Source organism: Vogesella lacus, from assembly GCF_979366295.1.
The window spans coordinates 10684-68354 of sequence record NZ_CEETQT010000009.1 but is presented as its reverse complement, the minus strand read 5'-3'; the positions used below and the strand labels follow the sequence as shown (position 1 = coordinate 68354).

Sequence of the window (57671 nt, the reverse complement as noted above, 5' to 3'; positions counted from 1 at the left end):
TATCCAGAAGCTGCCATTTGCGGAAAAACTGTTCCGGCTCTACCTGCCGCTGATGCCGCTGGCGATGGAGCAATTGGACCTGACGCGATTCGATATCGTGATCTCGAGCAGTCATGCGGTGGCCAAGGGGGTCATCACCAGCCCTGACCAGATCCATGTCAGCTATGTTCACTCTCCGCTGCGCTATGCGTGGGATATGCAGTGGGAGTATGTGGGGGCCGGTTTTCTCAGTTACCTGAAGCGCTATCTCTTGTTTCGCATGCGTAACTGGGATGTCCGTAGTGCCAATGCTGTCGATGTGTTTGTGGCCAACTCCAATTTTATTGGCCGCCGGATCGAGAAATGCTACCGGCGAGATTCTCATACCGTTTATCCGCCGGTTTCGATTGATGCATTCTCGATGAGTAGCGAGAAGCAGGATTACTATGTGACCCTGTCGCGCCTTGTCCCTTACAAGCGCATCGATCTCATCGTCGAAAGTTTTGCCGCGATGCCGGACAAGCGCCTGCTGGTTATCGGTGACGGGCCGGAGCGGCAGCGGCTGGAAAATATGGCAACGCCGAATGTGACGATCCTGGGCTTCCAGGAGCATGCGGCGGTGTTGAGTCTGCTGCAGAATGCACGCGCCTTCATTTTTGCTTCGCTGGAAGACTTTGGTATTGCGCCGATCGAGGCGCAGGCCTGCGGTACGCCGGTGATTGCCTTTGGCAAGGGCGGGGCGATGGAAACGGTTTGCGGCTTGTCTTCCGAAAAACCGACCGGCGTATTCTTTGGCGAGCAGAACAGCGAAAGCCTGTGTCGTGCCGTTATGCAGTTTGAAGAAAATATCGACCGTTTTACTGCCGAGGCCTGCCGGCAAAATGCCGAACGTTTTTCGCGTGAGCATTTCCGCGAAAACTTCATGGCGCTTGTCGAGTCGACCTGGGCGAGATTCAAATTGAAACTTGGAAGTGAACATGCTTGAACTGGTATTGCCGGCACAGCAGCAGCAAGCTGTTCGCCGTCGCTGGCAGAACGGGACATTATTCCTGTTGTCGGATATTGCCGCTTTCATTGCCGCCTTCATGCTGGCGCTGTGGCTACTGATCTGGCGACTGGACTTGAGCTGGTTGCTAAGTGGCCGCTGGTGGCACGAGGTTGGCCGCAACCAGTTGTTCATGTTTGCCTGCTTTGCAGTGGCCATCGTTTTCCTGTTCTGGCGGCAAGGACACTACTCGGCACGCTCGACTTTCTGGGAGGAGTTTGCCCAGCAGTTGCGCATCGTGACCTTTATGGGAATTCTGAACGGTGCCGTGGTGATACTGGCTAATAGCCAGTTCTCCAAGACCATCTGGCTGGCCTCGTTTGGCAGTCTCTTGCTGACCTTGCCGCTATTGCGCGGCCTGACTCGTTACGCGCTGCAAAAGACCGGACATTGGTACCGCTCGGCAGTGATCATCGGTTGTGGTGAACTGGCACGCTCCACCTACCGCGCAATCAGCAGTGAAAGCAATCTGGGCTATCGTATCGAGGCTTTTATTGCGACGGATGGCAGCGCCATGCCTGAGAGCGCTTTGCCGAGGCCGGTGTGGCAACTCAATGCAGCCAAGCCTGCACAGTTGTTGGCGCTGTTGCCGGGCTGGCATGTGATTTATGCGGTTGAGCCTGAAGAAGAGCCTGCCTATCCGGGCTGGATGGCCGTGTTGTCACAGGGCTGCAAGAGCATGCATGTGGCACCGCCGGTATCGGAGCTGCCGATTGTTTCGATGCGGCCTTACCACTTTTTCAGCCATGACATCCTGATTCTGGGGCTGCGCAATAATCTGATGCAGCCGTTTCCGGCCTTGCTCAAGCGCGTCAGTGATTGCCTGATGGGCAGCCTGCTGTTGCTGGCTTTGTCGCCTTTGCTGTTATTGATCGCCGTCATGATCAAGATGGATGGCGAGCAGGTGCTGTTTGTCCAGCCGCGGCGAGGGCGTGATGGCAAGGCCTTTGGCTGTCTCAAGTTCCGCACCATGTATCACGATGCCGAGGCACGGCTGGAGAAGCTGATCGCCAGCGATCCGGCAGTGGCTGCCGAATGGCAGGCTTATCGCAAGCTCAAGAACGATCCGCGCATTACCCGCGCTGGCCGTCTCTTGCGCAAGACCAGCCTTGACGAATTGCCGCAGCTTTTCAATGTGATGCGTGGCGAGATGAGTCTGGTCGGGCCGCGACCACGCTTGATGGACGAGCCCAGCGACTATTACTACGAAGCGGTACGACCGGGTATTACCGGGCTCTGGCAGGTAAGTGGCCGTAATCATCTGCCGTACTCGCAAAGACTGCTGCTTGATGTCTGGTATGTGAAAAACTGGAATCTCTGGTATGACCTGGCGATTCTGATCAAGACCGCCAAAGTACTGGCGACACGGCACGGAGCTTACTGATGCGACTGGCTGATTTTTTCCGCCAGGAAGACAAGATAAAACATATTGTCATCAGTGCTGGTCTGGTTCTGCTGTTTTCCCTATTGCTGCCGCTGACATCGGTCATCATCCTGGTGATGCTGATCGGTACCGGCAAAGAATTGCTCGATAAATACTATTACAAGTCCGGTTTTTGCTGGTTTGACATGCTGGCAAATGTAGCGGGTTGTCTGCTGGGCTTGTTGCTGCTGGGAGTCTGGCACTTGCCAGCCTTGAGTGCGGCCTTGCCGGCCTTGTCATAATTTGCGGAGACGAATAGATGAAGTTTGCCACCAAGGCCATACACGCCGGTTACGATTATCACGGCCATCAGCGTGCGGTAATGCCGCCTATCTACCAGACTTCGGCATTTGCCCATAACGAAGTAGGCGAGTCGCTGGATTTTGCCTACGCACGAACCGGCACACCGACCCGCGCCGTGCTTGAGGCCAACCTTGCCGCACTAGAAGGTGCTGCGCATGGCCTTGCCTTTGCCAGCGGTATGGCGGCGATCGATGCCGTGTTGCGTGCGACTTTGCAGCCGGGTGATGAAGTCATTGCGGTGGCCGATCTTTATGGCGGCGCCTATCGTATTCTGACCAAAGTGATGGCGGCACAGGGCATTACCGTGACCTTTGCCGACCTTACAGATACCGCGAAGCTGGATGGCCTGATCAGCAGCAAGACACGTCTGTTGTGGCTGGAATCACCAACCAACCCGCTGCTGAATATGGTCGACATCGCCGCACTGTCTGCAACGGCGCGTCAGCATGGCGTCAAAACCGTGGTCGACAGCACCTTTGCCACGCCGTATCTGCAAAACCCGCTGGCTTTGGGGGCGGATATCGTGGTGCATTCGGCCACCAAATATCTGGGTGGTCATTCGGATGTCTTGCTCGGCCTCGTTGCCGTCAGTGACGACGCGCTCTTCAAGGCCATCAAGTTTGTGCAGAATGCCGCAGGTGCCGTTCCAGGCCCGCAGGACTGTTTCCTGACGCTGCGTGGTATCAAGACCTTGGCCCTGCGCATGGAGCGTCATTGCGACAACGCCGAGAAAGTAGCCGCCTGGCTGAATGATCATCCGGCGATCGAAAAGGTGTTCTATCCGGGCTTGCCCGAACATCCGGGTCATGAGCTGGCCAAGCAGCAGATGCGCCGTTTTGGTGGCATCGTCACCGTCTATCTGAAGGATGACAGCCGCGCAGCGGCCAGCCGTATTGCCGGCAAGCTGCAGCTATTCATGCTGGCCGAGTCGCTGGGCGGGGTGGAATCGCTGGTCAATCACAGCTACACCATGTCGCACGGTGGCATGCCGCCGGAGCAAAAAGCTGCGCTTGGCATTCGCGATGGTCAGTTGCGCCTGTCTGTCGGCATCGAAGATATCGACGATATTCTGGCGGATCTGGCGCAGGCACTGGCTGAATAAGCGCGTCTGATTTTTCGCCAAGGCAAAAGGCCACGCCGATACGGTGTGGCCTTTTGCTATGTATCTGCGGCCAACCGTTGCCGCAGACTGTTTACTTGAACATTGCTGCATTGGCGTCGATGGCGGCCTGACCACACTGTTCATCCAGATGACCGCCCGGCGCACCGCCAATACCGATGGCACCGATCACTTCGTTACCAGCCTTCAGCGGCAGGCCACCGCCCAGCAGCAGGAAGCCCGGGATATCGCTCAGGTTGGCCGCGCCGGGGTTCTTCTGGGCGTTTTCCATCATGGCCAGTGTGGCAGCCTTGGCTGAAGCCGAGGTATAGGCCTTGGCCTGACTGGCGGCAATCGTGTGGGCACCGGCATTGTCGGCACGCGCAAAGGCCTTCAGGTTACCGGCACGATCAACCACGCTGACGGCGACATTCCAGCCTTTGGCCTGGCACTGGGCAACCGCATCGGTAGCCAGCTTGTGTGCATCGGCCAGCGAAACATTGCGCTCGGTCAGAGGGGCGGCCTGCACCAGAGTGGCGCTGCCCAGCAGTAGGGTGGTAATCAGGGTGCGGATCATAGTGAGACTCCTGTGTGTTGTGGGGCGAGTGATGTCTGTATGGTAGGCAAACACGGCCCATCGCAACATTCGGTCGATTACGCCATGCTCTCCGTAGTCTTACGGAGGAATGACGGGCTGGCAGGGCAAGGGCACTTGTCGAAACACACAAGGATTGACCGCAACCGGGCTGCTGCATCTGGACTAGGTAGGATCGGGTTGGCTGGGACGAGCTTCGTCGCCCTCACGGCAACGGTGGCTGCTCCGGCAACAAGGCCAGGTAGTGGCGGATCAGCTGGGCGAGGGTATCGACCTCAAGCTTGCTGAACACATTGGCGCGATAGGTCTCGACCGTGCGGGGTGACAGGCCGAGTTCGCGCGCGATTTCCTTGTTGCTCAAACCATCGGCAATGCCATGCAGTACATCCAGCTCGCGGCCGGATAGCTTGGCGATGCGTTGCCGTGCGGCCTGGCTGGCGGCTTGCCGTTCACGGCTGGCGATGTGCTGACGCACGGCTTTTTGCACGCTGTCGAGAAATACATCATCGTCCACCGGCTTTTGCAGGAACTCGAAAGCCCCGTTCTTGAAGGCGCGCCGGCACAGGTCGACATTGCCATGGCCGGTCAGCATGATGACCGGCAAATCGCAGCCGACGAGGCGATCAAGCACATCCAGCCCGCTCATGCCAGGCATCCGGATATCCAGCACCAGACAGGCAATCTGCTCGCTGCTGTAGCTGGCAAGAAACTGCAGCGGATCGGTAAAGCCCTGACTGCGCAGGCCGACACTGCGCAGTAGCAGAGCCAGTGCTTCGCGCACGGCCTCATCGTCGTCCAGCAAATAAATCAGCGGGGATTGTGAGTCAGGATTCATGGTGCGGCAGGCTCCGTGGCATCGGCCAAAGGCAGGGTCAGAGTGAAGCAGGCGCCACCGGCTGGCAGGTTGGCCGCAGTCAGGCTGGCATGCATGCCATGAGCGAGTGTTTCGGCCAGGCTTAGCCCCAAGCCCAGGCCGCCTTCGCGGGTGGTAAAGAAGGGCTGGAACAGCTGCGGCAGCACCGTCTCGGCAATGCCGGGGCCATCATCACTGACGCACAATCGGTAATGTTTGCCTTGGCGGCTGCCGTGCAGGCGGATATGTCCACCGCCAGTGCCAAGGGCTTGCGCCGCGTTTTGCACCAGATTGTGCAGGATCTGCTCGAGCGCGACCGCATCGGCCATTACCTGGCAGTCCGGGACATCATCCAGCCAGCTGATGGCAATGCCCTTGGCTGCCAGTTCGTGTTGCTGCAGATCGAGCAGACTTTGCAATAGAGGTGCCAGCGGCATGGCCTTGATCTGGCCGGCGCCGGTCTGGCCGATCATATTACGCAGGCGGCCGACGATATCGGCAGCGCGCCGTGCCTGGCTTGCGCTGGTGTGCAGTGCATGGCGCACGCTGTCGCGCTCGTCTTCATCATCCAGTAATCGCTCAGCAGCCCGTACATTGGCCAGAATGGCCGTCAGTGGCTGATTGAGTTCGTGCGCCATGCCGGCTGCCATTTCACCCAGCGAACCCAGACGATGCTGGTGGGCGAGCCTGAGCTGTTCTTGCGCCAATTGTTGTTGACGCCTTGCCTGATGACGATGATGCCAGGTCAGCAAGCCAAGCGTGCTCAGCAGGGCCAAGAGCAGGCTTTGCCACCACGGCCAGTTGCTCAGCTGATAGCGCCCCTGGCTCTGGAAGGTGAAAGCCTGATCGCCTATCAGTAGCGGTTTTTGCAGCTCGAATGCATCCAGTGTCAGCAGCTTGGCCGCAGGTCGCGCCAGCAGCTGGCTCTGGCCTTGGGGTAACTGCAGGCTGACTTCGCCAAGCTCCGCAGGCCAGTCAGGTGTGGCCAGCCAGCGGCGTACATCAATCTGCATGGCCCAGCCGCCGGGATGAATCAGCCACAGCCGATGGCGTTCGGCAGGGCGGACTACAGTTTTGCCCTGCTGACGTGCCTGTTGCCAGTCGTGCCGCAGGGTGGGCGGCAGCCTGTTTGCCTCCTGTGGCAGGTAATGCAGTTGCTGCAGCTGCGGCATCACGCCCTGCAGGCCGGCCAGCAGATTGTGGCTGGCAGGCGGCACATTCAGCTGTGCCAATGTGGCGAGTACGGCCTCTTGCTGCGCGCTTTTCTGGCTGAGCAGGCGGTGGGCAATACTGCTGTCCTGACTGAAGCGAGCCTGCTGCGTCTGCCAGTCAGTGAGGCCGATCAGCAGATTGCCCAGCAGATTGGCGGCCAACCATAGCCAGATCAGGTGAAGGCGGGGACGGATCATCATGCCCCATTATTGCAGCAGAACGGCGAGCTGGCTTTCCGTAGCAGTACGGAGGCCAAGCCGGGGCCTCGCACAGCCTTGTTTGTCAGTCGGCTATGGGCTAGAAAACAAGTCAATCAATGCGGTTTGGAGGGCGTATGCAACACTGGTTTATCGCCCTGCTATGGTGCTGCTTGCCAGTGGCAGCACTGGCCGAAGCCCAGATGCGGGTTGTGACCGAAGACTCGCCGCCGATGGCCATGGTCAAGGATGGCAAATTGTCAGGACCGGCGCCACAATTTGTCAGCGAGTTGTTCCGTCGCAGCGGTATCACTAGCGAGCAGCAGACTTACCCTTGGGCGCGGGCTTATGCGATGGCGCTGAGCCAGCCGAATGTGGCGCTGTATTCGCTGGCCCGAACGCCCGAACGGGAAAGCCTGTTTTTCTGGGTAGGCGAGCTCTACCGCACGGATATCTCGTTTTACGCGCTGTCATCACGCAACGATCTCAAACTGCAGGCATTGCATGAGGCAAAAGACTTGCGCATAGGGGTGATCCGGCAGGATGTGCGGGTCGGTTGGCTGAAAAAGCAGGGCTTTGTCGAATGGCAACCCGGTATGGTTGGCGGACTGGATTATGCCGATAGCAGTGACAGCAATTATCGCAAACTGATGCGCGGGCTGATTGATCTGGTACCGGTATCGGATGCTGCCATCCAGGTTTACTGCGAAAAGGAAAACATCAGCTGCAAGCAGTTTCGCCGGGTGTTGCCATTGCCGCTGAGCATCGATCTTTATCTGGCCGTCAGCAAGGGCACCTCGCCGGTAACGGTCAGGCAGCTGCAGAAAACTTACCGCCAGATGGTAGAGGATGGCACGCTGGAACAGATCTTCAGCCCGATCCGGCAGCTGGACTGATGTCACACCACTGATAGCACTGCGGCCAACCTTGCAAAAGGTTGGCCGCAGTGCTGAAGACTAAGCGTTGAGGGTGCCTCAGGCTTTGACGCAATCCACGCAATACACCTTCCTGCCGTCGACTTCATGGCCGACGAGGCCGTGTACATCGGTCTCGAAGCCAGGCAGCTGGCGGTTGAAGGCCTGTACGAAGCGCAGGTAGTCGACGATGGTCTTGTTGAATACCTCGCCCGGAATCAACAGCGGGATGCCTGGCGGGTATGGCGTCAGCAGTACCGCGGTCACCCGGCCTTCCAGCTCGTCCACCGGCACGCGCTCGATCTCGCGGTGTGCCATCCTGGCAAAGGCATCACCCGGACGCATCGCCGGTGCCATTTCCGACAGATAGATTTCGGTGGTCAGGCGGGCGATGTTGTGTTCGCCGTACAGGCCGTGAATTCTCAGGCACAGGTCTTTCAGGCCGACGCGCTCGTACTGCGGGTACTTGGCGACGAATTCCGGCATCACGCGCCACAGCGGCTGGTTCTTGTCGAAGTCGTCCTTGAACTGCTGCAGCAGCGAGATCATGGTGTTCCAGCGGCCCTTGGTAATGCCGATGGTGAACATGATGAAGAAGCTGTACAGGCCGGTCTTTTCGACCACCACGCCGTGCTCGGTCAGGTACTTGGTGACGATGGCGGCCGGGATGCCCAGCTCTTCGAAGCTGCCGTCGAGTGCGAGGCCAGGGGTCAGGATGGTGGCCTTGATCGGGTCCAGCATATTGAAGCCGTCTTCGATGCCGGCAAAGCCGTGCCACTGGTCGTCAGCGCGCAGCGTCCAGTCGGCCGGATCGCAGATGCCGTCGTCCGACAGGGCATCCGGGCCCCAGACGCGGAACCACCAGTCATTGCCGTACTCTTCGTCCACCTTGCGCATGGCGCGGCGGAAGTCCAGCGCCTCCACCAGCGATTCTTCGACCAGCGCCTGGCCGCCGGGCTGCTCCATCATCGCGGCCGCCACATCGCAGCTGGCGATAATCGCGTACTGCGGGCTGGTCGAGGTGTGCATCAGATAGGCTTCGTTGAAGCTCATGGTATCGAGCTGACGATTCTGCGGGTCCTGCACCAGAATCTGAGAAGCTTGCGAGATGCCTGCCAGCAGTTTGTGGGTGGACTGGGTCGAGAAAATCATCGACTCCTTGCAGCGCGGACGGCCTTCGCCGATGGCGTGGAAGTCGCCGTAGAAATCGTGGAAGCTGGCGTGCGGCAGCCAGGCTTCGTCAAAGTGCAGGGTGTCGACTTCGCCATCCAGAATGCCCTTGATCTCCTCGACGTTGTACAGAATGCCGTCGTAGGTCGACTGGGTCAGTGTCAGGATGCGCGGTTTGGCGTTCGGGTTCTTGGCCAGCGCTTCGCGGGCGTAAGGGTTGGCCGCAATCTTGGCGCGGATGGATTCCAGCGAAAACTCGCTCTTCGGAATCGGGCCGATGATGCCGTAGTGGTTGCGCGTCGGCATCAGGAACACCGGAATCGCGCCGGTCATGATGATGGCGTGCAGGTTGGACTTATGGCAGTTGCGGTCCACCAGCACGATGTCGCCGGCAGCAACGGTGCTGTGCCACACGATCTTGTTACTGGTCGAGGTGCCGTTGGTGACGAAGAACAGATGGTCGCAGCTGAAGATACGGGCGGCGTTACGCTCGGAGGCGGCTACCGGGCCGGTGTGATCCAGCAACTGGCCCAGCTCGTCAACCGCATTGCACACGTCGGCGCGCAGCATGTTCTCACCAAAGAACTGGTGAAACATCTGGCCGACCGGCGACTTCAGGAAGGCCACGCCGCCGGAGTGCCCCGGGCAGTGCCAGCTGTAGGAGCCGTCGTAGGCGTAGTTCACCAGCGCACGGAAAAACGGCGGCGCCAGGCTGTCCAGATAGCTTTTCGCCTCGCGGATGATATGGCGCGCAACGAACTCGGGCGTGTCTTCATGCATGTGGATGAAGCCATGCAGCTCGCGCAAGATATCGTTCGGGATATGACGGGCAGTGCGCGTTTCACCGTACAGATAGACCGGAATATCCGGGTTGCGGCGACGGATTTCGGCCACAAAACCGTACAGGCCGCCCAGCGCAGTGCTGGCGCTGTCATCGGTCTGGAATTCTTCATCGTCGATCGACAGGATAAAGCCGGCGGCGCGGCTCTGCTGCTGGGCGAAGGAGGTCAGATCGCCATAGCTGGTGTAGCCGATAACGTCCATGCCTTCGGCCTTGATGGCGTCGGCCAGCTCACGGATGCCGGAGCCGCTGGTGTTCTCGGAACGGAAATCCTCGTCGATGATGACGATAGGAAAGTGAAAACGCATACCTGAGTCCTTGTTGCTGTTAACTCGGACACGTCAGGCTGCCGGCAGGCCAAATGGGCAGTGTGTGAACCTCGCCGGGTGCAAGGGCGGGCTCGGGCACCTGTAACGCCAATACTGGCCTTCACGGCTGGGCCGGAAGTGTCACTCGGTGCGCGTTGGGGCACAGTTCTGTACGTACGACGTGATGCCGCCGCCCTGGATGGCTGGCCTTGAGGCGCGATTGTTTAATCCGGCCAAGGCCGGAACAAAGGGGCGCTTTGCACCGCGGTCCGCACTGGGAGGCTCGCCTCCTTCACGTCTGCCGGCTTAGGGTGTTGTCGTCCGGGTGGCCTGGAAAAAGGTTGGCCGCAACGGAAAACACCTTCGAATAACCCAAGAAAGGGCGCATTGTAGCCGCATTGCAGCATCAGATGTTGACCATCTGATGACAGATTCTGCATTTTTTTATGGGCAGATTTTACGAGGATGCGACCTGATCATTCAGGATTGGTCGGTGGATTCGGCTTTATTGGTCTGATCGGCCTGTTTTCGCTTGTGACGATAGCGCCGCGCGTACAGACCGAGACTGCGCAGCAGCACGGCACTGCCGGCCATGGCCAAAAGTAGCATTAGCGGGATGGCCGCCAATTGCGGGAAGAAAAACAACAACACGGCACTGCCGAGCAAGACCAGCGCAATGGCGAGAAAGGCGCTGGCTTCGCTGCTTTCGACTGCCCGCGTGCCGCGCACGGCCGCCTCGACCACTTCACCGATGCGCACCGCCTGGCGTGCCGCGGCTGCGGCACCGGCGGCCGCCTGTTGCCGCACCGGCAGCCGCTTGGCGCGGCGGCGCTCTTTCAGCAAAGGTTGGCCGCGTCGCCCGCCCAGTACGACCTCGGTCGCATGTTCAAGATCCAGCAGGAAGCGCTGCTCCATTTGTGCGGCCAGGGTGTCATCCTCGATCGCCAGATCCAGCTCGCGGTTGGCCATCCAGCTTGACCAGTTGAGATTGGTCGAGCCGATACGTGCCCAGCGGCCATCGGCAACCGCAGTCTTGGCATGAATCATCGGGCCGTTCCACTCAAAAACGCGCACACCGGCCTCCAGCAAAGGGCGGTACAGGGTGCGCGATACGGTGGCAATCCATGGAATATCGCTGGAGCGCGGCACCAGCAGCCGCACATCCACGCCATCACGGGCGGCCTGCTGCAGTGCCGACAGATAGGCACCCGTGCCCATGAAGTAGGCATCGGTCAGCCACAGGCGCTGGCGGGCAAAGCCGGCAATCAGCAGGTCCAGCCGCATCAGATTGGCGGTAGCCGGTGTGGTGGCAATCAGCCGTGCTGATACCTCGCCGGCCTGTTCTGTACGGTAGGCAAGGGTCTCGGGTAGTGCCGCGCCGCTGTGTTGCCAGCTGTCGGCAAAGGCCGCGAGGCAGTCGGCCAGCAGGGGGCCGCGCAGTTGCAGGCCGGTATCGCGCCAGTCGGCCCAGTGGCTGCTGATGCAGAGTCCGCCGATAAAGGCGGTTTCGCCATCGATGACGATCAGCTTGCGATGATCCCGCCCCAGCAGGCGCAAGCCGCTGCCCAATCCGGGCGCCTGCCAGCTGCGCACCTCGGCGCCAGCCGCCTTCAGCGGGGCAAAAAAACGCAGCAGGTGTTCTTTCCAGCAGCCAAGCCAGTCATACAGCAAATACACCGCCACACCTTGGCGAGCCTTTTCGCACAGCAGATCGCGAAACTGCCGGCCCAGCTCGTCGTCGGCAAAGAGATACATCTCGATGAGTATGGACTCGCGGGCATTGTCGACTGCGGCCAACCAGCGCGGGAAGTTCTCTGCGGCATCAAACAGCAACTCGACCGCATTGCCGGCCACCAGGGGGGCGCCAGCCGAGCGCGCCAGCGCCTGTTCGGCTAGCTGACGGGATAAGGGCGTATGAGCGGCACTGCCTGACGGTGTCATTGTCATGATGATATTTGATTTGTATACATTCTACACTTCAGAGTGCAATCGGCTTTGGCAACATGCTGGTCGTATTTTTGAATGTTAGTGTCTCGATTACATAAACTGCTCATGCACAAAAATGGCAATTACGTTTGCGTAAACTTGATCTAAATCATTGAAATTAAACGGCTAATGCGATGCACAAAAAGCGGTTGCAGGTCAGCAATCTTGACCTTAGAATCGAAGACATTCGCTTCACATTATAATCAGGGACTTAGCATGAACAGACAGAGCTGGCTGGAGGGAACCCTCTACCGCCCGGATTTCGAACAGGACAGCTGTGGCTTCGGTTTGATCGCCCAGCTGGACGACAAACCTTCGCATTGGCTGGTACAAACTGCCATTTCTTCCCTGGCGAAACTGACTCACCGTGGCGCGGTGGCCGCGGATGGCAAGTCGGGTGACGGCTGTGGTTTGCTGTTCCGCAAGCCTGACGGCTTTTTGCGTGAAGTGGCCGCGGAAGCCGGTTTCTCGCTGAAGGCGAACTACGCGGCGGGTCTGGTGTTTTCCCATCCGCAAGATGGCGAGCGCAGCCGTAACCGCCTGAAAGAATTCCTCGAAAGCCAGGGGCTGGAAGTCGCCGGCTTCCGTGCGGTGCCTATCGATCTGGACGCCTGTGGCGAACAGGCAATGGCTTCCCTGCCAAGTTTTTATCAGGTGTTCGTCAACTGCCCGTTCGGCATGGACGAGCTGACTTTCCAGCGCCGCCTGTACATGGGCCGCCGTCAGGCTGAAAAAGCCAACAAGGCCGACGATCCATATTTCTATATCCCGACGTTGTCGCCACACACCCTGTCGTACAAGGGGCTGGTGACGCCGGACAATCTGGCCAAGTTCTATCTGGACCTGTCCGATCCGCGTTTCGAATCCAGTCTGTCGGTCTTCCATCAGCGTTTCTCGACCAATACCTGGCCGCAGTGGAAGCTGGCGCAGCCGTTCCGCTTCCTTGCGCATAACGGCGAGATCAACACCGTACAAGGTAACCGCAACTGGGCGCGTGCCCGCGAGCGCATCATGACCTCGCCGCACATCGATATGGACGCGATTCGTCCTATCGTGCAGACCGACGGTTCCGACTCGATGTCGCTGGACAATATGCTGGAAGGCCTGCTGATGGGTGGTATTCCACTGTTCCGCGCGCTGCGTCTGCTAGTGCCGCCGGCATGGCAGAACGTGGACTCCACCGACAAGGACCTGCGTGCCTTCTACGAATTCAACTCCATGCATATGGAGCCGTGGGATGGCCCGGCCGGCATCGTGCTGACCGATGGTCGCTACGCCGGCTGTATGCTGGATCGTAACGGTCTGCGTCCGGCGCGTTGGGTACTGACCAAGGACAATATCCTCACCATCGCCTCCGAAGTGGGCGTATGGGATTACAAGCCGGAAGACGTGGTGAAAAAAGGCCGCGTGAAGCCGGGTCAGCTGTTTGCCGCTGATCTGCAAACCGGTGAGATTCTGTATCCGGAAGACATCGATGCCCAACTGAAGTCGGCCAAACCTTATCGCCAGTGGATCAAGGATGCCGGTTCGCGTCTGGAGCTGTCGATCGAGGATGATGCCGGCCTCGAAGCCTGGCCGAAAGACCAGCTGCTGACCTTCCAGAAGCTGTACAACATCAGCTTTGAAGAGCGCGACCAAATCCTGCGTGTCCTGGCTGAAGATGGCCAGGAAGCTGTCGGCTCGATGGGGGATGACACCCCGATGGCGGTGTTGTCGCAAAAAGTGCGTTCGCCGTTCGACTATTTGCGCCAGCAGTTTGCCCAGGTCACCAACCCGCCGATCGACCCGATCCGCGAAGCGATCGTGATGTCGCTGAACACCGTATTCGGCCCCGAGCGCAATATGTTCGAGGAAACCGCCGAGCACGCCAAACGCCTCGAAGTGCGCAGCCCGGTGCTGTCGCGCGAGAAGTTCGTGCGCATCACCACCCGCACCGAGCCTTACCTGAAGGCGACCACCTTCGATCTGTGCTACGACCCGAGCGAAATCGCGCTGGAAGATGCGATCCGCAAGCTGTGCGCGCATGTGGTTGAGGCGGTACAGGAAGGCACCGTGATCGTGATCCTGTCCGATCGCACCATTGCGGCCAACCGTCTGCCTATTCATGCCTTGTTCGCCACCGGTGCCGTGCATCACGCGCTGATTGATGCCGGCCTGCGTTGCAAGTCAAATATTCTGGTTGAAACCGGTACCGTTCGCGACCCGCACCAGATGGCGGCGTTGATCGGTTACGGCGCGACGGCGGTGTATCCGTATCTGGCTTACCAGACCATTGTCGATCTGGTACAGACTGGCGACGTACACCTGCGCGTCAACGAAGCGCTGCAACACTACCGCAAGGGCATCAACAAGGGCCTGATGAAGGTGTTGTCGAAGATGGGCATCTCCACCATCGCTAGTTACCGTGGTGCGCAGTTGTTCGAAGGTATCGGCCTGCACGAAGATGTGGTGACGCTGTGTCTGAAGGGCACGGTGTCGCGTATTTCGGGTGCCGGTTTTGACGATTTCGAAGACGACCAGAAAAAACTGTCCAAACTCGCTTTCAACCCGATGCGTGCCGTCACGCAGGGTGGTCTGCTCAAGTACGTGCACGGCGAGGAATACCACGCCTACAACCCGGACGTGGTGCAGATGTTGCAGAAGGCGGTGCAGAACACCGATTACGACGCCTACAAGCAATACGCCGAGCTGGTGAACAGCCGTCCGGTCGCCATGTTCCGCGACCTGATGGAGATCAATCTCGATGGCATCACCCCGATCTCGATCGATGAAGTTGAGCCGGTAGAAAGCATTCTCAAGCGTTTCGACTCTGCCGGTATGTCGCTGGGCGCCTTGTCGCCGGAAGCGCACGAGGCGATGGCCACAGCGATGAACCGTCTGGGCGGCCGTTCCAACTCGGGTGAAGGCGGTGAAGATGCCTCACGTTACGGCACCGAGAAGATGTCCAAGATCAAGCAGGTGGCCTCTGGCCGCTTTGGCGTGACACCGCATTATCTGGTGAATGCCGAAGTGCTGCAGATCAAGGTGGCGCAAGGTGCCAAGCCGGGCGAAGGTGGCCAGCTGCCAGGTGACAAGGTGTCGCCGCTGATTGCCAAGCTGCGCTGCTCCAAGCCGGGCATCAGCCTGATTTCGCCGCCGCCGCATCACGACATCTACTCGATTGAAGATCTGGCCCAGCTGATTTTCGACCTCAAGCAGGTCAATCCGAAAGCGCTGGTGTCGGTAAAACTGGTAGCCGAGCCGGGTGTAGGCACGATTGCCGCCGGTGTGGCCAAGGCCTATGCCGACCTGATTACCATCTCCGGCTATGACGGTGGCACTGGTGCCTCGCCGCTGACTTCGGTGAAGTATGCCGGTAGCCCGTGGGAGCTGGGTCTGTCCGAGGCGCAGCAGGTGCTGCGTGCCAACGGTCTGCGCGGTCGCGTCCGCATGCAGACGGACGGCGGCCTGAAAACCGGTCTGGATGTGATCAAGGCGGCGATGATGGGGGCTGAAAGCTTCGGCTTCGGTACAGGCCCGATGATTGCGCTGGGTTGCAAATTCCTGCGTATCTGTCACCTGAACAATTGCGCCACCGGTGTGGCCACCCAGGAAGTGAAGCTGCGTTCCAAGTACTTCATCGGCTTGCCGGAAATGGTGATGAACTACTTCCTGTTCATCGCCCAGGAAACCCGCGAGTGGATGGCCAAGCTTGGCGCGCGCAATATGGAAGAGCTGATCGGCCGCATGGATTTGCTGACGCTGCGCGAAGGTGCGACCAGCAAGCAGCAGAAGCTGGATCTGGCCCCCTTGCTGTCGCTGGGTAGCGTGCCGGATAGCGTGCCGCGTTACTGCATCAGCGACTCCAACCCGTCCTTTGACAAGGCCGAGTTTGCGGAAGAGGTGCTGAAAGACGCGCTGCCAGCCATCAACAACAAGCAGATGCTGGAGCTGTCGTACAACATCGAAAACACCCATCGTTCGATCGGTGCGCGTCTGTCCGGTGAAATTGCCCGTGTGCATGGCGCTGCCGGTCTGCCATTCGGTTGCCTGAAGGTGAAGTTCAACGGTTCGGCCGGTCAAAGCTTTGGCGTGTGGAATGCGCCAGGCCTGCACCTCGAGCTGGAAGGCGATGCCAACGATTACGTCGGCAAGGGTATGGCTGGTGGCCGCGTGACCATCTACCCGCCAAAAGGTGCAGCTTACAAATCGTCCGAATCCATCATCGTCGGCAATACCTGCCTGTACGGTGCGACTGGCGGCCAGTTGTTTGCCGCAGGTGTAGCGGGTGAGCGTTTCGCGGTGCGTAACTCCGGTGCGCTGGCCGTGATCGAAGGTGCCGGTGACCATTGCTGCGAATACATGACTGGTGGCAGCGTGATTGTACTGGGCGAAACCGGTTACAACTTCGGTGCAGGTATGACTGGCGGTTTTGCCTTCGTCTACGACCGTGCCGAGCGTTTTGCCTACCGCTACAACAACGAGCTGGTGGACATCAATCTGATCAATGGCGAAGCGATGGGCATGTATCGCGCCTACCTGCTGGAAAAGATTGCCAAGCACGTCGAGCTGACCGGCTCCGAAACCGGCCGTGCCATGCTGGAGAACTTCGACGACTACGTCGACTACTTCTGGCTGGTGAAGCCGAAGGCCGCCAAGCTCGAGAGCCTGCTCAAAGACTGATAATGAATGGGTGGCCGGCGAGCCACCTGCAGACAAGGAATCACCACCGTTGCGGCCAACGTTGGCCGCAACGGTAGAGGAATGCAATCATGGGTGACGTTTTCCAGTTCATGAAACTCTCGCGCAACCCCGGCGACAAGGTTGAAGTCGCGGTGCGCAAGATCGAGTTCAAAGAGATTTACACGCCACTGCATGCAGTGGATGCCGGTGACCAGGCAGGTCGCTGCCTGTCCTGTGGCAACCCCTACTGCGAGTGGGAGTGCCCGGTGCACAACTACATCCCGAACTGGCTGAAGCTGGTGAAGGAGGGCAAGTTGTTTGAAGCTGCCGAGATGTCGCACAAGACTAACTCCTTGCCGGAAATCTGTGGCCGCGTCTGCCCGCAGGATCGCCTGTGTGAAGGTGCCTGCACGCTGGAGCAGGGCGGCTTTGGTGCCGTGACTATCGGTAGCGTCGAGAAATTTATTACCGACGAAGCCTACAAGGCGGGCTGGCGTCCGGACATGTCCAAGGTGATCTGGAGTGACAAGAAGGTTGCCATCATCGGCGCTGGCCCGGCAGGTCTCGCCTGTGCTGACGTACTGGTCCGCAACGGCGTGCGTCCGGTGGTGTTTGATCGTTACGAGGAAATCGGCGGTCTGCTGACTTTTGGTATACCCGAGTTCAAGCTGGAAAAAGCGGTGGTGAAGCGTCGCCGCGACATCATGGAAGGCATGGGCGTCGAGTTCCGCCTTAACACCGAAATCGGCCGTGACATCGAGATCGAAACTCTGCTGGAGCAGTACGATGCCGTGTTCATGGGCATGGGCGCCTACAAGTACATGAAGGGGGGGTTTGACGGCGAGAACCTGCCTGGCGTGCTGGAAGCGCTGCCTTTCCTGATCAACAACGTGCGTCAGTGCATGGAAACCCTGCCGGCAGGCGAGGCTGCCGTCTCAATGGCTGGCAAGCGCGTGGTAGTACTGGGTGGCGGTGATACCGCGATGGACTGCAACCGTACTTCGATCCGCCAGGGCGCGAAGAAAGTGATCTGCGCTTATCGCCGTGACGAAGCCAATATGCCGGGTTCCAAGCGCGAAGTGGCCAATGCTCGCGAAGAGGGTGTGGAATTCTTGTGGAATCGCCAGCCTATGGGCATCGAACAGGCCGCCGACGGCAGCCTGCGCCTGAAACTGGCTGAAACCCGTCTTGGCGCGCCGGATGCCAAAGGTCGCCGTAATGCCGAAATCGTGCCAGGTAGCGAAGAAGTGATCGAATGCGACCACGTCATCGTCGCCTTCGGTTTTCAGGCCGAAGCTGCCGACTGGTTTGAACGTCAGAATATCGGCGTTGCTGCAAATGGCAGAACGTTGGCCGCAGCAAATGGCGAGTTCAAATTCCAGACCAGCAATCCCAAGATCTTTGCCGGTGGTGACCAGGTACGTGGGGCTGATCTGGTAGTGAGGGCGGTATTTGAAGGCAGGCAGGCGGCGGAGGGGATGTTGGCTTATTTGCAGGTTTGGTAAATGTTATTATTTTGACAAAAATAACCCACCATCAGGTGGGTTATTTTTTTAAGTAATTATTATTTATTGGTAATTCTTTAAGGCATTTCTCATTTAATTTTTTTCGGTCACGGTCAAAAAACCAACCCCATTTGTTAAAGTATTTAATGGCTGACACAATGTGGTATGCAAGTAATTTTTTATTGTGGTATGAGCCCTTGTTGAATTCATGAAATACTGTAGCTGATGGTAAGTACAGATTCCCATACTTGCTTGCAAAGCGTCTGGAGAGGTCAAGATCCTCCATATACATGAAAAAACGTTCATCAAAACCATCCAGGTCAATAAGTGCCTTGGATTTGCAAAACATAAAACAACCAGAAAGATATGGTGAAAAGAATGACTGGTCAAAATCAGCATGTCTAAGGAGGAAGGCTTGGTCGGTCCATCTCGCAAGATTTGGTAGAAAGCGCCTAAAGAATAGGGTGATTGGTGATGGGAGCAGTTTACATAATTCTTGGTTACTGCCATCTGGATAGACTATCCTTGGCATAAATAGTGCTGCAGCACTCTTTTCTGCATCATCAATCATTATTTTTACTGTATTTTTTTCAAAATAAACATCGGGGTTGCATATCAAGAAATAGTCTGACTCTGCAGAAAACTGTCTAATGGCAAGATTGTGCGCACATCCAAAGCCGATGTTTTTTCTTGAGGAAATATAACTTATACGAGTGTCTGATATTTCACTCGCCCAAAGCGCACCACCATTATCGATCAGAACAATTCTTTTAATTTCTGGTTGATTTAATAGTGAGGTAAGTGTCTTCTTCAGGTCTGAGTGGCTATGTTGAAACAAGACAATTGATGCAGTTACTGTATTGCTTTTCATCGTATTGGTCCCAGCTTGCCTCGTATCCCATCAATAAATCCACGTAGCATCATCTTTATATCATCTGTTTTATGGTCAGATAATAGTATCATTCCTAGGAAGTATCTTGTAATCCTTCGGATTAAGTGCATACGATGCCTTTTTTCATCTAATAATTTACCTCGAATGGAAAGATGAATTCCATTTCGAATGTAGAAATAGTTTCTAACGGGGGAGTGAATTGTATAAATGCCATTAAATAGTTTTTTTGACTTGTCACCTAGTTGATGTTCAATATGGACATTGAATGTTCCGTAAATTGAGTAACCATTTTTGATAGCTCGCCAGCACCATTCAAGATCAACCCAATCAATAAAGAGGTCGGAATTCATCATGCCAACTTCAGCTATTGACTTTGTTGGTATCAACATCCCTGATGCAATTATCTGTGATGCTTTGATTGTGCCTCTGTTTTGCGTGGTTTTACTTATGGATCCATTTTGATAATTAATAAAGAATGGCTTTAATTCAGGGGCATTGGTATTCTGGTAAGCGGGACCAATGGCCGCAATTTTTTCACCAGTAGCTTCTAGAATATCTAATTCATGCTTCATTTTAGATAAGAAGTCATTTGGAAATATTGTATCCTGGTCACTAAGCAATACCATTTCAAAATTATTATTTATTGCATGTGATATTCCAATGTTTTGAGCATGGGCTATGCCCATGTTTTTTTTAAGCGATATATATTGAATGTTAGAAAGTTTACTCACAGATGAGGATATCTGGTCAATTATTGACTGGATGCAGGTGTTGTCTATAACAATGATGGGTATGCAGTTGCTATGCAAAGATTTTAGTGTATTTTGCAACTGTTCAATTTTGGGGTTGTAAGTGACAACGATAGCGCAGCAAGATACCATTTTTTTAATAAATTGAATTGTGTAGAAAAGGGAGCCTGTAATAACCAGCGGCTTTCATTAAATCCCGCCATAAAAAATTATGATCGTAATCTATTTGGTTCATTATTCTGGCAAATCATCACCTTTCCCCGCAGTGTCGCCTTCATGGATTTCGTATTCGAAACTAATGCTATGGCAAGCCTGAACAGCATTGCTCGAGTATCATTATCCCAAGCTGTCGACTGTTTTTCATGCGCATCTTGCCGTTTCTCCCCACTGGAACCGGTCGGAGCATGTTCAGTACGATTCTCTAAGCAATGACAGATGCAGCCAGAGCACCTAGCCAATACCATCACCTATACGTCCAGCGCAGTTGGTTTTGATTACCAAGTGAACTGGCATTGTCTGCGCTAAGCCTTCAGTTGGCCGCTCGAGTGAGCGGTCTCGTTCTGTCAGCAATGCCATCTGGGTTGCAAGGGCATGGTCTTGATAGTATTCATATTTTTTAGTTAAATGATTACATTGACGGAATTTTCTCTATTCATGGTTATTTCTATATTTTTTTGAGAATATTATCTTCAACTAATTTTATTTTAATGTGAATATGGTCAGAATGCGAAGTTCTTGAATTTTCATATGGCTTTTGTCAGTGCTTGTTGTTGGAGGGTTTGTAATAATATTTTTAAAGTGTGATGCTTGAGTTGGCTCTCTTGCTAAATTTGAGCAAATTTTCTTTGTGACACTTGAAAGCTGATAAAATCAATATGAGAATTTCTGCCAGTATTATTGACAGAACAACACCATGTGCGCCAATTGATTTTGTTGTGAGGTAAGAGGTGGTTATGCAAAATACGCCAGAAATCATGATTGTCTTACTAACTATTTTTTCCATTCCGTAAGAAGTGAGAACAAGCAAGCAAACATTTGATATGGAAATAATAAGTGGTAGTATTGATAATGGTCTCATTATTTCACTTATTACGTCAGGACTTTCTTTGTAAAGGGTGTGGGAGATTAGATTTGAGAAAATGTATAGGATGCTTGATAGTATTGCGCCAAGTGTTGCCTGAGTGAAGAATGCTATTCTGATAGTTTCTTTTGCTGTTATTATATCACTTCGGATTGAGCTGTTGATTCTGGCTAGAAAAATTTGAGAAGTTGGTATCAGAAATCCTTGTAGTGCTTGTCTTACTCGATCGGCTGCCATAAACATCCCAACAGCAGTTGTGCCACCAGTGATACCCAAGATTATAGTTACAGTATGGGTATAAAGGTTGGCCACCATACTTGCTAATGATATATGCCATCCTTTTTTTAGTAGTACTAGAATTTTAATGAAAGTAACTTTTTGTGATGGAATCCACCCATGTTTATATGCGAATGCAATGGAGAGCGCGCCTGCGATGATTGAGGTTGAGTTTTGAATAAATGCTACTAGCCAAGTATCGTCAGGTCCGGATATAAATGCCAATATAAATGGGATGGCAATGAATTTCGCAGTAATTGATATTTTACTTATATAAATAATTTTTTCTTTTCCAATAAATAACCAGCTGGGCATTAATATCCCAATCCATACGCATGTGAAGGAGGATAGTATTAGCTTCCAGTCATCCATTAAGGTGTTAATGCTTACTGTTGCAATTATGGTAGCTGACAGTAGCATTAGTGAAAGTAATGCTTTGTAAGTGGTAATGTTCCAGAATATTGCTCCAGATCTTGTATTGCTATTCTTTAATCTTGAGATGGAAATTGCAGCGCTTGTGCCAAATCCGTATTCTACTGTTAATGTAAGGTATTGAAAGAATGCGGTAAATAAACTAAGCTTTCCGAATGACTCTAGGCCTAGTGTGTTTATAAGAAATGGTACCGTTAATAATGGTGCTAGATAACCGAGTCCATGAATGGTGAGTAAAGTTGCAGCGCTACTTTTTTTTATCATTTCAATACGATTTTTTGTTTTTAAGTTCGGTTTAATGGTTGTTTTTTAAAATGATATAACTATAGTTAAGTGCAGACCATAAGGAGGATGTTCCATGCAAACCGTAGGCCAACTAATCAAAAGCAAACCAAATCGTGATCTGATCACCATCGGTCCTGACGCAACCGTGTTCCAGGCTTTGCAGCTGATGGCCGAGCATGATGTCGGCGCATTGCTGGTAATGGAGATGGGTGATGTACTGGGCATCTTCTCCGAGCGTGATTACGCACGGCGTATCGTTCTTCAGGGCAAGACATCTGCCGGTACGCTGATCCGCGACATCATGACCTCAAAAGTATTGTATGTCGGGCCGAGTCAGACAGTAGGCGAATGTATGGCCTTGATGAGCGAGAAGCGTATCAGACATTTGCCCGTAATGGATGCGGACAAAGCAATTGGCATGGTGTCGATTGGGGATCTGGTGAAGGCAACGATTGCCGAGCAAGAGCTGGTGATCGAGCAGCTGGTCAGCTATATCCGCGCCTGAGGTTGGCCGCATGCGGCCAACCTTGCTTCAGCGGGGGAGAATTTGTCGGGACAGCCTTTGCAGAGCCGGTGCAATGCGCTGTCTCATTTCTTCAACGCTCAGGGTATAGGCGGGGCCGCTGGCATTGAGGCTCATCAGAACCATCCCTGGCATGATGGCGGGCAGGGCAATGCCGACGGCCATCACATCTTGTTCGTATTCGCCGAATGACTCACTGTAGCCATCCTGATGGCAGGTATTCATGGCTTCTTGCAGGCGGGCGTTTATTTCAGGCCATTGCTTGCCATAGCGCTGGGCAAGTTGCTGATCTAACTGTTCGCGTTCGTTGTCAGGCAGGGCACTGTAATAAGCACGGCCAATGGCGGTAGTGGCCAGTGGTACGCGCGAGCCTATGCTGAGTTGTACTGAAACGCGAGCCTGACTGCGATAACTTTCCAGATACACCATATCGGTGCTATCCCGGATGCCAAGGCTGATGGAGATATTGTTCTCCAGCGCAAATTCACGCATTAGTGGCGCTGCGATGCGGCGCAGGTCGTAGCTGCCCAGCGCGCTCGCCCCAAGGCTGAGTACGGCGCTGCCGAGGCGGTAATGTCCTGTCACTTCATCCTGAGCAAGATAACCCAGTTTGGTGAGCGTATAAGTCAGACGGGAGACCGTTGACTTGGGCAGGGCGGTACGTTGTGCCAACTGCAAATTGGACAAGGCCTGTTCACCTGGTTGAAAGGCTGCCAGGACTTTCAGGCCGCGTGCCAGTGCGCCGACAAACAGGCGATCCTTCTCTTCTTCTTCGATCTCGTTAGCCACGCTCATGGCACCCCCAATTCAAAAACAGTGGCAAGAATAGTGCAGCACCTTGGGCATGCCAAAGAAAAACTTTACATGCCTGTATCTCGCTGCTAGCCTATTTTGCATAGTAGAACATAATTCTGCATAGCGGAACAAAGGAGAGTTTCATGGCTGCCAGTAACGTTCGTGCCCCGTTCCAGTGGGATGATGCCCTGTTGTTGAACATGCAATTGACTGATGAAGAGCGCATGGTGCGTGACACCGCCTATGCCTACTGTCAGGAGCGCCTGTTACCACGCGTGCTTAGTGCCAATCGCGAGGAGCGTTTTGATCGCGAAATCATGAGCGAGATGGGCGAGCTGGGTCTCTTGGGGTGCACGATCGACAGCCATGGCTGTGCCGGTTTGTCGCATGTGGCTTACGGCCTGGTAGCGCGTGAGGTCGAGCGGGTGGATTCCGGCTATCGTTCGGCGATGTCTGTGCAGTCCAGCCTGGTCATGCATCCGATCTGGGCTTATGGCAGCGAAGCGCAAAAAGACAAATATCTGCCCAAGCTGGCCAGTGGCGAGTGGGTAGGTTGCTTCGGGCTTACCGAGCCGGATGCCGGCTCGGACCCGGGCAGCATGAAAACGCGTGCCCGCAAGGTTGAGGGCGGCTATGTACTGCATGGCAGCAAGATGTGGATTACCAATAGTCCGATCGCCGATGTGTTTGTGGTGTGGGCGAAAGACGATGAAGGCGAGATTCGCGGCTTTGTGCTGGAGAAGGGCATGAAAGGGCTGTCGGCGCCAAAGATCGAGGGCAAGTTCTCGCTGCGCGCGTCGATTACCGGTGAAATCGTCATGGATAACGTCGAAGTCGGTGAGGATGCCTTGCTGCCGAATGTCAAAGGGCTGAAAGGGCCGTTCGGCTGCCTGAACAAGGCGCGTTATGGCATTGCTTGGGGCGCGATGGGGGCTGCCGAATTCTGCTGGCACGCGGCACGACAATACACGCTGGATCGTCAGCAATTCGGCCGTCCGTTGGCCGCAACCCAGCTGGTGCAACTGAAGCTGGCCAATATGCAGACCGAAATCTCTCTGGGCCTGCAGGCTGCCTTGCGGGTTGGCCGCTTGCTGGATGAAGGGCAGGCGGCGCCGGAGATGATCTCGCTGATCAAGCGCAACAACTGTGGCAAGGCGCTGGATATCGCCCGTATTGCGCGTGACATGCACGGTGGTAATGGCATTTCGGATGAGTTCCACGTCATCCGCCATGTGATGAATCTTGAGGCGGTCAATACCTATGAAGGTACCCATGATGTGCATGCGCTGATTCTGGGCCGTGCGCAAACCGGCTTGCAGGCATTCTCGGCTGGCTAAGACGGGTTCGGGTTTGGATCCTGTCTGTTCTTTCGGCCCGCTAGCGGGCCGTTTTTTCCGGTCAAATCTGGCCGCAAGGAGCGTGTAATGGCTGCTGCATTGCAGGGTATCAGGGTACTGGATCTTAGCCGTGTGCTGGCCGGCCCGTGGGCGGGGCAGTTGCTGGCCGATCTGGGGGCCGAGGTGATCAAGGTCGAGCGGCCGGGAGCTGGCGACGATACCCGCCACTGGTCACCACCGGCGCTGGCTGACGGCACGGCGGCTTATTATCTGGCGGCCAACCGTGGCAAGCAGTCCTTGACGGTGGATATCACCAAGGCCGAAGGGCAGGCCATCATCAGAAGCCTGGCTGCAAATTGTGATGTGCTACTGGAAAACTACAAGGTTGGTGGCCTTGCCAAATACGGGCTGGATTACGACAGCCTCAAGGCGATCAACCCGCGGCTGGTGTATTGCTCGATTACCGGTTTTGGCCAGGATGGCCCTTATGCCGAGCTGCCCGGTTACGACTACATCGTGCAAGGCATGTCGGGGCTGATGAGTATTACCGGCCCGGCTGATGGCGAACCGCACAAGGTCGGCGTGGCGGTTACCGATCTGTTTACCGGCCTGTATGCGGCCAACGCCGTACAGGCGGCGCTGCTTGCGCGTGAGCGAACTGGCGAAGGCCAATATATCGATATGGCGCTGTTTGACTGTGCGCTGGCGATGCTGGCCAACGTCAATATGAACTGGCTGATCGGTGGTGAAGTGCCGCCGCGTCTGGGCAATGGCCACCCGAATATCGTGCCTTACCAAGTGTTTGCCACCGGTGAGAATGGTCATTTCATCTTGGCCTGCGGCAATGACAAGCAGTTCCGCGCGGTGTGCGAGGTCGCAGCTTTGCCACAGTTGGCCGCAGACCCGCGTTTCGCCAGCAATCAGCAGCGTGTGCAACACCGCGATACATTGGTGCCACAATTGGCGGCGGCCTTCATGGCAAAAGGTCGTGACGAGTGGCTGCGGCTGCTGGATGAGGCCGGTGTGCCGTGCGGGCCGATCAATAATGTTGCCGAGGCATTTGCCGATCCGCAGATCCGCCACCGCCAGTTGCAGATCGATTTGCCCGATCAGAACGGCAATCTGGTGCCGCAAGTGGCGAGCCCGATTCGCTTGTCCGGCACACCGTTGCAATACCGGAATTCGGCCCCGGCTTTGGGCCAGCATACCGACAGCGTGCTGCAACAATTGGGATACGATGCCGTTACCATTGCGCAACTACGCGCCAATGGTACCGTTTAAACGCTTGTTTGATTTTGACGCTGGCGGACAATCATTGCATCATTGGGCTTATTTATTGCCGTCCGCACAAAGGAGAACGCGGTGGAACGCGAATACATGGAATACGACGTGCTTGTCGTTGGTGGTGGTCCGTCCGGCCTCGCCACGGCCATCCGTCTGAAACAGCTGGCGGCCGAGCAAGGCCAGGAGATCAGCGTCTGTCTGCTGGAGAAGGGCTCGGAGATCGGTGCTCACATCCTGTCTGGCGCCGTGCTGGAGCCGACCACGCTGAACGAGCTGATTCCGGACTGGAAAGAAAAAGGCGCGCCACTGAATACACCGGCCGGCAAGGATCGCTTCCTGCTGCTGACCGAAACCGAGTCCATCCAGTTGCCAACGCCGCCGCAGATGAACAATCACGGCAACTACATCATCAGCCTTGGCAACTTCTGTCGCTGGCTGGGTCAGCAGGCCGAAGAGCTGGGCGTCGAGATTTACGCCGGCTTTGCGGCTGCTGAAGTGCTGTATCACGCAGACGGTTCGGTCAAAGGTGTTGCCACCGGCAACGTCGGCACCGGCAAGCATGGCGAGGAAGAAGGCGAACCGGGCATCGAGCTGTGGGCCAGACAGACCATCTTTGCCGAAGGCTGTCGCGGTTCGCTGACCAAGGAGCTGTTTACCCGCTTTGCACTGCGCGTGGGGGCAGACCCGCAAACCTACGGCATCGGCATCAAGGAGCTGTGGGAAGTCAAACCCGAGCATCACAAGCCGGGCAGCATCACCCACACCGCCGGCTGGCCAATGGACAGCAGCACCTATGGTGGCTCCTTCCTTTACCACCTGGAAAACAACCAGGTCGTCGTCGGCTTCGTGATCGGTCTGGATTACGAAAATCCTTACCTGTCGCCGTATGAAGAATTCCAGCGCTTCAAGACTCACCCTGCCATCAAGGGCGTGTTTGAAGGCGCGCGTCGCTTGTCGTATGGTGCACGTGCGATTTCCGAAGGCGGCCTGCAGAGTATTCCGAAGCTGAGCTTCCCGGGCGGCGTGCTGGTTGGCGATACTGCCGGCTTCCTCAATGTGCCGAAGATCAAGGGCACCCATACCGCGATGAAGTCCGGCATGTTGGCCGCAGAGGCTGTATTTGCCGCATTGCAGGGCGCGGAAGAGGGCAAGGCCATCGAGGCGGCCAGCTACACCGAGCGCTTCAAGCAGAGCTGGTTGCACGAAGAGCTGTACAAGGTGCGCAATATTCGTCCGTCCTTCCGCTGGGGTCTGTGGCCGGCGATGATCTATTCGGCGGTCGACACCTATCTCTTCGGCGGCAAGGCACCGTGGACGCTGCGTCATCGTCACCAAGACCACGAATGTCTGCGCCCGGCCGAAGAGTTCAGCCCGATCAGCTATCCGAAGCCGGATGGTGTGCTGACTTTTGATCGTCTGTCCTCGGTATTCATCTCGAACACCAATCACAGCGAAGACCAGCCACCGCATCTGAAACTCAAGGATGCCGGCGTACCGATCAAGGTCAACCTCTCCAAGTACGCAGCACCGGAACAGCGTTACTGCCCGGCCGGCGTATACGAGATTGTCGGCAAGGAAGAAGGCGAGCCGCGTCTGCAGATCAATGCGCAGAACTGCGTGCACTGCAAGACCTGTGATATCAAGGACCCGACCCAGAACATCAACTGGACCACACCGGAAGGTGGCGGTGGCCCGAACTATCCGAATATGTAAGTGGCAGCTTGCGGCCAACCTTGGCCGCAGCCGCAAACAGGACAGGATGTTGCCTCGCGGGCGGCATCCTGTTTTTGTTTGTCAGGCAGCTGCGTAGATTGCGCAAACCTGGCCATCAGACGTGGGCGGTGAGGGCTGGTGGATCAGTGTATTTGCGCGATTCGTGCATTATTTGTTGTATCAAGGCGTAATTCGCGCCGAAAGATTGACAGTGGTGCATATCATCCTTCACTATCAACGCATGAATACTGTGATCCGCTTTGTGTCCGCCGCTTATTATTATGGTTACCGCTCCCCGCTGGCGGCACCAGGGCGTTCTGCACACTGAGTTACAGATACCGATACCTGAACAAAGCCGCCGACTCCGGCGGCTTTGTGTTTTTGATGGGTCGGAGACGGTGGCGGGAGCTGAACATGAAACTGATACCCGCACATCTGCTGTCACCCAAGACTATGCAATTGGCGATCGAACTATGCATCGTGAACGATGTCGAACAGGCCTCGCACCTGCCGGGTAATCCGCTGTTGCGCCTGCCTGATCTGCTGCCATTGGCCGGACGTCTGGTCGTTCTCGAATCGCTGTTTCCCGAAGTGCGCACACTGGCCTATCTGTCCGCGCAGGGGCAAAGCCCGCAGCGCGGCGACTGGTTGGCCGCACGGGTCATGGTATTCTCTCTGCATCATCTGGCGCTGAATCTTGCCGAACTGGCCTTGATGGACAGCATCCAGCTCAAGCTGCAAACCCTTGCTGCACAGCTGTCATTGCCGGTGCCACAGCTGCAATCCTTTGCGGCCCGGCGCACACCTAGTGTGATGCAAACCTGCGGCGGCGGTGGCATCTGGCAAATCGCCGACGGCAATGTAGTGCAGCAGTCATTGCAATTGCGCGAGCAACTGCAGCACAACTTGCAGCCACTGCGCAGCGCCTTGCAGCGCATCCCGATAAACCGATAAAGGACGCAATATGGAAAACGGTTATTTCGAACGTATCCCGCAGGACGACCAGCTGCAAAAGCTGGTTCTGGTGGTGTATATCCTGCAAGCCGTGGCATTGATGGCCGGTGTTACCGCCATCATTGGCGTGATCATCAACTACATCAAGCGCGCCGAAACCCGCGATACCCTGTGGGAAAGCCACTTTCAATGGCAGATTCATACCTTCTGGTGGGGGCTGCTCGGTTTTGTGGTCGGCGGGGCGACTATCTGGCTGATGGGCATCGGTTTCCTGATCCTCGGCATCACCTGGGTGTGGTATGTCTACCGCGTTATTCGCGGCTTTTTGGCCTATAACGACAGGCGCGAGTTGCCAATGTAAGTTCACAGGTGCAAGGTTGGCCGCAGTTTGGCACAATGCGCCCCTTCCCGCTGATTGACTCATGACTCCCGAACATCTCGAACTGTTGCTGGTGCGCACCATGCCGTATGGCAAATACAAGGGGCGCGCCATCGCCGATTTGCCCGGCCATTACCTCAACTGGTTTGCACGCGAGGGCTTTCCGCCCGGCGAGATCGGTCGCCTGCTGGCGCTGATGCATGAGCTCGACCACAACGGGCTGACGAATTTACTGGATCCTTTGAGAAAGCGATAAACACCATGGCCATCCAATGGTTCCCCGGACACATGAACAAAGCCAGGAAAGAGCTGCAAGAGCGTCTTGGCGGAATCGATGTGGTCATTGAAATGCTGGACGCACGCCTGCCGGGCTCCAGCGCCAACCCGATGATTGCCCAGATCGCCAAGCGCAAGCCGGCGATCAAGGTACTGAACAAGCAGGATCTGGCCGACCCGGCCGTTACCCAGCTGTGGCTGAACTGGTATCGCAAAAAGCCCGGCACCGCCGCCATTGGCCTCGATGCCTCGGAAAAGTCGCCATCGCAACGCCTGATCGAGGCTTGCCTCGATGTTGCTCCGCATCGCGGCACACTGGAAAAGCCGCTGCGCGTGCTGATCTGCGGCATTCCCAACGTCGGCAAATCCACGCTGATCAACAGCATCGCCGGTCGCCGCATCGCCAAGACCGGTAACGAGCCGGGTATCACCAAGGGTCAGCAGCGCATTCTGCTAACCGATGAAATCGAGCTGTACGACACGCCGGGCATGTTGTGGCCGAAGATTCTGGTGCCGCAAGCCGGTTACAACCTCGCCGCCAGCGGCGCCGTTGGCCGCAATGCACTGGACGAAGAAGAAGTTGCGCTGGAACTGCTGGCCTATGTAATGCCGCGTTATGTTGACGAGCTGAAAGCGCGTTACAACGTGGCCGACTTTGATGGCCTGCAAGACTGGCAGTTGATGGAAGAAATCGGCAAGAAGCGTGGCGCGATGCTGCCGGGTGGCCGTGTCAACATCCAGAAAACCGCCGAGCTGATCCTGACTGATTTCCGCGCCGGCGCGATTGGCCGTATCTCGCTGGAAAAGCCGGATGAGTGGGCAGTGTGGGAAAAGGCAGCGAAAGAGGCCGATGCCGCCAACCGTGAGCGCAAAGAAAAAGTGCGCGAAGAATGGCAGGGCAAGAAGAAAAAGAACCACTTCTGATTGACGGATGCTGGTCAAGACAAAAGGGTCGCGCAAGCGGCCCTTTTGCTTTTACTGCTCGTGGCAGCGCAGTTGCGGCCAACGTTGTGGCCATTGTTTTTCCGCCTGTCGTTGCTGCCACGCAGCATCGCCGCCACTAAAGCGCGGATTGCGGGTAATGGTCAGCGAAAACAGCGCCTCCCAATCAGACAGCGGCGTGTCCTCATGGCCGTGCTGTCTGTCCCATACCAGATTGCGTACAAAACCGGCGGCCAGCCAGAATTCTCAGCCCAGGATATCGCGCACGATTTGCAGGTAGCGCATGCGCTGCCCGTCGGCGCGCAGCCATTGTTCCAGCATGGGTGGGGGTGGCGCTGACAAGATTCAGCCGGCGGCCAAGATCGACAGCAGATCTAGCAGGCTGCCGCCTTCGCGACGGCGATCGACGTGGAAGCTGGCCAGTCCTAGCGAGTTGGCCGCACCGATATCGCGTACCAGATCGTCGCCTATCACCATGCAGTCTGGCAGTGCGACGCCAGCCAGCCTCGCGGCGGCCTCGAAAATGCCGGCGTCAGGCTTGGCGAAGCCGCAGTTTTGCGGCGTCAGCAGATGGGCAAAATGGGCATCCAGCCCGGTGTGCGCCAGTTTGCGCATCTGCACTTCATGATGGCCATTGCTGACCAGCACGCGCGGCAGATGAGCTGTCGCAGCGAGAAAGGCTGGCACATCGTCAAACAGCTTCCAATTGCTGCGGTAGCCGTGCAGATAGGGCTGGAAGGCGGTTTCGGCGGCGGCATCGTCAAGATCCTGCTGCAGCAGGCCGCGGATGCGGGCGTGGCGTTGTTCGATCAGGCTGCATTCGCCGCGTTCGAATCGCGTCCAGTGCAGGCGGGTGAGTTGCTGCCAGTGGCCAAACGCCTGTTCGGGTTCGATATCCAGCTGGTGGGCGGCGAGCAGCGCATACAGGCCGTGGCGCGAGGCGTGTTCGTCATCGCACAGCGTGTCGTCGATGTCGATCAGCAGCGCGCGGATGGCCATCAGGCCATTGCCTCGCCGGGTTGCTCGAACCAGCCGGCAAGAATCGCCTGGGCGGCCACCTGATCGAGCATCTCTTTCTGGCGGCGACCGTGCACGCCGGCTTCGTGCAGCATGTCTTCGGCAATCACCGACGTCAGCCGCTCGTCGACCAGCCACACCGGCAGGCTGTAACGTGCTTTCAGGCGGCGGGCAAACTTGCGCGACAGCTGGGTGAGTTGATGTTCGGTGCCATCCATATGCATGGGCAGGCCAACGACAAAGCCGCTGATCTTCCATTCGGCCACCAGCTTGTCGATGGCGGCAAAACGCGCGTCGTTGGCTTCGTGACGGATGGTTTCCAGCGGGCTGGCGATGCCGACTTCAGGCTCGCCCAATGCCACGCCGATGCGTTTTTCGCCGAAGTCGAGGCCGAGTACCGTGCCCTTATGCATGACCGGCACCACCGGCCAGCAGGGAGGGGTCAAAGCCCAGCAACAGGGTGGCGCTGCGATAGCGCTCCTCGTCGGCGCTGTCGAAAATCACCCAGTCTTCGGCGGCGACTGTCAGCCACTGGTTGGCCGCAATCTCCTCCTCGAGCTGGTTTTTCTCCCAGCCGGCATAGCCGAGGCTGACGAAGATCTTGTCCGGGCCTTCGCCATCGGCGACGGCCTTGAGGATGTCTTTGGAGGTGGTCAGCGCCATATCGTCGGTAACGGTCAGGCTGGACTGCCAGTTGCCGATAGGCTGATGCAGCACGAAGCCGCGATCCGGCTGTACCGGGCCACCGAAGTGCACGGCCAGGGTATTGGCGCTGTCATCGGCCAGTGGCAGGTCGATCTGCTCCAGCAGTTGCGCCAGCACGAGGCCGGATGGCTTGTTGATGATGACGCCCATGGCGCCGTGTTCGCCGTGCTCGCAGATATACACCACGCTCTTGGCAAACAGCGGGTCTGACATGCCGGGCATGGCAATCAGGAAGTGATTGGCTAGGCTCAGGTTTTCCATGGCTGCATTATGGCAACCAATATCCCGCCGGCAAAGAGGGCGGCCAAAATAAAGCGGCAGGCAGTAGCGGGCAGGCTTGCTAGAATAGCGGGCTGAATCAGACTCTAGCCGGAAACTGTCTTGCGCCTCACCCATATCAAGCTTGCGGGCTTCAAATCCTTTGTCGATCCGACCTCAATCGCCGTGCCCGGCCAACTGGTGGCGGTGATCGGCCCCAATGGTTGCGGCAAATCCAATGTGATCGACGCCGTGCGCTGGGTGCTGGGCGAATCCAGCGCCAAGCAGCTGCGCGGCGAATCGATGCAGGACGTGATTTTCAATGGCTCCAGCACGCGCAAGCCGGTATCGCGCGCCTCGGTCGAGCTGGTCTTCGACAATAGCGATGGCGGCCTGATCGGCCCTTTCGGCCAGTATGGCGAGGTGGCCATCAAGCGTGTCCTCACGCGCCAGGGCGAATCCAGCTACTACATCAACAACCAGCAGGTGCGCCGCCGCGATATTACCGATCTGTTCCTCGGTACCGGCGTCGGCGCGCGCGGCTATGCGGTGATCGAGCAGGGCATGATCTCGCGCATCATCGAAGCCCGCCCCGAAGAGCTGCGTGCCTATCTGGAAGAAGCTGCCGGCGTATCGCGTTACAAGGAGCGCCGCCGCGAGACCGAAAACCGCCTTGCCGACACCCGCGACAATCTCATCCGTATCGAAGACCTCAAGCTGGAGCTGGCGCGTCAGGTCGAGAAACTCAGCGAGCAAGCCGAGGTTGCGGCCAACTATCAGGACATGCGCGGCGCGCTGACCTTCAAGCAGAACCTGCTGGCGCTGGTGCGCCGTGAAGAAGCCGCCCGTGCCGAAGCCGCCGAGCGCGCTGAACTTGCGCGCCTCGAAACCGAAGAACAGGCACAGGAAGCAGCGCTGACGCGGCTCGATAGCGAGCTGGAAACGGTGCGCGAAAGCCATTACGCCGCCAGTGACAGCGTGCACGCCGCGCAGCAGGCCTTGTTCGAAGCCAATGCCACGCTGGCGCGACTCGAAGAACAGCAACGTCATCGCCAGCAAAGCCGCGAACGGCTGAGCCGCGAGCTGACTGCCGCGCGTAACGAGCGTCAGCAACTGGCCGAACAGAAACAGCTGGTGGAAAGCGAGCTCGACGAGTGGCTGCCCAAGCGAGAAGACGCGCAGTATCAGCTTGAAGAAGCGCAGCTGGTGCTGGAAGAAGGCAGTGATGGCCTGCCCGAAGCCGAGGCGAAATACCGTCAGGCGGAACAGGCTTACAACCAGCGCCAGAGCCAGATTGCCAATCTGACGCGCGAGCGCGATCTGGCGCGGCAGCAGGGCGAGCATCTGCGCCGCAATCTTGAACAACTGCAACAGCGCGAACAGGCGCTGCAACACGAGCTGCGCGATCTGAACCTGCCCGAGCAGGCGGCGCAAGACGCGGCGACGGCGCAAGTGGCCAGCGCCAAAAGCGCGCTGGAAGCGGTACGCGCAAGGTTGGCCGCAGACGAGGCCAAGCAGGCCGATCTGGGCGCCGAGCGCGAACAGCTGGATCGCGATATCAACCGTCAGCATGGCGAAGCGGCGCGAGCCGAGGCCGAAGTCGCGGCGCTTGATGCCGTGCTGGCGCGCGAGGCGGCCGGCGAACAGCTGGCCGGCTGGCTGGCGGCACAGCAGCTGGCCGAGCGCCCGGGGCTGTGGGCCAGCCTCAAGGTAGACGAACAATGGCGCAGCGCGGTCGAGGTGGCGCTGGGCGACAGGTTGGCCGCACGCAGCGCCGCGCTGCCGGATGCCCTGCCGCCGGCGGCGCTGACCCTGGTTGACCAGTCACGACAGGCCGTGGCCGCGACGCAGCCGGCCGACAGCCTGCTGCACAGCATCAGCGCCGCCGGTGAATTTGCCGCCGCGTTGCAGGACTGGTTGGGCGGCATACGCTGTGCGGCCAACCTTGAGACGGCACTGGCAATGCGTGCGCAACTGCAGGCCGGCGAATGCTGGATCACGCCGCAAGGTCATCGTGTCGGCACACACAGCGTCAGCTATCACGCCGCCGGCAGCGACGACGGCATGATGGCGCGTCAGGCAGCCCGCGATGCCGCCGCGCAAAAGCTGGCGGCGATCCAGCCGCAGCAGGCCGAATTACAGATCAAGCGTGAACGGCTGCAATCGACACTGGGCATGCTGGCCGAGGCGATCCGCGCGCAAAAAGGCGCGGTGTCGCGCCTCGAGGCCGAACTCAATGCCGTGACGCTGGAGCAGGTCAAGCTGGATCAGGCGGCACGGCAGGGCGCGGCGCGACTGAATGCGATCCGCGCCGAGCAGCAGCGACTGCAGGACGAGAAAACCGCCGCGCTGGATCATATGGCCGAGGCCGAAATGCTGGCCGAGGAAAGCGAGCTGCAGCTGGAAACACTGCAGGAGGGGCTGGAAGAAAGCCGGCTGGCGCGGCTGAATGCCGAAACCGGGCTGGAGCTGGCACGCAATCGGGCACGCGATGCCGAGCGCCTGCTGCACGAAGTACGACTGGCGCAGCATGTGGCCGAACAGAAAGTCGCCGAGCTGGCGCGCCGGGCGCGCGAACTGGGCGAGCGCGACGAACAGCTTCAGGAGCGGCTGGAAACGCTGGCGATGGAAAGCGAAGAAGTTGACGAGGCCGCGCCGGATGATGCTCTGCAAGAAGCCTTGCTGTTACGCGAGAGCCGCGAGACGGTGTTGGCCGCCAGTCGCGACCAGCTTAATGCGCTGACCGAAACCTTGCGCGTCTACAGCCAGCAGCAGCAGGCGATCAGCGCCGCCTTGCCGGCCTTGCGCGAGGCACGATCGGCCAGCCTGCTACGCCATCAGGAAGCGCGGCTGAACCTCGAGCGTTATCGCGAGGAGCTGGTGGCGGCCGGAGCCGACGAGGCCGAGCTGCTGCCGCATTATCATGACAATCTGAAAGCCAACACCCTGGCCGCCGAAATCGCGCGACTGGCGCGCGCGATCGAAAATCTGGGCGCGGTGAACCTGGCCGCGCTGCAGGAGCTGGAAGAAGCGCAAAAGCGCGGCGACTATCTGACCAGCCAGACCGACGACCTGCTGCAGGCGATGGCGACGCTGGAAGAGGCGATTGCCAAGATCGACGGCGAAACCCGCGAGATGCTGCAGGCGACTTATGACGCGGTGAACAGCAAGATGAGCGAGTTCTTCCCGACGTTGTTTGGCGGTGGCCGCGCCGAGCTGGTGTTGACCGGCGAGGACCTGCTGTCGGCCGGCATCCAGATCATCGCCCAGCCGCCGGGCAAGAAGAACAGCACCATCCACCTGCTGTCAGGTGGCGAAAAGGCACTGACTGCGATGAGTCTGGTGTTCTCGCTGTTCTCGCTGAATCCGGCACCGTTCTGCCTGCTGGACGAAGTCGATGCGCCGCTGGACGACGCCAATACCAGCCGTTTTTGTGATCTGGTGAAAAAAATGGCCGAGCATACCCAGTTCCTCTACATCAGCCACAACCGCCTGACCATGGAGATGGCCGAGCAGCTGGTGGGCGTGACCATGCAGGAACAGGGCTGCAGCCGCATCGTGGCGGTGGATATTGTCGAGGCGCTGAAGATGCGCGAAACGGCCTGAGATGCGCGGCGCGCTGCTGGCGTCCTTGCTGCTGCATGGCTTGCTGCTGTGGCTGTTGGCCGCCGCCATGCCGCTGCCGCCAGCCGCTGCCGTGCCGCCCAGCATCTTGCTGCTAGCCAGCGACGAGCTGGAGCCTGCTCCCGTTGTGGCCGCAAGGTCGCAGCCCGCACCGATCAAGCCTGCCGCGGCCAAGCCAGCCGTGCGAGATAGCAAACCGGCAAATAAGCCGGCAAATAAGCCTCAGCCGGCCGCCGTAGTGCCAGCTTCTCCTGCGCCAGTGCCAGAAAAATCCCGACCTTTGCCGCCCGCGGTGCCACCTTCAAGCGTTGTCGCCGCCACTGCGGCCAACTCTGCGGCTACGGCTGATCGCACCGGCAAAAACAATGCCGAACCACCGGCGGCGGTATCAGGTAATTCGCCTGGCGCTAGCGGCAGTGCGAATGCGCGCAGCCAGCCGGATCAGCCGGCGCGGGTGCGGCAGCAGCCCAAGCCGCCGTATCCCGAGCTGTCGCGTGAACGACAGGAAGAGGGCGTAGTGAGGCTGCGTTTGCAGCTGGATGCGCAAGGACGTTTGCAGTCGGTAAAGCTCTTGCAATCCAGTGGTTTTGTGCGGCTGGATCGTGCAGCACGCGAGGCCGTTACCGACTGGCAATTTTCACCTGGCGTACAAAATGGGCAGCCGGTGCCCGCAACGCTTGATGTACCGGTATACTTCCGTCTTGAACAAGGCGGCTAATTGTTAATAAAACCGCCATTTCGATAAAAGAATTCATGACAGCAGGCTTGCGTCATTGTCGCCGGCTGTTTGTTATAATATCGTGCTGACAAAACAAGGCTCGGTTGTGGATAAGGCTCGATGAGCGAAATACAAATCGGTTTGCTGGCTGTGGGCATTCTGGTCATTGCCCTGGTCGTAGCATTCAACTCATATCAGGAATGGCGCTTTCGCAAGAAAACGCGTCAGGCCTTTGGCAATGCGCATGCAGATGTTCTGCTCGATGTGCCGAAAAATCATGTACGCGATGGCCGTCACGAGCGTCTGGATCCGGTCCTGCTGCATGATCACGATGACGACCAGCCTGCTTATCTGAACGATATGCCGCCACCGGTGATGCCGGTGCCGCCCGCGCCAGTGATCGAAGACGAGCCGCTGCCGGAAGACGACCCGGCGCTGGATGCGGCCGACCATCAGGCTCTGATCGCCTCGATGCTGGATCCTTCACTCGATTACATTGCCGAAGTCGTATTCAACAAGCCGGTTTCACTTGGAAGCCTGCCGCGTTTCAATGTGGCCAAGCGCGTACAGATCATCCTGCGCGCCGAGCGCGGCTTGTGGACGCCGGCCGAGCTCTTGCCCGGCATGCGTTACAAGCAGATCAACTTCGGTCTGCAGCTGGTCGATCGCGGTGGTGCGGTAACCGAGCAGGAGCTGATCAGCTTCAGCCAGCAGATCCAGAAATACGCCGAGCAGTTCGGTGCCGAGGCCAGCCTGCCACAACGCCAGCAAAAGCTGGTGGCCGCGCGCGAGCTCGATAACTTCTGTGCGGATGTCGATGTGCTGATCGGTATCAATATCGTGCCGCGTGCGCCAATCTCCGGTCAGCGTCTGCGCAGTGTGGTCGAGTCCGGCGGCTTGCAGCTGGAGCCGGATGGCCAGTTCCACTATCTGGCTGATTCGGGCAATTCGCTGTACTCGCTCGCTTCTGCCGACCAGCAACCGTTTACCCTGCACAATCTGCTCGACAAGCAGTTCCCGGCCTTGACCCTGATGTTTGACGTGCCGCGTGTTGCCGGTGGCGCGGCAGTGTTTGACCGTGCCATCCAGTTTTCCCTGCACCTGGCCGCCGAGTTTGATGCACGGCTGGTGGATGACAACCGCCGCGAGCTGAACGAGGCCAGCCTGCTGAAGATCCGTGATCAGCTGGTGAAAATCTACGGCATGATGGACGACCGCGGTATCGCGCCTGGCAGCGTTGCCGCCTTGCGGCTGTTTGCCTGAGCTTGGCCGCAAACCCGAGAATGATGCCCACGCCGACTGTCCGCAGTCGGCGTCTTGCTTTTGAATTGCGGAAATGAAATGACGAACAATCTGCCTGAAGCTGTCGTACGGCGCGCCGCCGAGCTGACAGCACTGCTGCACCGTTACAACCACGAATACTATGTGCTCGACACGCCGACGGTGCCGGATGCCGAGTACGACCGGCTGTTTCGCGAGTTGTCGCAGCTCGAAAAAGACTATCCTGCGCTGCAAGGCAGCACTTCGCCGACCCAGCGGGTGGGTGGCACGCCGTTGTCCGAGTTTGCCCCCCTTGCTCATGTCGTACCGATGTTGTCCATCCGCACCGAGACCGACTCCTCGGCGGCTGGCGCGCTGGCGTTTGATGCCAGCATTCGTCGCGAGCTGGGCTTGGGCGAGCAGGATGCCGCGGTCGAATACTCGGCCGAACTCAAGTTTGACGGCATGGCCATCAGCCTGCGTTACGAAAATGGCGTGCTGGTACAGGCCGCCACGCGTGGCGATGGCACGACTGGTGAAGACGTGACTGCCAATATCCGCACCATCCGCCAGATTCCGCTGCAACTGCACGCGCAGCCGCAAACTGTCTTGCCGGCGGTACTTGAAGTGCGCGGCGAGGTTTATATGCGGCTGGATGATTTTGCGCGCCTGAACGAAAAGCAGCTGGCCAGTGGCGGCAAGACCTATGTGAATCCACGCAATACTGCCGCCGGCGCGGTGCGCAATCTGGATTCGAAAGTGACCGCCAGCCGCCGTTTGTCCTTCTTTGTTTACGGTGTCGGTGAGGTTGAGGGCTGGGCGGCGCAACCCGATACCCAGGCTGCGCTGATCGCTGCGCTAGGCGAGTTCGGATTCCCGGTTTGTGAGCACAATGCAATCGTGCGTGGCGGCGCGGCTCTGGCAGCCTTCAAGGATGAAGTCGAGGCGCGGCGTGCGTCTTTGCCTTTCGAGATTGATGGCGTGGTGTACAAGGTGAATTCGCTGGCCTTGCAGCAAAGCTTGGGTTTCCGCTCGCGCGAGCCGCGCTGGGCTGTCGCGCACAAGCTGCCGGCGCAAGAGCAGCTGACTATCGTCGAGGCGATCGAGGAACAGGTTGGCCGCACCGGCGCGATTACGCCGGTGGCACGGCTGAAGCCGGTATTCGTCGGCGGCGTCACCGTGACCAATGCCACGCTGCATAACGAGGACGAGGTGCGGCGCAAGGATGTGCGCGTTGGCGATACCGTCATCGTGCGTCGAGCCGGTGATGTGATTCCGGAAGTCGTCGCCGTTGTGCTCGACAAGCGCCCGATGCTGCCTGCTGCGGGTGGCGATCTGTTCAGCAGCAGCGAGGAGCCGCAATACTCGGCGTATCGTCTGCCGACGGCCTGTCCGGTGTGTGGCAGCCATGTGGTGCGCGAAGAGGGCGAGGCGATTGCGCGTTGCTCCGGCGGCCTCGTCTGCAAGGCGCAGCGTACCCAGGCGATCCAGCATTTTGCCGGTCGCCGCATGATGGATATCGATGGCCTCGGTGACCGATACATCGACAAGCTTGTCGAGTTTGATTATGTCGGCAATGTGGCCGATCTCTACCGGCTGACACTGGACGATCTGCTGGAGATGAAACGGCGCGCCGACGAACAGGAAGGCGTGACGCCGGAGACCGTCAAGGCTGGCAAGGTAGCGACCAAGTGGGCAGAGAATCTGATCGCGGCCATCGCCGCCAGCAAGACGCCGCCACTGGCGCGCCTGCTGTTCTCGCTCGGCATCCGCCATGTCGGCGAATCGACTGCCAAGACGCTGGCTGACTGGCTGGGCACGCTGGCGAATATCCGCCGCGCACCGCGCGCGATTCTCGCCGCCTTGCCTGATATCGGCGCAGTGGTGGCCGAGGCGATTGCCGAATTTTTTGCCGAGCCGCGCAACGAGGCCGTTGTGGATGCCTTGCTGGCTGCCGGCGTGCAGCCGCAGGGTGAGCATGCACCCAAGGCGCAGCTGCAGGAAAAACTGGCTGCGGCCAACCTTTACGCCAGACTCGGCGTGCCACGCTTGACCGACACCCGCGCCCAGCAACTGGCCACGCAAGTGGCCGAGCCGGCAAGGTTGGCCGCGATGCCGCGTATCGAGCTGATCCGGCTTGATTTGCCGGCCGAGGTCGTCAATGCGCTGGCCGACTGGCTGGATGTGGCCAGCAACCGTGCCAGCCTGCAGGTAGTGGCCGATTATCGTCGCGATTTGCTGGCCAGTTTGCCGCAAGAAGACGCCGCTCCGCAGAACGATGCCATCGCCGGTAAGACTTTCGTGCTGACCGGTACCTTACCGACCATGGGCCGCGACGAGGCCAAGGCCTTGATTGAGGCAGCCGGCGGCAAGGTATCGGGCAGCGTCTCGAAGAAAACCCATTATGTGGTGGCGGGCGAAGAGGCTGGCAGCAAGCTCGCGAAGGCGCAGGAGCTGGGCGTGACCGTGCTGGACGAAGCCGGCCTGCTGGCCCTGCTCGGAGACTGAGATGAAGGCCGCACAGCAGCGTTTTGACGAGGCCAACCGCCTGCAGGCGGCCGGCAAACTGCCGCAGGCCATTGCACTGTGGCAGCAACTGCTGCAGACCGCACCGCATGACTGGCAGGCCCGGCTGAATCTGGCCAATGCCTTGCAGCAGTCCGGCGACTATCCGGCGGCGCTGGACGCTTATCTGGCGGTGCTGGCGCAGCAGCCGGATTCACTGGCGGCCAAGTGCAATCTCGCGCAATTGCTGAAGGTGCTGGGCGAATATGCGGTGGCGGCGGCGTTGTTGCAGGAGGTGCTGCAAGCCGAGCCGGCGAATATTGATGCCCTGGCGGCGCTGGCGCTGGTGTGTGGCTATCTGGGCGAGCCGGAGCGGGCGGTCGAGCTTGCCGAACGTGCCTGTGCGCTGGCCCCGCAGCGCGCTACGCTGGCGGCCAACCTTGGCCTGCTGCTGACCAATGCGCGCGAGTATGAAGCAGCCGAAAGTGTGCTGACGGCTGCGATTGCCCGCTTTGGCGACTTGCCGGATCTGCGCTGGAATCGCAGCATCGTGCGGCTGTATCTGGGGGACTATCTGGCGGCCTGGCCTGATTATGAGGCGCGCTTTGCCGCGGTCTTTGCCGCAAAACACGCGCATCTGCCGCGTTTCGACCCACAACAACATTGCGGCCAACGTGTGCTGCTGTGGGCCGAGCAAGGGCTGGGCGACAGCATCATGATGCTGCAGCTATTGCCGGCTTTGCTGGCACGTTTTGATCTCGTGCCTCTAATCGAGGCACCGGCCAGCCTGCATCCGCTGCTGGCGAGCCTGTTGCCCGCTGCCGAGTTGTATGCTGATGCGAGCGGCGTGGCAGCTGCGGCGCAGCTGCCTTTCATGTCCATGCCGGCAGTGTTGCAGCTGGCACGCGAGCAGCTGGCCGCTCAGCCTTACTTGCGTGCGAGTGAAGAGCGGATTGCCAGCTGGCAGCCAAGCTTGGCCGCGAGCCGACAGTACAAGCTGGCGGTGGGCCTGGTGTGGCAAAGCGGGGCCTGGGGCGTCGGCGCGGCGGATTACAACCGTCAGCGCAAGAGCGTGCCGCTGGCCGGGCTTCAAGCATTGCTGGCCGTGGGCGGCTTGGACTGGTTTTCGTTGCAGACAGCCTTGTCAGCCGATGAGGCTTTGCCTGCTGTCTTGCATGATCTTGGGCGTGACATTCGCAACTTTGCCGATACGGCGGCCATCATCAGCCAGCTGGATCTGGTGATTACCGTGGATACCGCAACGGCTCATCTGGCGGCGGCGCTGGGCAAGCCGGTCTGGGTGTTGATGCGTTACGAAGGCGCGCCATTTTTTGGTGCGGATGACCGCATGCCGTGGTATGGCGGGGTCAGCGTGATACGCCAGCCAAGACCGGGGGATTGGCAGGTGCCAATTACGAATCTTATTGGCATGTTAGAATGTCTGAATAAATGATCTTGAATCAAAATGCATGAACTAATTAATTTTAATGAGAGAGTTAGCTATGCAAAAAATTCGTAAAGCGGTTTTCCCGGTTGCCGGCATGGGCACCCGTTTCCTACCGGCAACTAAGGCCAGCCCGAAAGAGATGCTGCCTATCGTGGATAAGCCCTTGATCCAGTATGCGGTGGAAGAAGCCGTTGCTGCCGGTATCACGGAGCTGATCTTCATTACCGGCCGCAACAAGCGCAGTATCGAAGATCATTTCGACAAGGCTTACGAACTGGAAACCGAGCTGGAAAACCGCAACAAGAAAAAATTGCTGGATCTGGTGCAGGATATACTGCCTAGTAATGTTAGTTGTATTTACATCCGGCAAGCCGAGGCTTTGGGTCTTGGCCATGCGGTACTGTGCGCCCGGCCAGCAGTGGGCGACGAGCCGTTTGCGGTGATCCTGGCCGATGATCTGATTGATGGCGAGCCGGGTGCGCTTGACCAGATGGTTGGTCTTTTCAACGAGACGCATAGCTCGGTGCTGGGTGTCGAGACCGTGGCGCGCGAGGAAACCGGCTCTTACGGTATTGTCGAGATCAAGGACAATGCGCGTGGTGATCAGCAAGTATCCAGCATTGTCGAGAAGCCACATCCTGATGTCGCGCCATCCAATCTGGCGGTAGTTGGTCGCTATATCCTGACACCACGCATCTTTGACAAGCTGCTGAACACCACGCCGGGCGCCGGCGGCGAGATCCAGCTGACTGACGGCATTGCCGCCTTGCTGAAAGAAGAACCGGTGCTGGCCCTGCCTTTCGAAGGCACGCGTTACGATTGCGGCTCCAAACTGGGCTATCTGAAGGCGACGGTCGAGCTGGGCATGAAACACCATGAAGTCGGAGCGGCATTTGCCGATTACCTCGCCAGTATCAAACGGGTATAATCTATCCCATTGTGAATTGCGCCGTCTGCTGTGGGCAGGCGGCGCTCGTTTTTGAAAGGAAGCAAGATGGCAAACGTTGCCGAGGCACGCGGTATTCTCAATAGCTCCGATATCCTGTTCAGTGCGCAGGAGGTGGACGCTGCTGTCGATCGCATGGCTACAGAAATTACCGAAAAGCTGGGCGAGAGCTATCCGCTGGTGCTGTCGGTGATGGGTGGTGCTGTCGTGTTTACCGGCCAGTTGCTGCCGCGCCTGATTTTCCCGCTGGACTTCGACTATGTGCACGTTTCCCGCTACGGCGACAAGACCAGCGGTGGCGAGCTGGTGTGGAAAACTGCCCCGAAAGAAGACGTGCGTGACCGCGTCGTGCTGGTGCTGGATGACATTTTGGACGAAGGCCACACCATGGCTGCCATCCGCGACAAGGTACTGGCCATGGGTGCCAAGGCCTTCTACAGCGGCGTGTTTGCCAACAAGCTGATTAGCAAGGACAAGCCGATCGCCGCTGACTTCGTTGGTCTGGATGTACCTGACCGTTATGTATTCGGCTACGGCATGGATGTACGCGGTGCCTGGCGTAACCTGCCGGCGATTCATGCGCTGAAGTAAGGTTGGCCGCAAGCCCGTGAAAAGCCCACACGTCAATTGTTGTGGGCTTTTTTCATGCAGAAAGATTAGAATTCAGGCAGAGCAGTCATAACAAGGAGAAAGCCATGCTCGCCATCATCGGAGGCTCCAGCCTCGTCAAATTGCCCATCCTGGAAGTCACCCACCGGCAGGTTGTCCGTACCCCTTATGGCGACCCGTCCTGCCCGCTGATTTTCGGCCGCATCGGCCAGCAGAATGTGGTGTTCATGGCTAGACATGGCTATGGCAACTCGATTGCCCCGCATGAAATCAATTACCGGGCCAATATCTGGGCCTTGCAGAGTGTCGGTGCCAAAGGCGTCATCGCGATCGGTGCGGTCGGGGCGATCAGGCCGGATCTGGCTCCGGGTACTTTGGTGATCCCTGATGATGTGATCGACTATACCTGGGGACGGAAGCATACTTATTTTGAGGGTGCAGATCGGCCATTGGTTCATGCCGATTTTACCCAAGCCTATGATGCTGCTCTGCGGGGTATATTGATTGCTGCTGTTGCGGACAGTCAATTGCGCTTCAGTGCCCGGGCGACTTATGCCTGCACCCAAGGGCCTCGCCTGGAAAGCGTGGCTGAAATTCTCAGGCTAGAGCGAGATGGTGCCGATATTGTCGGTATGACCGGCATGCCGGAGGCTATTCTGGCTCGCGAGCTGGATTTGCCCTATGCACATTTGTGTACGGTCATTAACTGGGCTGCCGGAAAGGGCAATTCCCGCCAGGCGGTGGTATTTGACATGCAGTGCAAACAGCGCAGTGTGGACGAGATTTCTGCGGTACTGACGAAACTGTTTGATTAAGCGGATAAAAAAATGGTCAAGGCGGTGATTCTGGCTGGTGGACTGGGAACGCGTATTAGCGAAGAGACTCATCTGCGTCCAAAGCCGATGATAGACATTGGTGGTAAGCCGATACTCTGGCACATCATGAAAATCTTCTCGGCACATGGTGTTAATGACTTCATCGTGTGTTGTGGCTACAAGGGTTATGTGATCAAGGAGTATTTTGCCAATTACTTCCTGCACATGTCTGACGTGACCTTCGACATGCTAAATAACAAGATGGAAGTCCATCACAAGCATGCCGAGCCTTGGCGGGTCACGCTGGTTGATACCGGGGATCATAGTATGACCGGTGGCCGTTTGCTGCGGGTGGCGGAGTATCTGCAGGATGAGCAGGAGTTCCTGTTTACCTACGGTGATGGTGTGTCTGATGTCGATATCTCTGCCTTGCTGGCATTTCATCGCCAGCATGGCAGGCAGGCAACTGTTACTGGGGTGCAGCCACCTGGGCGGTACGGCGCACTCAATCTGGAGGGGGACGCTGTGATCAGCTTCCTCGAAAAGCCTCCCGGTGATGGTGCCTGGATCAATGGCGGCTTTTTTGTCTTGTCGCCAAAGGTATTGACACGACTGGATGGCGATGACGCTATTTGGGAAGCCTCTCCGCTGCAAGGTTTGGCCGCCGATGGTGAGCTTCAGGTCTTCAGGCATGCCGGTTTCTGGCAGCCTATGGACACGCTGCGCGACAAGAATTTCCTCGAAGAACTCTGGTCGGGTGGCAATGCACCGTGGAAAGTCTGGTGATGTTGCCATCTGTCGATTTCTGGCGTGATAAGCGGGTCTTGCTTACCGGTCACACTGGCTTCAAGGGTAGCTGGCTGGCCATTTGCCTGCATGAACTGGGTGCCGAGGTGCATGGCTTGGCTTTGGCGCCGCCTACTACACCTTCGATGTATGACTGTGCGGGTGTGGCCAATTTACTGGGTAGCGATATACGAGCAGATATCCGGGATGCAGAGGCTGTAGCGAAGTCCGTGCAGCGGCTACAGCCGGATATCGTGTTGCACTTGGCGGCACAGCCATTGGTAAGAGCGTCCTACCAAGCTCCGGCTGAAACCTACGCAATCAATGTCATGGGTACCTTGCATGTATTGGAGGCTATTCGCCGCACCGGTAGCGTAAAAGCGGTTGTCGTGGTGACCACTGACAAATGTTACGAAAATCGCGAGTGGCCATGGCCGTATCGAGAGATTGAGGCTTTGGGCGGGCATGACCCCTATTCCAGCAGCAAGGCATGTGCAGAGATCCTGTTAGCGTCTTATCGTCGTTCCTATTTTGCCGATGCTGGTATTGCCGTTGCAACGGCGCGGGCTGGTAATGTGATCGGTGGCGGTGATTGGGCGCAGGATCGCCTGTTACCGGACTTTTTGCGTGCAATAGAGGCAGGACAAGCTTTGGGCGTGCGTTCGCCAGGAGCCATCCGGCCATGGCAGCATGTACTGGAGCCCTTGCATGGCTATCTGTTACTTGCTGAGCGCTTATTCAAAGACGGTCAGACGTTTGCTGATGCCTGGAACTTCGGGCCGGCTGATCATGACTGCCGCAGCGTCGGCTGGATTGCCGATACCCTGTGTGAGTTGGATGCGCGGGCAACTTGGGAGCGTAACGATACCTTGCAGCCTCACGAAGCGGGTTTGTTGAAGCTTGACAGCAGCAAGGCCATAGCCCGCCTTGGTTGGCAGCCCCGCTGGGACTTGCGTAAAGCACTGCAGCATACACTGGACTGGCATCATGCCTGGTGCCGTGGGGATGATTTACAGACCGTTTGCCAGCAGCAAATTACAGCTTACCGCCAATCCTGAAATCATGAGCCGATTCGAATTTATCCAGACCCCGCTGGCAGGATTGCTGCAAGTGCAGCGTCTGCGCTTGGGTGATGCCCGGGGCTTCCTGCAAAGAGTGTGGTGTCAGCAAGAATGGCAAGCCATTTTCGGTGAGCGTCAAATTGCCCAGATCAATCATACCTACAGTGCAAAAGCCGGCACCTTGCGCGGTCTGCATTTCCAGCGTCCGCCGTATGCAGAAGCCAAGTATGTGTCTTGCCTGCGTGGTCGGGTGCTGGACGTTGCGGTGGATTTGAGACCGGATTCGCCAACATTCCTGCAATGGCATGCCGAAGAGCTCAGTGCGACCAACCTGAAAAGCCTGTTTATTCCCGAGGGTTTTGCTCATGGTTTTCAGACTCTGGCGGATGACTGCGAGATGCTGTATTTGCATAGTGCGGGCTATTTGGCGGAGGCTGAGGGCGGGCTCAACGCTCTTGATCCACGACTGGCAATACCATGGCCATTACCGGTCAGCGAACAGTCGGCACGAGACCGGGAGTTTGCGTTTATTGATGATTTATTCAGCGGAGTCCGACCATGAAATGCCGGCATTGCGGCCAACCTTTGCAGCTGCCGCTGATTGATCTGGGCAGTGCGCCACCCTCCAACGCCTATCTGTCTGCCGCTGATCTGGCCAAGCCGGAGAAGTGGTTTCCCTTGCGGGTGATGGTTTGCCAGCATTGCTGGCTGGTGCAAACCGAAGATTTTGCCGAAGCTGGCGAGTTGTTTTCGCCGGATTACGCCTATTTCAGCAGCTTTTCGGCCAGTTGGCTGTTGCATGCCAAATGTTATGTGGACGAAATGCGCAGTCGTTTCGATCTGGATAAAGACTGTATGGTGGCTGAAATTGCGGCCAACGATGGCTATCTGCTGCAGTACGTACAGGCGGCAGGTATTCCTTGTTATGGCGTTGAGCCAACAGTCAGCACCGCAACAGCGGCACGTAAACTGGGGTTGGAGATTGTTGATGCCTTCTTTGGGGTGGCGCTGGCGACGCAATTGCGGGACTCAGGTCGCGCTGCAGATTTGCTGGTAGCCAATAATGTGCTTGCCCACGTACCGGACATCAATGATTTTGTTGCCGGTTTTGCCGTGCTGCTCAAGCCACAAGGCGTGGCGACATTCGAGTTTCCACATTTGTTGTCTTTGCTGACGTACAAGCAGTTCGACACCATCTATCACGAGCATTTTTCCTATTTGTCGCTAACCGCCTTGTTACCGGTATTTGCTGCGGCAGGATTGCAGGTATTTGATGTCGAAAAATTGCCTACGCATGGCGGCAGCCTGCGACTGTTTGTGCAGCGCATTGACTGCGGACCCCATGCCATTGCACCTCGGGTATTGGCTACGCTGACAGAAGAGAGGCAAGCCAACCTTGCCCATGAATCAGGTTATCAGGCATTTCAGCAAGCGGCAGACAAGGTAAAGAATGACTTTATTGCTTTCCTGATTGCGGCAAAGCGTGATGGCAAGCGAGTGATGGCCTATGGTGCTGCAGCCAAGGGTAATACCTTGCTTAACTATGCTGGTGTTCGACCTGACTTGCTGGAGGCTGTGGTGGATCGCAATCCGGCCAAGCAAGGGCAATATTTGCCAGGCAGTCGTATCCCGATTGTTGCCGAAGATAAATTACACGAGTTCCGGCCCGACTACGTGGTTCTGCTACCGTGGAATCTGCGCGATGAGCTGACGGTGCAGCTTGAGTACATCCGCGAATGGGGCGGGCGTTTTGTGGTGGCGGTACCGGCGTTGAGCATCCTGGACTGATGTGGAGAAAAATGTGGCACAACGAGTATTGTTGACCGGCGCAACTGGCTTTGTTGGTCGCCATATACTGCATAGCTTGCTGGCGGCTGGTCTTCAGGTGTCCGCAGTTTGTCGGGCGGGGAAGGAGGCTACCTTACCGGCTGCAGTGACTGTCGTCTGTTGTGATGATGCATTCACGGTCTCTGCGGATTGGTGGGAGCAGACGTGTGCTGGTTCTGATGTAGTAATTCATGCTGCATGGTATGTCGAGCCACGCGATTATTTACACTCAGAACGGAATCTTGATTGTTTACAGGGAACTTTGGCGCTGGCCAAAGGAGCGAGAGCCGCGGGTGTCAGCCGCTTTATCGGTATTGGTACCTGCTTCGAATATGATGTCAGTTACGGTGTGTTATCGGTTTGTACGCCGTTGTTACCACAAACACCCTATGCCAGTGCCAAAGCAGCGGCATATCTGGCCTTGTCATCCTACTTTGAGGGCAGTCACTGTGATTTTGTCTGGGCAAGATTATTTTATCTGTATGGCAAAGGAGAAAAGCCAGCTAGGCTGATTCCTTATTTGCATGACAAGTTGGCCGCGGGTTTGCCCGTAGAGCTGACTAGTGGCAAACAAATCAGAGATTATATGCGGGTCGAGTCGGCTGGTGAGCGCATCGCGGCACTCGTTTCGGCACAGCAGACTGGTGCGGTAAATATCTGTTCGGGTGAGCCGATTACTATTCGTCAGCTGGCAATGGATATTGCTGCTGAATACGGACGGCAGGATTTGCTGCGCTTTGGTGCGAGGGCCGACAATCCCTTTGATCCGCCATGTGTGCTCGGGGTGGTCTGATCATTCTTGTTTCAGGCAAGCTGCCCAAATAAATAATCATGATCTGCAGGGCATGCGGCTGATCTTATTTTGAAAATGAGTGGGGATATCAATGAAAAGTGATCTGGAGGCGTTCAAGGGCGAGTGCCAGCAGAATATGCAGGTACAGGCGGCAGATAGCCGCTTTGTGAAAAGCGCTGCTGACTTTTTGACGCAATCGGTGGGGCACAAGTATTCCTACAATTTCGAATGGCTGGGTATGCCCATCATTCAGTACCCGCAAGATATCGTTGCTATGCAGCAACTGGTATGGGAAGTAAAGCCGGACCTGATCATCGAGACCGGCATTGCTCGCGGCGGCTCGCTGGTGTTTTATGCCTCATTACTTGAGCTGAATGCCCTGTGTGGCGGTCCTGGTGATGCGCGGGTGCTCGGTATCGATATCGATATTCGACCGCACAATCATGCCGCCATCCAGCAACACCCGATGGCTCATCGTATCGAGATGCTGCAAGGATCCAGTATTGCTGACGACATGATCGCCCAAGTACAAGCGAGAGCACTGGGGGCCGGCAAGATTATGGTGCTACTGGATAGCAATCATACTCATGAGCACGTATTGGCCGAATTACGCGCTTACGCTCCGTTGGTCAGTTGCGGCAGTTACTGCGTGGTCTTTGATACCCTGATTGAAGACATGCCGGCAGATGCCTACCCCGATCGCCCCTGGGGCAAGGGGAATAATCCTAAGACCGCTGTCTGGCAGTACCTGAAAGAAAATGCCGATTTCGAGATTGAGCAAGGTATGGATCAGCGCTTGCTGATTTCTGTTGCTCCAAGTGGTTATTTGAAGAAAATTCGTTAACACCATGCCCTTCCTGCCGACCAAGCCACTGAAAAACCGGTTGACCATATTCATTACCAGCTATAACTACGCGCACTACATTGATCAGGCTATTGAGTCTGTACTCAACCAGACTTCGGCAGATTGGAATCTGGTTATTCTTGACAATCGATCGACTGACAACACTTCTGAAGTGGTTGCGCGCTATCTGGATGATGCGCGAATCTCATTCTATGTACGCCCAGAGAATATTGGTCATCGTGGGAATACCTTGTCTGGCTACCGTGATCTGGACAGTGAGTTTATATCTGCTTTGCAAGCAGATGATTTGCTTGAGCCTGAGTTTGTTGAACGTGCATTGCAGGCATTTGATTTACATCCTCAAATTCCCTTTGTGGCACAAAAGTGGAAGCATTATATCGAGGTCAGTGGCAAATACGCCGACCCGAAAACGACACCATTTCCTGCGGACTTTAGTGGCCTGATCCGCATTTCGCCATTCTTATGCTTCTGTAACTTTATTCCCTTGCATCTGGCTGTCTTTCGTCAAGCCTGCCTTGAAGAGGCGCTGATTGCTCTGGAACAGTCACCCTTGCAGCAGCTGTGCGAGGTGCCGCTGTTCAAAACCTGTGAGGACATATTTGGTCCGAGTTATTACATTTCGGCGGTCGGGGGGTATTGGCGGCGTCACGATGAGCAGATTAGCAACAAGCATATGGGTAATGCCGTAGCCAGCATTGAGGAACCACTGGAGCGCCTTTGGTATGCGCGAGAGGCGAAAGACCCGAATCCAGACTGCGTCTTTATGTCTTTGCTTACTTTTAATTGGAGGACTGGCAGAACGTCGTATCGCCAGGCCTTAAACTGGTTGACTGGCGAGCAGGGGCAGGTATTTCTTCAAAGTCACCGTTTGTCAACCGATATGGCTACACTGAACCGGTGGTTCGATCTGGCTTTTGTCTTGGGACTAAAGCGTACAGTGAATACACCATTTGACGTGTATAAGGGTGATGATATTGAACTGCTGTTATTACACTATTCTGAGTGGCGGCAATTCAACAGCCTGCGCGCTATCCTCGAGCATGCTGCCATAGTACTTGGTCCAACAGTTTTGCCAGTAGATGAGATTGATGCGCTATGTTCAGCAGCAGAGAAACGCCGTAATACTTGGTATATCGCTTCCCGACTGTTTGTCCGAGCTGCCATGTGGTACACGACGAAGATGGCGAGGCTATGAAGAGCTGAGGACACGTCTTGAGTACATCTGGGAATGAGAGGGCGATTTGTGCTGGTGGTACCGACGTTGAGCATCCGAGACTGATGTGGAGAATAATGTGGCAAAACGAGTATTGTTGACCGGCGCAACTGGTTTTGTTGGTCGCCATATACTGCCGAAGGCCGGCAATCCTTTTGATCTGCCATATGTGCTGGGTCTTGTTTGAACATACTTGCAGCAGGCAGATCATGTTGCTCTGCCGATCTTTAGAGTATTTATGTTACGGCCAATCGTCATTCGGTTGACCGTATTGAGAAATAGGTGGGGATATCAATGAGAAGTGACCTCGAAGCGTTCACGAAAGAGTGCCAACAGAATATGCAGGTACAGGCGGCAGATAGCCGCTTTGTGAAAAGCGCTGCTGACTTTTTGACGCAATCGGTGGGGCACAAGTATTCCTACAATTTCGAATGGCTGGGTATGCCCATCATTCAGTACCCGCAAGATATCGTTGCTATGCAGCAACTGGTATGGGAAGTAAAGCCGGACCTGATCATCGAGACCGGCATTGCTCGCGGCGGCTCGCTGGTGTTTTATGCCTCATTACTTGAGCTGAATGCCCTGTGTGGCGGTCCTGGTGATGCGCGGGTGCTCGGTATCGATATCGATATTCGACCGCACAATCATGCCGCCATCCAGCAACACCCGATGGCTCATCGTATCGAGATGCTGCAAGGATCCAGTATTGCTGACGACATGATCGCCCAAGTACAAGCGAGAGCACTGGGGGCCGGCAAGATTATGGTGCTACTGGATAGCAATCATACTCATGAGCACGTATTGGCCGAATTACGCGCTTATGCTCCGTTGGCCAGTTGCGGCAGTTACTGCGTGGTCTTTGATACCCTGATTGAAGATATGCCGCCAGATGCCTACCCCGATCGCCCCTGGGGCAAGGGGGATAATCCTAAGACCGCTGTCTGGCAGTACCTGAAAGAAAATACTGATTTCGAGATTGAGCAAGGTATGGACCAGCGCTTGCTGATTTCTGTTGCTCCAAGTGGTTATTTGAAGAAAGTCCGTTAACACTATGCCGAACCTGCCGACCAAACCACTGAAAAACCGGTTGACCATATTCATTACCAGCTATAACTACGCGCACTATATTGATCAGGCTATTGAGTCCGTACTCAACCAGACTTCGGCAGATTGGAATCTGGTTATTCTTGACAATGGATCGACTGACAACACTGCTGAAGTGGTCGCGCGTTATCTGGATGATGCGCGAATTTCTTTCTATGTACGCCCAGAGAATATTGGTCATCGTGGGAATACCTTGTCTGGCTACCGTGATCTGGATAGTGAGTTTATATCTGCTTTGCAAGCAGATGATTTGCTTGAGCCTGAGTTTGTTGAACGTGCATTGCAGGCATTTGATTTACATCCTCAAATTCCCTTTGTGGCACAAAAGTGGAAACATTATATTGAGGCCAGTGAGGAGTATTCTGAGCCTCGGACGACGCCGTTCCCTGCGGACTTTAGTGGCCTGATCCGCATTTCGCCATTCTTATGCTTCTGTAACTTTATTCCCTTGCATCTGGCTGTCTTTCGTCAAGCCTGCCTTGACGAGGCCTTGGTGGCACTAGAACAGTCACCCTTGCAGCAATTGTGCGAGGTGCCGCTGTTCAAAACGTGTGAGGACTATTACGGTCCCAGTTATTACATCTCGGTAGTAGGTGGGTATTGGCGACGGCATGATGAGCAGATTACAAATAAGCATGTTGGTAATGCCGTAGCCAGTATTGAAGAGCCGTTAGAGCGGATCTGGTATGTACAGAATGCTGCTAATCCATATCTCTACACACACTTCATGTCGTTGGTAACGTTGTATTGTTTGAATAGTCGGGCAACTTTGAAAGCCAGCGCTCAATGGTTGTTGAGCAAGGATGGACGAAAGTTTGCCAAGAGCCAGCGCTTGGACATTGACGATGAATTAGCACTTGGGCTGGAAGATCTGGCGTTGGTGCTGGGACTTAAACGTACGGCCTATACGCCATTCAGTGTGCTGGACAGGGATGATCTTGGTGGATGGCTATTGAGCTACGCCAAGGAGCGTGGTGTTTGCAGTTTGCGTGATGTTCTGGAACAGGCATTGTTGCGATTGCCTGACGGGTTGCTGCACGCTAATGAGATAGACAAGCTAGTCGAGCATTTCAAGATTGATCTTGATGACCTAGAGGACCATGGCCAGCAGCAAAAGAAAAAGGCATCAGTCATCAGTAGCGGCAGCTATGCGGAGTGGATTGATCGGCATAGTATTTCGGAAGCGGAAACCGATGGTTTTGCCATGCGTTACAAGCAGCGCGGCGGGGCCAAGAGTTTTGATTTGCTTGTTCGAATGAACGAGGGTGAACAAGACTTGTTGGCGCAGACACTTGATAGTCTGCAGCGTTTGCTGGTCCCCAGTTGGCGCTTGGTAGTCGTTGCCGATCAGCCTGCGGTCGACCCTGCATTCGATAGTCATCAAAATCTTGCCTGGATTCAGGTTGCCTCGCTAGAGGATGAAACCGCCCTTGCGGAGGGGTTCAATTATCTTGCGGCCAACTCCAATGCCGATTATTTTGCTTTACTGCCAATTGGCTTTCTGATCGAACCGCATGCCTTGTTGATGATCGAGGACTATTTTGTCCTGCATCCCGAGTGGCAACTGTTGTATACCGATCATGATTATGTGAACCGTGATCTGTCATTATCAAGACCACAGTTCAAGCCAGACTTCGATCGCTATTATCTTTACTCTTACGACTACATCGGACAGTCCGTTATTTTTGGCCGTGATGTATTGCATGATTTGGGTGGTTTACATGCCTATCCCGAAGCTGAGGTTTTTGATCTGCTGTTGCGCGCAAGCGTCGAGTTGGAAGAGGGGCGAATTGGCCATCTGGCAGAACCGTTGTTGCACTTCCCCGAGCGAAGCAGTGCTTTACGGCATCTGTCGTACGCGGCGCGCAAAGTTGCTCTTGAGCAGTTCATCATCCGGAGTGGAATTGATGCGACGGTTGGTAGCTCACTTCATGATGATGTTTTTCATATCGACTTTGCCCTGAGCGCCAGACCTTTGGTGTCTGTCATTATCCCGAACAGGGACAAGATCGAGTTCTTGCAGCCTTGTATCGAGAGTCTGCTCAAGCGCACAGACTATACCGATTACGAAATTCTGGTAGTGGATAACGACAGTCATGATCCTGACGTGCTCCAGTATTACCTCCAGCTTGAGAGTCGCTTGGGTGATCGGCTCCGTGTGTTGCGCTATCCGCATCCGTTTAACTTTTCGGCGCAAGTGAACTTGGGTGTTGAGGCGGCTCGTGGCGAGTATGTTGTACTACTGAATAATGACACGGAGGTAATTCAATCCAACTGGCTGGAAAGAATGTTGTCATTGGGTCAGCAAGAGAATGTGGGGGCTGTCGGTGCACGCCTGTTGTTCCCTGAAACAGGCAAGATTCAACACGCAGGGGTGATGAGTGGTGGTTTGCCAGGCGCAGATGTTATTGCGCATCACCAGTTTGTTGGTATGGAAGGTAATGCTGCCGGCTATATGAATCGTATCTGGTGTATGCAGAAGACGATGGTGACGGCAGCCTGCATGCTGGTGAAAAAAACGGTCTATCAGCAGGTGGGCGGTTTCGATGCCACTAATCTGACAGTCTTGTTTAATGATGTGGATTTTTGTCTTCGTCTTGAAGCTGCGGGGTACCAGAGCCTCTATCAGCCCTACGCCAGCCTTATGCATCATCACGGTGTCAGCATTTCGGCAAGTAGTGTCAGTGACATGAAGCGGCATTTATCCTCGCTGATCAGGGATGCCGGCGAGCGCGAATACATGCTGAAGGCCTGGTTGCCAAGGTTGGCCGCAGATCCTGCATTCAACCGGAATCTTGATCTGGCTAATAGTCGGCATCGGGTTAGTGCATTACCGGCTCCATGGGATCCCAAGCTTGCGCATCTGCCAAAGGTTCTGGCCAATCGTTTGACTGGTGGTAGTGGTGATTACCGAGTGGAGCAGCCGCTAGCTATGTTACGTAGCCAAGGTCTTATGCATACGGCAGTTATCCCCAACAGCAAAGATAAAGGCATGCGCCTTCCGTCTCCGCTGGAGCTGCAAAGACTGGCTTGCAATGGCCTTATCCTGCAGAACCCGATTACTGATCTTCATCTGTTTTATCTTGAGGCATATCGCAAGTATTTGCCGGATGTGCGGATTTACATCGCAATTGATGATCTATTGGGTGCTGTGCCGGAAAAGAGTGGGGTTTATGTTTACCACCAACGTCATTTCCGGGATGCGCGCTCACGCTTGCGTCGGGCATTAAGCATGGCTGACAGGATGATTGTCAGTACACAGCCACTTGCGGATGCCTTTGCAGACATGATCGATGACATTATGGTCGTGCCAAATCGGCTGAAGAAATTTGATTGGGGGGCTTTGCGTAAGCCAAGGGTACCGTTGGCAGGGAGAAAGTTGCGAGTGGGTTGGGTTGGCGCGCAGCAACATCAGGGAGATCTTGAGTTGATTGCTGAGGTGGTCAAACAAACTGCTGAGGAGGTGGACTGGATCTTCATGGGGATGTGGCCGGAAGGTGTTGACGAGTTCATCAAGGAGAAGCACGGCTCGGTTCCGTTCCGGGACTATCCTGCAAAGGTTGCGGAGCTAGAATTGGACATTGCGCTGGCACCTTTGGAGGATAATGCTTTTAATGAAGCTAAAAGCAATTTACGTCTTCTCGAGTATGGTGCAATGGGATGGTCAGTTATTTGCTCGGATGTCTATCCTTACCGAACTAATAATGCACCGGTGTGCCGTGTCGATGGCAGTGTCGAACAATGGCTGTGCGAGATCCGTGCAAGGATTGCAAACCCTGAATTGGCTTGGCGTGAAGGTGATAAATTGCGCGCGTGGGTTGATCGGTTTTACTGGCTCGAGGAGCATCCACAGGACTGGTTGACTGCATTGACGTAAAAAAAGCTAAAGTTCCGTTTACGCTGGGCGATATAGAGTCATAAGCAAGATGCAATAGAGTCATAAGACCAAGCATCAAGATAAACTTAAGATTAAGTGAGGTACCAAAATGCCAATCATCGTTAATAGCAATATTGCTTCCCTGAATGCCCAGCGTAACCTGAACGGTTCTAACCAATCCTTGGCAACATCTTTGCAGCGTTTGTCTTCTGGTTTGCGTGTGAACAGTGCTAAAGATGATGCTGCAGGCTTGGCTGTTGCTGAAGGCTTGACTTCCCAAATTCGTGGTAACAATCAGGGCGTGCGCAATGCCTATGATGGCATCTCGGTTGCGCAGACTGCAGAAGGTGCTTTGGGTCAGGTTGGTAATAACCTGCAGCGTATCCGTGAAATTGCAGTGCAGGCATCTAACGGCGCAATTTCTGATGGCAATCGCTCCCAGCTGCAAAAAGAAGTTGACCAGCTGACCCAAGAAGTTTCGCGGATTATTACCACAACCAATTTTAACGGAACTGCCCTGCTGTCTGGTGGCTCCAGCATTACCTTCCAGGTTGGTGCTTCAGGTACTGCTGACAACCAGGTTGTTACTACTGGTGTTGATATGACTGCAATTGGTGGTTACACCGCTGATTTGACAGCAACTGGTACTGTTGATGTAACAAACTCTGGTGCTGCGTCTGCTGCGATTTCGGCAATGGATGCTGCTATTAGTGAAGTAACCAATACCCGTGCGACCTTTGGTGCGATTCAGAACCGGTTCGAAGCAGTTATTGCTAACATGCAGAACTTTACTGAGAACCTGAGCGCATCCAAGAGTCGTATTATGGATACAGACTTTGCTGCTGAAACTGCAATGATGACTCGTAATCAGATCCTGCAACAGGCTGGTACTTCAATTCTTGGTCAGGCAAATCAGTTGCCTCAAGCTGCTCTTTCTCTGCTGAGAGGCTAATAAAGATCAAGTGGTGAGAGTCTGAAGGTTTGGTACCTTATACCCGGCAATTAGCCGGGTTTTTTTATGGAGCGGTGATTCAGCATTTGTATTGACGCGACTGTAATGACCCAGCCCTTTCTGCACAGGTTAGGCTGCTAATTGATACGCCATCGCTGGAGTCTTCATCCCTAAAGCCTGATGCGGGCGTCGGTGGTTGTAGAACCCAATCCAGTTTGCAATCACCCGGCCAACCCGCGCACAAGATCATGATCCGGTCGTCCGCTTCGAAACCGAACCGGGTGTACAGATGCAAACCGACCTTGTGGTGTTTCGTCGAGGCAAGTCGCCACTCTCTGCCTTAGTGGCAACCTTGGGCTACAGCTGTTTATCCTTTGTGCGCTTTGTCGCCAGTGAAGGCTTCGAGCCTGTGCGAACCTGCCTGCAGGCTGCCTGCGATTACTTTCAGGGCATGCCGCAACAGGTGCTGTTCGACAATATGAAAACCGTGGTACAGAACCGCGATGCCTACGGCCGCGGGCAGCACCGTTTCCATCCCGGCCTCAGCTTCTAGCAGGAAGCCGATGATCTGTTCTTCGGTGAAGCGTTTCTTCATGTCCAATCTCCACGTCATGGTGATTGGACTCTAAAAGTTACGAGCTACTCAGTCGCGGGGAAATGTCGGGGGTAACGTTACTGTCTATGCTTGGTGTCCGGATTGACTGGATAGCTACCGTCCCCGACCTTTGCAGCCAAGGCAATGGGTTCGGGTGAGTTCCAGATGGATGATTCGTCTTGATAATGGTACCTGCAATATTGTTAAGTATTGTTTGTTAATGGTGGCTTCATTTGAAATCCTGTGGTTTTGGAGCAACAGGTGTCGAAGTATTGATATCGATCGATACAGAAGGACTGTAGTTATTCGATAATCAGTCGATAAACTCCAATATGAGTAGCTGTATTTATTTATTTTGCTGCATTTTGCTACATGGCAAGGCGCGGTTTTTATTGAATGGTGGACAACGATGAGCTTCTTTACAGGTTTGACAACCACACAAGTCGCCGGCCTTAGTACAACCACAATCGCGTCACTAAGTACGACCGACATAGTTGGAATCGCGACAAACCAAGCTGCTGCGTTGACCACCGCACAAATAGCCGCCCTGACGACTGCGCAGGTGGCTGCGCTGGAGACGGCAGATCTGGCAGCCCTGACGACGACCCAGATCGTGGCGCTGGGGACGGCACAGGCCGCAGCCTTGACGGCGACCCAGGTAGCCGGCATGACCACGTCGCAAGT

Annotated in this window: 48 protein-coding genes and 1 pseudogene (1 of these 49 running past the window's edge); 35 read left to right on the top strand and 14 right to left on the bottom strand. The window is 56.2% G+C overall.

Annotated elements, in window-relative coordinates; all coding sequences use genetic code 11:
• The 4 genes in view from ACZ9W6_RS12585 to ACZ9W6_RS12570 are tightly spaced (at most 17 nt apart) and all read left to right on the top strand, a layout consistent with a single transcriptional unit that may run on beyond the window.
• Positions 1-964, top strand: partial view of a glycosyltransferase family 4 protein gene (locus ACZ9W6_RS12585; protein ID WP_465191508.1) — the 3' portion only. It extends 179 nt beyond the left edge of the window; only the last 964 of its 1143 coding nucleotides appear in the window; its start codon lies beyond the left edge, outside the window; the stop codon is at positions 962-964.
• The gene (gene wbaP, locus ACZ9W6_RS12580; RefSeq protein ID WP_465191507.1) at positions 957-2408 is read left to right on the top strand and encodes an undecaprenyl-phosphate galactose phosphotransferase WbaP; all 1452 of its coding nucleotides are present in this window, start codon (positions 957-959) and stop codon (positions 2406-2408) included. Before ACZ9W6_RS12585 ends, wbaP begins: the two co-directional genes overlap by 8 nt.
• Positions 2408-2689: a hypothetical protein gene (locus ACZ9W6_RS12575; RefSeq protein ID WP_465191506.1), complete on the top strand. Its 282-nt coding sequence runs from the start codon at positions 2408-2410 to the stop codon at positions 2687-2689. Before wbaP ends, ACZ9W6_RS12575 begins: the two co-directional genes overlap by 1 nt.
• A 17-nt stretch (positions 2690-2706) precedes the next feature.
• On the top strand, positions 2707-3852 hold the full coding sequence (locus tag ACZ9W6_RS12570) for a trans-sulfuration enzyme family protein (RefSeq protein WP_465191505.1): 1146 nt from the start codon (positions 2707-2709) through the stop codon (positions 3850-3852).
• A gap of 91 nt (positions 3853-3943) precedes the next feature.
• Here the strand turns inward: ACZ9W6_RS12570 and ACZ9W6_RS12565 are convergent, their stop codons facing one another.
• From ACZ9W6_RS12565 to ACZ9W6_RS12555, 3 genes are all read right to left on the bottom strand, one after another.
• Entirely contained in the window at positions 3944-4426 is a 483-nt protein-coding gene (locus ACZ9W6_RS12565; protein ID WP_465191504.1) for a GlcG/HbpS family heme-binding protein, read from the bottom strand.
• Positions 4427-4649: 223 nt separating this feature from the next.
• Positions 4650-5279, bottom strand: a complete 630-nt coding sequence (locus ACZ9W6_RS12560) for a response regulator transcription factor (RefSeq protein ID WP_465191503.1) — start codon at positions 5277-5279, stop codon at positions 4650-4652.
• Positions 5276-6709 carry a sensor histidine kinase gene (locus tag ACZ9W6_RS12555; RefSeq protein WP_465191502.1) on the bottom strand — a complete coding sequence of 478 codons (1434 nt, stop codon included), beginning with the start codon at positions 6707-6709 and terminating at the stop codon, positions 5276-5278. Before ACZ9W6_RS12555 ends, ACZ9W6_RS12560 begins: the two co-directional genes overlap by 4 nt.
• Positions 6710-6843: 134 nt before the next feature.
• On the opposite strand from ACZ9W6_RS12555, the gene ACZ9W6_RS12550 reads away from it, so the two are divergent.
• Positions 6844-7602 (top strand): substrate-binding periplasmic protein, encoded by a 759-nt coding sequence (locus ACZ9W6_RS12550; RefSeq protein ID WP_465191501.1) that lies wholly within the window; start codon positions 6844-6846, stop codon positions 7600-7602.
• A gap of 78 nt (positions 7603-7680) precedes the next feature.
• Here the strand turns inward: ACZ9W6_RS12550 and ACZ9W6_RS12545 are convergent, their stop codons facing one another.
• Both ACZ9W6_RS12545 and ACZ9W6_RS12540 read right to left on the bottom strand, forming a co-directional pair.
• On the bottom strand, positions 7681-9939 hold the full coding sequence (locus tag ACZ9W6_RS12545; RefSeq protein WP_465191500.1) for an Orn/Lys/Arg family decarboxylase: 2259 nt from the start codon (positions 9937-9939) through the stop codon (positions 7681-7683).
• 480 nt (positions 9940-10419) lie between these two features.
• Positions 10420-11886 (bottom strand): phospholipase D-like domain-containing protein, encoded by a 1467-nt coding sequence (locus tag ACZ9W6_RS12540; RefSeq protein ID WP_465191499.1) that lies wholly within the window; start codon positions 11884-11886, stop codon positions 10420-10422.
• A gap of 255 nt (positions 11887-12141) precedes the next feature.
• Between ACZ9W6_RS12540 and gltB the strand changes: the two genes are divergently transcribed.
• Positions 12142-16587, top strand: a complete 4446-nt coding sequence (gltB, locus tag ACZ9W6_RS12535; protein WP_465191498.1) for a glutamate synthase large subunit — start codon at positions 12142-12144, stop codon at positions 16585-16587.
• 89 nt (positions 16588-16676) lie between these two features.
• The gene (locus ACZ9W6_RS12530) at positions 16677-18092 is read left to right on the top strand and encodes an FAD-dependent oxidoreductase (RefSeq protein WP_465191497.1); all 1416 of its coding nucleotides are present in this window, start codon (positions 16677-16679) and stop codon (positions 18090-18092) included.
• Between the two features lie 40 nt (positions 18093-18132).
• On the opposite strand, the gene ACZ9W6_RS12525 is transcribed toward ACZ9W6_RS12530, so the two are convergent.
• From ACZ9W6_RS12525 to ACZ9W6_RS12515, 3 genes are all read right to left on the bottom strand, one after another.
• Positions 18133-18963 carry a glycosyltransferase gene (locus ACZ9W6_RS12525; RefSeq protein ID WP_465191496.1) on the bottom strand — a complete coding sequence of 277 codons (831 nt, stop codon included), beginning with the start codon at positions 18961-18963 and terminating at the stop codon, positions 18133-18135.
• A complete protein-coding gene (locus tag ACZ9W6_RS12520) occupies positions 18960-19865 on the bottom strand; it encodes a glycosyltransferase family 2 protein (RefSeq protein ID WP_465191495.1) in 906 nt (301 codons plus the stop codon). Before ACZ9W6_RS12520 ends, ACZ9W6_RS12525 begins: the two co-directional genes overlap by 4 nt.
• A gap of 661 nt (positions 19866-20526) precedes the next feature.
• Positions 20527-21786: an oligosaccharide flippase family protein gene (locus ACZ9W6_RS12515; RefSeq protein WP_465191494.1), complete on the bottom strand. Its 1260-nt coding sequence runs from the start codon at positions 21784-21786 to the stop codon at positions 20527-20529.
• A 94-nt stretch (positions 21787-21880) separates the two neighbouring features.
• Here ACZ9W6_RS12515 and ACZ9W6_RS12510 point away from each other — a divergent pair, with 94 nt between their 5' ends.
• Positions 21881-22312 (top strand): CBS domain-containing protein, encoded by a 432-nt coding sequence (locus ACZ9W6_RS12510; protein ID WP_465191493.1) that lies wholly within the window; start codon positions 21881-21883, stop codon positions 22310-22312.
• Between the two features lie 27 nt (positions 22313-22339).
• Here the strand turns inward: ACZ9W6_RS12510 and ACZ9W6_RS12505 are convergent, their stop codons facing one another.
• The gene (locus ACZ9W6_RS12505; RefSeq protein ID WP_465191492.1) at positions 22340-23125 is read right to left on the bottom strand and encodes an IclR family transcriptional regulator; all 786 of its coding nucleotides are present in this window, start codon (positions 23123-23125) and stop codon (positions 22340-22342) included.
• 143 nt (positions 23126-23268) lie between these two features.
• On the opposite strand from ACZ9W6_RS12505, the gene ACZ9W6_RS12500 reads away from it, so the two are divergent.
• The 7 genes from ACZ9W6_RS12500 to ylqF all read left to right on the top strand — a co-directional run bounded on the left by ACZ9W6_RS12500 (position 23269) and on the right by ylqF (position 29992).
• Complete coding sequence (locus ACZ9W6_RS12500) at positions 23269-24462, top strand: acyl-CoA dehydrogenase (RefSeq protein ID WP_465191491.1); 1194 nt, start codon at positions 23269-23271, stop codon at positions 24460-24462.
• Positions 24463-24549: 87 nt separating this feature from the next.
• Complete coding sequence (locus tag ACZ9W6_RS12495) at positions 24550-25743, top strand: CaiB/BaiF CoA transferase family protein (protein WP_465191490.1); 1194 nt, start codon at positions 24550-24552, stop codon at positions 25741-25743.
• 96 nt (positions 25744-25839) lie between these two features.
• Positions 25840-27459: an electron transfer flavoprotein-ubiquinone oxidoreductase gene (locus ACZ9W6_RS12490; RefSeq protein WP_465191653.1), complete on the top strand. Its 1620-nt coding sequence runs from the start codon at positions 25840-25842 to the stop codon at positions 27457-27459.
• A gap of 414 nt (positions 27460-27873) precedes the next feature.
• Entirely contained in the window at positions 27874-28413 is a 540-nt protein-coding gene (locus ACZ9W6_RS12485) for a hypothetical protein (RefSeq protein WP_465191489.1), read from the top strand.
• A gap of 10 nt (positions 28414-28423) precedes the next feature.
• Positions 28424-28774 (top strand): DUF4870 family protein, encoded by a 351-nt coding sequence (locus ACZ9W6_RS12480; protein ID WP_465191488.1) that lies wholly within the window; start codon positions 28424-28426, stop codon positions 28772-28774.
• 61 nt (positions 28775-28835) lie between these two features.
• Positions 28836-29048, top strand: a complete 213-nt coding sequence (locus tag ACZ9W6_RS12475; protein ID WP_465191487.1) for a DUF3820 family protein — start codon at positions 28836-28838, stop codon at positions 29046-29048.
• Positions 29049-29053: 5 nt separating this feature from the next.
• Positions 29054-29992: a ribosome biogenesis GTPase YlqF gene (gene ylqF / locus ACZ9W6_RS12470; protein WP_465191486.1), complete on the top strand. Its 939-nt coding sequence runs from the start codon at positions 29054-29056 to the stop codon at positions 29990-29992.
• A gap of 51 nt (positions 29993-30043) precedes the next feature.
• Here the strand turns inward: ylqF and ACZ9W6_RS12465 are convergent, their stop codons facing one another.
• From ACZ9W6_RS12465 to ACZ9W6_RS12450, 4 genes are all read right to left on the bottom strand, one after another.
• Positions 30044-30247: a hypothetical protein gene (locus ACZ9W6_RS12465; protein WP_465191652.1), complete on the bottom strand. Its 204-nt coding sequence runs from the start codon at positions 30245-30247 to the stop codon at positions 30044-30046.
• 108 nt (positions 30248-30355) lie between these two features.
• On the bottom strand, positions 30356-31009 hold the full coding sequence (locus ACZ9W6_RS12460; protein ID WP_465191485.1) for an HAD family hydrolase: 654 nt from the start codon (positions 31007-31009) through the stop codon (positions 30356-30358).
• Entirely contained in the window at positions 31009-31440 is a 432-nt protein-coding gene (ruvX, locus tag ACZ9W6_RS12455) for a Holliday junction resolvase RuvX (RefSeq protein ID WP_465191484.1), read from the bottom strand. The genes ACZ9W6_RS12460 and ruvX overlap by 1 nt, the downstream gene beginning before the upstream one ends.
• Positions 31433-31993 carry a YqgE/AlgH family protein gene (locus ACZ9W6_RS12450; RefSeq protein ID WP_465191483.1) on the bottom strand — a complete coding sequence of 187 codons (561 nt, stop codon included), beginning with the start codon at positions 31991-31993 and terminating at the stop codon, positions 31433-31435. The genes ruvX and ACZ9W6_RS12450 overlap by 8 nt, the downstream gene beginning before the upstream one ends.
• A 120-nt stretch (positions 31994-32113) precedes the next feature.
• On the opposite strand from ACZ9W6_RS12450, the gene smc reads away from it, so the two are divergent.
• The 18 genes from smc to ACZ9W6_RS12360 all read left to right on the top strand — a co-directional run bounded on the left by smc (position 32114) and on the right by ACZ9W6_RS12360 (position 56392).
• Entirely contained in the window at positions 32114-35596 is a 3483-nt protein-coding gene (gene smc, locus ACZ9W6_RS12445; protein WP_465191482.1) for a chromosome segregation protein SMC, read from the top strand.
• A 1-nt stretch (position 35597) separates the two neighbouring features.
• On the top strand, positions 35598-36332 hold the full coding sequence (locus ACZ9W6_RS12440) for an energy transducer TonB (RefSeq protein WP_465191481.1): 735 nt from the start codon (positions 35598-35600) through the stop codon (positions 36330-36332).
• A gap of 120 nt (positions 36333-36452) precedes the next feature.
• Positions 36453-37595, top strand: coding sequence for a cell division protein ZipA C-terminal FtsZ-binding domain-containing protein (locus ACZ9W6_RS12435; protein ID WP_465191480.1), 1143 nt, complete (start codon positions 36453-36455; stop codon positions 37593-37595).
• Between the two features lie 78 nt (positions 37596-37673).
• Positions 37674-40100 (top strand): NAD-dependent DNA ligase LigA, encoded by a 2427-nt coding sequence (gene ligA / locus ACZ9W6_RS12430; RefSeq protein ID WP_465191479.1) that lies wholly within the window; start codon positions 37674-37676, stop codon positions 40098-40100.
• 1 nt (position 40101) lies between these two features.
• On the top strand, positions 40102-41550 hold the full coding sequence (locus ACZ9W6_RS12425; protein ID WP_465191478.1) for a tetratricopeptide repeat protein: 1449 nt from the start codon (positions 40102-40104) through the stop codon (positions 41548-41550).
• Between the two features lie 49 nt (positions 41551-41599).
• On the top strand, positions 41600-42472 hold the full coding sequence (gene galU, locus ACZ9W6_RS12420) for a UTP--glucose-1-phosphate uridylyltransferase GalU (RefSeq protein ID WP_465191477.1): 873 nt from the start codon (positions 41600-41602) through the stop codon (positions 42470-42472).
• A 66-nt stretch (positions 42473-42538) separates the two neighbouring features.
• Entirely contained in the window at positions 42539-43081 is a 543-nt protein-coding gene (locus tag ACZ9W6_RS12415) for a hypoxanthine-guanine phosphoribosyltransferase (RefSeq protein WP_465191476.1), read from the top strand.
• A gap of 104 nt (positions 43082-43185) precedes the next feature.
• On the top strand, positions 43186-43914 hold the full coding sequence (locus ACZ9W6_RS12410; RefSeq protein ID WP_465191475.1) for an S-methyl-5'-thioinosine phosphorylase: 729 nt from the start codon (positions 43186-43188) through the stop codon (positions 43912-43914).
• A gap of 12 nt (positions 43915-43926) precedes the next feature.
• Positions 43927-44700, top strand: coding sequence for a glucose-1-phosphate cytidylyltransferase (gene rfbF / locus ACZ9W6_RS12405; RefSeq protein ID WP_465191474.1), 774 nt, complete (start codon positions 43927-43929; stop codon positions 44698-44700).
• Positions 44685-45758 carry a CDP-glucose 4,6-dehydratase gene (rfbG, locus tag ACZ9W6_RS12400; protein WP_465191473.1) on the top strand — a complete coding sequence of 358 codons (1074 nt, stop codon included), beginning with the start codon at positions 44685-44687 and terminating at the stop codon, positions 45756-45758. Before rfbF ends, rfbG begins: the two co-directional genes overlap by 16 nt.
• Positions 45688-46323, top strand: a complete 636-nt coding sequence (locus ACZ9W6_RS12395) for a dTDP-4-dehydrorhamnose 3,5-epimerase family protein (RefSeq protein ID WP_465191472.1) — start codon at positions 45688-45690, stop codon at positions 46321-46323. Before rfbG ends, ACZ9W6_RS12395 begins: the two co-directional genes overlap by 71 nt.
• A complete protein-coding gene (locus ACZ9W6_RS12390; RefSeq protein ID WP_465191471.1) occupies positions 46320-47549 on the top strand; it encodes a methyltransferase domain-containing protein in 1230 nt (409 codons plus the stop codon). Before ACZ9W6_RS12395 ends, ACZ9W6_RS12390 begins: the two co-directional genes overlap by 4 nt.
• Positions 47550-47562: 13 nt before the next feature.
• Positions 47563-48381 carry an NAD-dependent epimerase/dehydratase family protein gene (locus ACZ9W6_RS12385; RefSeq protein ID WP_465191470.1) on the top strand — a complete coding sequence of 273 codons (819 nt, stop codon included), beginning with the start codon at positions 47563-47565 and terminating at the stop codon, positions 48379-48381.
• Between the two features lie 91 nt (positions 48382-48472).
• Positions 48473-49225, top strand: a complete 753-nt coding sequence (locus ACZ9W6_RS12380; RefSeq protein WP_465191469.1) for a cephalosporin hydroxylase family protein — start codon at positions 48473-48475, stop codon at positions 49223-49225.
• 4 nt (positions 49226-49229) lie between these two features.
• Positions 49230-50441, top strand: coding sequence for a glycosyltransferase family 2 protein (locus ACZ9W6_RS12375; protein WP_465191468.1), 1212 nt, complete (start codon positions 49230-49232; stop codon positions 50439-50441).
• Between the two features lie 312 nt (positions 50442-50753).
• Positions 50754-51506 (top strand): cephalosporin hydroxylase family protein, encoded by a 753-nt coding sequence (locus ACZ9W6_RS12370; protein ID WP_465191467.1) that lies wholly within the window; start codon positions 50754-50756, stop codon positions 51504-51506.
• 4 nt (positions 51507-51510) lie between these two features.
• Positions 51511-55440 (top strand): glycosyltransferase, encoded by a 3930-nt coding sequence (locus tag ACZ9W6_RS12365; RefSeq protein WP_465191466.1) that lies wholly within the window; start codon positions 51511-51513, stop codon positions 55438-55440.
• Positions 55441-55549: 109 nt separating this feature from the next.
• A complete protein-coding gene (locus ACZ9W6_RS12360; RefSeq protein WP_465191465.1) occupies positions 55550-56392 on the top strand; it encodes a flagellin N-terminal helical domain-containing protein in 843 nt (280 codons plus the stop codon).
• A gap of 129 nt (positions 56393-56521) precedes the next feature.
• Here ACZ9W6_RS12360 and ACZ9W6_RS12355 read toward each other — a convergent pair whose 3' ends face one another.
• Positions 56522-56617 carry an integrase core domain-containing protein gene (locus ACZ9W6_RS12355; RefSeq protein ID WP_465191464.1) on the bottom strand — a complete coding sequence of 32 codons (96 nt, stop codon included), beginning with the start codon at positions 56615-56617 and terminating at the stop codon, positions 56522-56524.
• Positions 56618-56642: 25 nt separating this feature from the next.
• Here ACZ9W6_RS12355 and ACZ9W6_RS12350 point away from each other — a divergent pair.
• Together ACZ9W6_RS12350 and ACZ9W6_RS12345 are read left to right on the top strand one after the other, a co-directional pair.
• A pseudogene (locus ACZ9W6_RS12350) lies at positions 56643-56936 on the top strand (DDE-type integrase/transposase/recombinase); the annotation flags it as partial.
• A gap of 460 nt (positions 56937-57396) precedes the next feature.
• Positions 57397-57671: hypothetical protein (locus ACZ9W6_RS12345; RefSeq protein WP_465191463.1), on the top strand; the 275-nt coding region annotated here is incomplete at its 3' end.

Excerpts from the sequence above, each read along its gene's own strand:
- ACZ9W6_RS12360 (WP_465191465.1), top strand. The coding sequence starts at position 55,550 with ATGCCAATCATCGTTAATAGCAATATTGCTTCCCTGAATGCCCAGCGT.
- ACZ9W6_RS12410 (WP_465191475.1), top strand. The coding sequence starts at position 43,186 with ATGCTCGCCATCATCGGAGGCTCCAGCCTCGTCAAATTGCCCATCCTG.
- ACZ9W6_RS12545 (WP_465191500.1), bottom strand. The coding sequence starts at position 9,939 with ATGCGTTTTCACTTTCCTATCGTCATCATCGACGAGGATTTCCGTTCC.
- gltB (WP_465191498.1), top strand. The coding sequence starts at position 12,142 with ATGAACAGACAGAGCTGGCTGGAGGGAACCCTCTACCGCCCGGATTTC.
- ACZ9W6_RS12555 (WP_465191502.1), bottom strand. The coding sequence starts at position 6,709 with ATGATGATCCGTCCCCGCCTTCACCTGATCTGGCTATGGTTGGCCGCC.
- ACZ9W6_RS12540 (WP_465191499.1), bottom strand. The coding sequence starts at position 11,886 with ATGACAATGACACCGTCAGGCAGTGCCGCTCATACGCCCTTATCCCGT.
- ACZ9W6_RS12440 (WP_465191481.1), top strand. The coding sequence starts at position 35,598 with ATGCGCGGCGCGCTGCTGGCGTCCTTGCTGCTGCATGGCTTGCTGCTG.
- ACZ9W6_RS12460 (WP_465191485.1), bottom strand. The coding sequence starts at position 31,009 with ATGGCCATCCGCGCGCTGCTGATCGACATCGACGACACGCTGTGCGAT.
- ACZ9W6_RS12500 (WP_465191491.1), top strand. The coding sequence starts at position 23,269 with ATGGCTGCCAGTAACGTTCGTGCCCCGTTCCAGTGGGATGATGCCCTG.
- ACZ9W6_RS12565 (WP_465191504.1), bottom strand. The coding sequence starts at position 4,426 with ATGATCCGCACCCTGATTACCACCCTACTGCTGGGCAGCGCCACTCTG.
- ACZ9W6_RS12550 (WP_465191501.1), top strand. The coding sequence starts at position 6,844 with ATGCAACACTGGTTTATCGCCCTGCTATGGTGCTGCTTGCCAGTGGCA.
- ACZ9W6_RS12495 (WP_465191490.1), top strand. The coding sequence starts at position 24,550 with ATGGCTGCTGCATTGCAGGGTATCAGGGTACTGGATCTTAGCCGTGTG.
- ACZ9W6_RS12505 (WP_465191492.1), bottom strand. The coding sequence starts at position 23,125 with ATGAGCGTGGCTAACGAGATCGAAGAAGAAGAGAAGGATCGCCTGTTT.
- ACZ9W6_RS12490 (WP_465191653.1), top strand. The coding sequence starts at position 25,840 with ATGGAATACGACGTGCTTGTCGTTGGTGGTGGTCCGTCCGGCCTCGCC.
- ACZ9W6_RS12425 (WP_465191478.1), top strand. The coding sequence starts at position 40,102 with ATGAAGGCCGCACAGCAGCGTTTTGACGAGGCCAACCGCCTGCAGGCG.
- ACZ9W6_RS12575 (WP_465191506.1), top strand. The coding sequence starts at position 2,408 with ATGCGACTGGCTGATTTTTTCCGCCAGGAAGACAAGATAAAACATATT.
- rfbF (WP_465191474.1), top strand. The coding sequence starts at position 43,927 with ATGGTCAAGGCGGTGATTCTGGCTGGTGGACTGGGAACGCGTATTAGC.
- ACZ9W6_RS12380 (WP_465191469.1), top strand. The coding sequence starts at position 48,473 with ATGAAAAGTGATCTGGAGGCGTTCAAGGGCGAGTGCCAGCAGAATATG.
- ylqF (WP_465191486.1), top strand. The coding sequence starts at position 29,054 with ATGGCCATCCAATGGTTCCCCGGACACATGAACAAAGCCAGGAAAGAG.
- ACZ9W6_RS12485 (WP_465191489.1), top strand. The coding sequence starts at position 27,874 with ATGAAACTGATACCCGCACATCTGCTGTCACCCAAGACTATGCAATTG.
- ACZ9W6_RS12375 (WP_465191468.1), top strand. The coding sequence starts at position 49,230 with ATGCCCTTCCTGCCGACCAAGCCACTGAAAAACCGGTTGACCATATTC.
- ACZ9W6_RS12475 (WP_465191487.1), top strand. The coding sequence starts at position 28,836 with ATGACTCCCGAACATCTCGAACTGTTGCTGGTGCGCACCATGCCGTAT.
- ruvX (WP_465191484.1), bottom strand. The coding sequence starts at position 31,440 with ATGCATAAGGGCACGGTACTCGGCCTCGACTTCGGCGAAAAACGCATC.
- ACZ9W6_RS12510 (WP_465191493.1), top strand. The coding sequence starts at position 21,881 with ATGCAAACCGTAGGCCAACTAATCAAAAGCAAACCAAATCGTGATCTG.
- ACZ9W6_RS12450 (WP_465191483.1), bottom strand. The coding sequence starts at position 31,993 with ATGGAAAACCTGAGCCTAGCCAATCACTTCCTGATTGCCATGCCCGGC.
- ACZ9W6_RS12435 (WP_465191480.1), top strand. The coding sequence starts at position 36,453 with ATGAGCGAAATACAAATCGGTTTGCTGGCTGTGGGCATTCTGGTCATT.
- ACZ9W6_RS12365 (WP_465191466.1), top strand. The coding sequence starts at position 51,511 with ATGCCGAACCTGCCGACCAAACCACTGAAAAACCGGTTGACCATATTC.
- ACZ9W6_RS12415 (WP_465191476.1), top strand. The coding sequence starts at position 42,539 with ATGGCAAACGTTGCCGAGGCACGCGGTATTCTCAATAGCTCCGATATC.
- ACZ9W6_RS12570 (WP_465191505.1), top strand. The coding sequence starts at position 2,707 with ATGAAGTTTGCCACCAAGGCCATACACGCCGGTTACGATTATCACGGC.
- ACZ9W6_RS12370 (WP_465191467.1), top strand. The coding sequence starts at position 50,754 with ATGAGAAGTGACCTCGAAGCGTTCACGAAAGAGTGCCAACAGAATATG.
- ligA (WP_465191479.1), top strand. The coding sequence starts at position 37,674 with ATGACGAACAATCTGCCTGAAGCTGTCGTACGGCGCGCCGCCGAGCTG.
- wbaP (WP_465191507.1), top strand. The coding sequence starts at position 957 with ATGCTTGAACTGGTATTGCCGGCACAGCAGCAGCAAGCTGTTCGCCGT.
- ACZ9W6_RS12480 (WP_465191488.1), top strand. The coding sequence starts at position 28,424 with ATGGAAAACGGTTATTTCGAACGTATCCCGCAGGACGACCAGCTGCAA.
- ACZ9W6_RS12395 (WP_465191472.1), top strand. The coding sequence starts at position 45,688 with ATGCCTGGTGCCGTGGGGATGATTTACAGACCGTTTGCCAGCAGCAAA.
- ACZ9W6_RS12560 (WP_465191503.1), bottom strand. The coding sequence starts at position 5,279 with ATGAATCCTGACTCACAATCCCCGCTGATTTATTTGCTGGACGACGAT.
- ACZ9W6_RS12515 (WP_465191494.1), bottom strand. The coding sequence starts at position 21,786 with ATGATAAAAAAAAGTAGCGCTGCAACTTTACTCACCATTCATGGACTC.
- ACZ9W6_RS12520 (WP_465191495.1), bottom strand. The coding sequence starts at position 19,865 with ATGGTATCTTGCTGCGCTATCGTTGTCACTTACAACCCCAAAATTGAA.
- galU (WP_465191477.1), top strand. The coding sequence starts at position 41,600 with ATGCAAAAAATTCGTAAAGCGGTTTTCCCGGTTGCCGGCATGGGCACC.
- ACZ9W6_RS12390 (WP_465191471.1), top strand. The coding sequence starts at position 46,320 with ATGAAATGCCGGCATTGCGGCCAACCTTTGCAGCTGCCGCTGATTGAT.
- ACZ9W6_RS12525 (WP_465191496.1), bottom strand. The coding sequence starts at position 18,963 with ATGAAAAGCAATACAGTAACTGCATCAATTGTCTTGTTTCAACATAGC.
- ACZ9W6_RS12530 (WP_465191497.1), top strand. The coding sequence starts at position 16,677 with ATGGGTGACGTTTTCCAGTTCATGAAACTCTCGCGCAACCCCGGCGAC.